The sequence below is a fragment of the Arenibacter catalasegens genome (assembly GCF_002909235.1).
Taxonomy (GTDB): domain Bacteria; phylum Bacteroidota; class Bacteroidia; order Flavobacteriales; family Flavobacteriaceae; genus Arenibacter; species Arenibacter catalasegens.
Map to the genome: position 1 here is coordinate 57,672 of NZ_PHQQ01000018.1, position 57,671 is coordinate 115,342.

44 protein-coding genes (2 of these 44 cut by a window edge) are annotated in these 57,671 nt (G+C 39.3%); 37 read left to right on the plus strand and 7 right to left on the minus strand.

Features of this window, described 5'->3' with window-relative positions; genetic code table 11:
- The 9 genes from CWD90_RS14295 to CWD90_RS14335 all read left to right on the plus strand — a co-directional run.
- Positions 1-488 carry the 3' portion of an ABC transporter ATP-binding protein gene (locus CWD90_RS14295; protein WP_103476753.1) on the plus strand. Its footprint begins 448 nt before the window's first position, so only the last 488 of its 936 coding nucleotides appear in the window; the start codon falls outside the window, past its left edge; the stop codon is at positions 486-488.
- A 36-nt stretch (positions 489-524) separates the two neighbouring features.
- Positions 525-1,259 (plus strand): ABC transporter ATP-binding protein, encoded by a 735-nt coding sequence (locus CWD90_RS14300; RefSeq protein ID WP_103476754.1) that lies wholly within the window; start codon positions 525-527, stop codon positions 1,257-1,259.
- 10 nt (positions 1,260-1,269) lie between these two features.
- Positions 1,270-2,376 (plus strand): ABC transporter permease, encoded by a 1,107-nt coding sequence (locus tag CWD90_RS14305; RefSeq protein WP_103476755.1) that lies wholly within the window; start codon positions 1,270-1,272, stop codon positions 2,374-2,376.
- Positions 2,377-2,459: 83 nt separating this feature from the next.
- Complete coding sequence (locus CWD90_RS14310) at positions 2,460-3,581, plus strand: ABC transporter permease (RefSeq protein WP_103476756.1); 1,122 nt, start codon at positions 2,460-2,462, stop codon at positions 3,579-3,581.
- 257 nt (positions 3,582-3,838) lie between these two features.
- Positions 3,839-5,143 (plus strand): TolC family protein, encoded by a 1,305-nt coding sequence (locus CWD90_RS14315; RefSeq protein WP_103476757.1) that lies wholly within the window; start codon positions 3,839-3,841, stop codon positions 5,141-5,143.
- 192 nt (positions 5,144-5,335) lie between these two features.
- Complete coding sequence (locus tag CWD90_RS14320) at positions 5,336-6,415, plus strand: efflux RND transporter periplasmic adaptor subunit (protein WP_103476758.1); 1,080 nt, start codon at positions 5,336-5,338, stop codon at positions 6,413-6,415.
- A gap of 249 nt (positions 6,416-6,664) precedes the next feature.
- A complete protein-coding gene (locus CWD90_RS14325) occupies positions 6,665-9,862 on the plus strand; it encodes an efflux RND transporter permease subunit (RefSeq protein WP_103476759.1) in 3,198 nt (1,065 codons plus the stop codon).
- 135 nt (positions 9,863-9,997) lie between these two features.
- Entirely contained in the window at positions 9,998-10,303 is a 306-nt protein-coding gene (locus CWD90_RS14330) for a hypothetical protein (protein WP_103476760.1), read from the plus strand.
- A 20-nt stretch (positions 10,304-10,323) separates the two neighbouring features.
- Positions 10,324-10,530 (plus strand): YgaP family membrane protein, encoded by a 207-nt coding sequence (locus CWD90_RS14335; protein WP_103476761.1) that lies wholly within the window; start codon positions 10,324-10,326, stop codon positions 10,528-10,530.
- 245 nt (positions 10,531-10,775) lie between these two features.
- Here the strand turns inward: CWD90_RS14335 and CWD90_RS14340 are convergent, their stop codons facing one another.
- Complete coding sequence (locus CWD90_RS14340; RefSeq protein WP_103476762.1) at positions 10,776-12,479, minus strand: SusD/RagB family nutrient-binding outer membrane lipoprotein; 1,704 nt, start codon at positions 12,477-12,479, stop codon at positions 10,776-10,778.
- Between the two features lie 22 nt (positions 12,480-12,501).
- Positions 12,502-15,861 carry a SusC/RagA family TonB-linked outer membrane protein gene (locus CWD90_RS14345; RefSeq protein ID WP_205161248.1) on the minus strand — a complete coding sequence of 1,120 codons (3,360 nt, stop codon included), beginning with the start codon at positions 15,859-15,861 and terminating at the stop codon, positions 12,502-12,504.
- Between the two features lie 459 nt (positions 15,862-16,320).
- Here CWD90_RS14345 and CWD90_RS14350 point away from each other — a divergent pair, with 459 nt between their 5' ends.
- From CWD90_RS14350 to CWD90_RS14470, 25 genes are all read left to right on the plus strand, one after another.
- Positions 16,321-17,829 (plus strand): sodium:solute symporter family protein, encoded by a 1,509-nt coding sequence (locus tag CWD90_RS14350; RefSeq protein WP_103476763.1) that lies wholly within the window; start codon positions 16,321-16,323, stop codon positions 17,827-17,829.
- Between the two features lies 1 nt (position 17,830).
- Positions 17,831-18,046, plus strand: a complete 216-nt coding sequence (locus CWD90_RS14355; protein WP_103476764.1) for a hypothetical protein — start codon at positions 17,831-17,833, stop codon at positions 18,044-18,046.
- 18 nt (positions 18,047-18,064) lie between these two features.
- Positions 18,065-18,295 (plus strand): hypothetical protein, encoded by a 231-nt coding sequence (locus CWD90_RS14360; protein ID WP_103476765.1) that lies wholly within the window; start codon positions 18,065-18,067, stop codon positions 18,293-18,295.
- Positions 18,296-18,308: 13 nt separating this feature from the next.
- Positions 18,309-20,879, plus strand: a complete 2,571-nt coding sequence (locus CWD90_RS14365; protein ID WP_103476766.1) for a glycosyl hydrolase 2 galactose-binding domain-containing protein — start codon at positions 18,309-18,311, stop codon at positions 20,877-20,879.
- 60 nt (positions 20,880-20,939) lie between these two features.
- On the plus strand, positions 20,940-22,031 hold the full coding sequence (locus CWD90_RS14370) for a sialidase family protein (protein ID WP_103476767.1): 1,092 nt from the start codon (positions 20,940-20,942) through the stop codon (positions 22,029-22,031).
- A 29-nt stretch (positions 22,032-22,060) separates the two neighbouring features.
- Positions 22,061-23,347 (plus strand): DegT/DnrJ/EryC1/StrS family aminotransferase, encoded by a 1,287-nt coding sequence (locus CWD90_RS14375; RefSeq protein ID WP_103476768.1) that lies wholly within the window; start codon positions 22,061-22,063, stop codon positions 23,345-23,347.
- 56 nt (positions 23,348-23,403) lie between these two features.
- Complete coding sequence (locus CWD90_RS14380) at positions 23,404-24,246, plus strand: glycerophosphodiester phosphodiesterase (protein ID WP_103476769.1); 843 nt, start codon at positions 23,404-23,406, stop codon at positions 24,244-24,246.
- Positions 24,247-24,260: 14 nt separating this feature from the next.
- Positions 24,261-25,268, plus strand: coding sequence for a Gfo/Idh/MocA family protein (locus CWD90_RS14385; protein WP_103476770.1), 1,008 nt, complete (start codon positions 24,261-24,263; stop codon positions 25,266-25,268).
- 28 nt (positions 25,269-25,296) lie between these two features.
- Positions 25,297-25,941 carry an HAD family hydrolase gene (locus tag CWD90_RS14390; RefSeq protein WP_103476771.1) on the plus strand — a complete coding sequence of 215 codons (645 nt, stop codon included), beginning with the start codon at positions 25,297-25,299 and terminating at the stop codon, positions 25,939-25,941.
- A gap of 971 nt (positions 25,942-26,912) precedes the next feature.
- The gene (locus CWD90_RS14395) at positions 26,913-29,879 is read left to right on the plus strand and encodes a PSD1 and planctomycete cytochrome C domain-containing protein (RefSeq protein WP_239986527.1); all 2,967 of its coding nucleotides are present in this window, start codon (positions 26,913-26,915) and stop codon (positions 29,877-29,879) included.
- Complete coding sequence (locus tag CWD90_RS14400) at positions 29,879-31,324, plus strand: DUF1501 domain-containing protein (protein ID WP_239986528.1); 1,446 nt, start codon at positions 29,879-29,881, stop codon at positions 31,322-31,324. The genes CWD90_RS14395 and CWD90_RS14400 overlap by 1 nt, the downstream gene beginning before the upstream one ends.
- A gap of 27 nt (positions 31,325-31,351) precedes the next feature.
- The gene (locus CWD90_RS14405) at positions 31,352-32,296 is read left to right on the plus strand and encodes a beta-propeller domain-containing protein (protein ID WP_103476772.1); all 945 of its coding nucleotides are present in this window, start codon (positions 31,352-31,354) and stop codon (positions 32,294-32,296) included.
- A 5-nt stretch (positions 32,297-32,301) separates the two neighbouring features.
- The gene (locus CWD90_RS14410; RefSeq protein ID WP_103476773.1) at positions 32,302-33,708 is read left to right on the plus strand and encodes a DUF2231 domain-containing protein; all 1,407 of its coding nucleotides are present in this window, start codon (positions 32,302-32,304) and stop codon (positions 33,706-33,708) included.
- 163 nt (positions 33,709-33,871) lie between these two features.
- Complete coding sequence (locus CWD90_RS14415; RefSeq protein WP_103476774.1) at positions 33,872-34,888, plus strand: LLM class flavin-dependent oxidoreductase; 1,017 nt, start codon at positions 33,872-33,874, stop codon at positions 34,886-34,888.
- Between the two features lie 91 nt (positions 34,889-34,979).
- Positions 34,980-35,708 carry a carbohydrate-binding family 9-like protein gene (locus tag CWD90_RS14420; protein ID WP_103476775.1) on the plus strand — a complete coding sequence of 243 codons (729 nt, stop codon included), beginning with the start codon at positions 34,980-34,982 and terminating at the stop codon, positions 35,706-35,708.
- A gap of 404 nt (positions 35,709-36,112) precedes the next feature.
- Positions 36,113-36,283, plus strand: a complete 171-nt coding sequence (locus CWD90_RS23080) for a hypothetical protein (RefSeq protein WP_157941241.1) — start codon at positions 36,113-36,115, stop codon at positions 36,281-36,283.
- A gap of 110 nt (positions 36,284-36,393) precedes the next feature.
- Positions 36,394-37,647 (plus strand): amidohydrolase/deacetylase family metallohydrolase, encoded by a 1,254-nt coding sequence (locus tag CWD90_RS14430; RefSeq protein WP_103476777.1) that lies wholly within the window; start codon positions 36,394-36,396, stop codon positions 37,645-37,647.
- Positions 37,648-37,739: 92 nt separating this feature from the next.
- On the plus strand, positions 37,740-38,954 hold the full coding sequence (locus tag CWD90_RS14435; RefSeq protein WP_103476778.1) for an aminotransferase class V-fold PLP-dependent enzyme: 1,215 nt from the start codon (positions 37,740-37,742) through the stop codon (positions 38,952-38,954).
- A gap of 20 nt (positions 38,955-38,974) precedes the next feature.
- A complete protein-coding gene (locus tag CWD90_RS14440) occupies positions 38,975-39,556 on the plus strand; it encodes a RidA family protein (RefSeq protein WP_205161249.1) in 582 nt (193 codons plus the stop codon).
- 343 nt (positions 39,557-39,899) lie between these two features.
- The gene (locus CWD90_RS14445) at positions 39,900-41,189 is read left to right on the plus strand and encodes a DUF5690 family protein (protein WP_103476780.1); all 1,290 of its coding nucleotides are present in this window, start codon (positions 39,900-39,902) and stop codon (positions 41,187-41,189) included.
- Between the two features lie 332 nt (positions 41,190-41,521).
- A complete protein-coding gene (locus CWD90_RS14450) occupies positions 41,522-43,237 on the plus strand; it encodes an alkaline phosphatase family protein (RefSeq protein ID WP_103476781.1) in 1,716 nt (571 codons plus the stop codon).
- A gap of 27 nt (positions 43,238-43,264) precedes the next feature.
- Positions 43,265-44,521 carry a ComEC/Rec2 family competence protein gene (locus CWD90_RS14455; RefSeq protein WP_157941242.1) on the plus strand — a complete coding sequence of 419 codons (1,257 nt, stop codon included), beginning with the start codon at positions 43,265-43,267 and terminating at the stop codon, positions 44,519-44,521.
- A complete protein-coding gene (gene pbfA, locus CWD90_RS14460; protein ID WP_103476783.1) occupies positions 44,508-45,872 on the plus strand; it encodes a (R)-1-hydroxy-2-aminoethylphosphonate ammonia-lyase in 1,365 nt (454 codons plus the stop codon). Before CWD90_RS14455 ends, pbfA begins: the two co-directional genes overlap by 14 nt.
- Positions 45,873-45,975: 103 nt before the next feature.
- Positions 45,976-47,571, plus strand: coding sequence for a fibronectin type III domain-containing protein (locus tag CWD90_RS14465; protein ID WP_103476784.1), 1,596 nt, complete (start codon positions 45,976-45,978; stop codon positions 47,569-47,571).
- A gap of 170 nt (positions 47,572-47,741) precedes the next feature.
- Positions 47,742-47,984, plus strand: a complete 243-nt coding sequence (locus tag CWD90_RS14470) for a hypothetical protein (RefSeq protein WP_103476785.1) — start codon at positions 47,742-47,744, stop codon at positions 47,982-47,984.
- A gap of 627 nt (positions 47,985-48,611) precedes the next feature.
- Here CWD90_RS14470 and CWD90_RS14480 read toward each other — a convergent pair.
- Both CWD90_RS14480 and CWD90_RS14485 read right to left on the minus strand, forming a co-directional pair.
- Positions 48,612-50,420: a hypothetical protein gene (locus tag CWD90_RS14480; protein WP_103476787.1), complete on the minus strand. Its 1,809-nt coding sequence runs from the start codon at positions 50,418-50,420 to the stop codon at positions 48,612-48,614.
- 367 nt (positions 50,421-50,787) lie between these two features.
- A complete protein-coding gene (locus CWD90_RS14485) occupies positions 50,788-51,543 on the minus strand; it encodes a sulfite exporter TauE/SafE family protein (RefSeq protein ID WP_103476788.1) in 756 nt (251 codons plus the stop codon).
- Between the two features lie 83 nt (positions 51,544-51,626).
- On the opposite strand from CWD90_RS14485, the gene CWD90_RS14490 reads away from it, so the two are divergent.
- Positions 51,627-53,438: a sodium:solute symporter family protein gene (locus tag CWD90_RS14490; RefSeq protein ID WP_103476808.1), complete on the plus strand. Its 1,812-nt coding sequence runs from the start codon at positions 51,627-51,629 to the stop codon at positions 53,436-53,438.
- A 45-nt stretch (positions 53,439-53,483) separates the two neighbouring features.
- Entirely contained in the window at positions 53,484-54,578 is a 1,095-nt protein-coding gene (locus CWD90_RS14495) for an acyltransferase family protein (RefSeq protein WP_103476789.1), read from the plus strand.
- Position 54,579: 1 nt separating this feature from the next.
- Here the strand turns inward: CWD90_RS14495 and CWD90_RS14500 are convergent, their stop codons facing one another.
- The 3 genes from CWD90_RS14500 to CWD90_RS14510 form a co-directional block, all read right to left on the minus strand.
- Positions 54,580-55,392 carry an alpha/beta hydrolase gene (locus CWD90_RS14500; RefSeq protein ID WP_103476790.1) on the minus strand — a complete coding sequence of 271 codons (813 nt, stop codon included), beginning with the start codon at positions 55,390-55,392 and terminating at the stop codon, positions 54,580-54,582.
- A gap of 95 nt (positions 55,393-55,487) precedes the next feature.
- Entirely contained in the window at positions 55,488-56,222 is a 735-nt protein-coding gene (locus tag CWD90_RS14505) for a DUF3784 domain-containing protein (RefSeq protein WP_103476791.1), read from the minus strand.
- Between the two features lie 100 nt (positions 56,223-56,322).
- Complete coding sequence (locus CWD90_RS14510; protein WP_103476792.1) at positions 56,323-56,913, minus strand: riboflavin synthase; 591 nt, start codon at positions 56,911-56,913, stop codon at positions 56,323-56,325.
- A 70-nt stretch (positions 56,914-56,983) separates the two neighbouring features.
- Between CWD90_RS14510 and pdxA the strand changes: the two genes are divergently transcribed.
- Positions 56,984-57,671 carry the 5' portion of a 4-hydroxythreonine-4-phosphate dehydrogenase PdxA gene (gene pdxA, locus CWD90_RS14515; RefSeq protein ID WP_103476793.1) on the plus strand. It continues 365 nt past the right edge of the window, so the window shows 688 of its 1,053 coding nt (coding positions 1-688); it begins with the start codon at positions 56,984-56,986; its stop codon lies off the right edge, out of view.

The window sequence follows — 57,671 nt, forward strand, 5'->3', positions numbered from 1 at the left end:
CTAAAGTATTGTTCTTGGACGAGCCCACCACAGGGGTAGATCCCGTTTCTCGAAAGGAATTTTGGGAGATGTTAAAACGGTTACAGCAAAAGAGCATCACTATTTTAGTTTCCACACCGTATATGGATGAAGCTGAGCTTTGTGATAGGATTGCCTTGATCACAGATGGGAGAATACTGCAGATTAACACACCTGGAGAAATTATTGCTTCGTTTCCAAAGAAAATATATAAGGTGCGTACCTCCAATACCTATCAATTAATCCAGGATTTAAGAATTTACCCAGATACCCATAGTGCCTATCCATTTGGGGAATACCTGCATTTTATATCCAAAATGGCATCTTTTGGCCCAAAGGATTTGGAAGGCTATTTAGAAGAAAAGCAACACAGTAATATTGAGGTCATAGAGACCGTGGCAACTATTGAGGATACTTTTATGGATTTGTCAAGGGCAAATAAATTGATCGGCAATCAGATTAATGGTTAGGCCGTTTTAATAAACTAAGTACTCCTTAGAAGAAATATGAAAATAGATAATGTAATTCAAGTTGAGAACTTGACTAAGACGTTTGGCGACTTCACCGCCGTCAACAACATCTCTTTTGAGGTGGGTAAGGGAGAGATTTTTGGATTTTTGGGAGCTAATGGCGCCGGGAAGACTACCGCTATGAAGATGTTGATCGGTATTTCCAAACCTACCTATGGTAAAGCCACAGTTGCTGGATATGATGTACTTACACATACCGAGCAGGTAAAGATGAATATTGGCTATATGAGCCAACGCTTTTCCCTGTATAATGATTTAACCATAAAGGAAAACATCGTCTTTTTTGGGGGTATTTATGGCTTGACTTCAGCTACAATAAAAGAAAAATCCCAGGCCCTGATCAATGAGTTGGGATTGCATGATATGGCCGATTCCCTGGTTGGTTCCCTTCCCTTGGGATGGAAACAAAAAGTAGCTTTTTCCGTAGCACTGCTTCACAATCCAAAAATCATTTTTTTGGATGAGCCAACAGGAGGAGTCGACCCCATTACCAGACGCCAATTTTGGGAAATGATCTATAGGGAGGCCAACAAAGGGGTCACCATTTTTGTGACCACCCACTATATGGACGAGGCCGAATATTGTGATCGGGTATCCATTATGGTAGCGGGGAAAATTGAGGCTTTGGACACACCAAAGAACCTTAAAGGACAGTTTCAAGTGGATTCCATGAACAAGGTATTCCTAAAATTAGCTAGGAACATAGAATAATTATGATGAAATGAAGAGATTTATAGGATTCATCACAAAAGAATTTTACCACATTTTAAGGGACCGGCGTTCCCTGTTTATCTTGTTTGGGATGCCCATAGTTCAAGTGATGCTTTTTGGTTTTGCCATTACCAACGAAATCAATAATGTTGATATCGCCATTTTAGACCATTCCAAGGACGTTAATACCAAAGAGATCATTAATAAAATAGCGACTTCAAAATATTTTAGTATTAAGGGGTTTATAAGCCATGAAGATGAGATCGAATCTACTTTTAAAAAAGGAAAAATAAAGGCGGTACTCAATTTTGAAAAGGATTTCAGCAAAAACTTGGTCGCCCAAAAAAAAGCCACCGTTCAAATTCTTACCGATGCTACCGACCCCAATACAGCGAATACCATAAGCAATTATGTAGGATCTATTTTACAGAATTACCAACAGGAATTAAATAAAGGTTTAAACATGCCTTATCAAATAGTACCAAAAACAAGAATGGTATTTAATCCGGAACTAAAGAGTGTATATATGTTTGTGCCGGGGGTTATGACTATAATATTAATGTTGGTATCGGCCATGATGACCTCAATATCCATTACCAAGGAGAAAGAATTGGGAACTATGGAAATTTTGTTGGTGTCTCCCTTAAACCCAATTCAAGTTATTGTGGGCAAGGTGGTTCCTTATATTTTGTTATCCATCATAAACGCCGCAGTTATTATTCTTTTGAGCATTTTTGTTTTTAAAATGCCAGTGCAGGGCAGTTTGTTTTTATTGGGGGCGGAGAGTACCTTATTTATAGTAAATGCCCTGTCGCTCGGGATTCTAATTTCCACCATATCCTCCACACAACAAGCGGCTATGATGATTTCTTTAATGGGGCTTATGCTCCCTGTTATATTATTATCGGGATTTATTTTTCCCATCTCCAGTATGCCTTTGCCCTTGCAAATGATCAGTAATATAATCCCTGCAAAATGGTTTATAATAATCTTAAAAGGCATTATGCTCAAAGGAGTGGGATTGGCTTATGTTTGGAAAGAAACCTTAATATTAATTGGGATGACCATATTTTTTATTGGTTTGAGCGTAAAAAAATATAAAATAAGATTGGAGTAAGCAGTTTGTAATGTGATGTCTTAGCCAGTTGTACGACAGAGCTTTATTTGAGATTGATAAATAAGAAGGTATAAAGACAAAAAATGAACATCATCCGCTATATCATACAAAAGGAGTTTAAACAGATCTTTAGAAATAAGGCGATGCTCCCTATTATTTTTGTTCTGCCATTGATCCAGCTTATCATCTTATCCAATGCGGCCACTTTTGAAGTGAAAAATATAAAGTTTGCCTTTGTTGATAACGATAAAACTTCCCTTTCAAGGGAACTAGTGGAAAAATTTGAAGCGTCCTCTTATTTTAATGTGATGACCGACTTTCCATCAGCTAAACTGGCCAGTAAGGCAATGCTGGAAGGGAAGGTGGATGTAATTTTAGAGATTCCATCTTATTTTGAAAGGCAACTGCTTAAAAATGAAAAAGCTGATCTGTCCGTTATAATCAATGCAATAGATGGTGCCGCTGCGGGAGTAGAAAATGTATATATCAATCAAATTGTACAACAGTTCAATAAAAAAGCACAAGTAGCATTATTCCTATATAACAATATGGGAAACCAGCCGCAGCATATTGAGACTATCCCTTCCTTTTGGTATAATGAAACCTTAAATTATAAGACTTTTATGGTGCCCGGAATATTGGTTTTATTGGTGACCATGATTACCCTTTTCCTTTCCGGGATGAACATTGTTAGGGAGAAGGAAATAGGCACATTGGAGCAAATAAATGTAACCCCAATAAAAAAGCACCAGTTTATTATTGGAAAATTATTTCCTTTTTTGGTTCTCGGAATGGTATTGTTGACTGTGGGTTTGATCATTTCTAAACTGCTGTTCCAGGTACCGATTGTTGGAAGCCTTACCTTAATGTATCTATATACCATTATCTATATTTTGGTGATTTTGGGGATGGGCCTTTTTATATCCAATTTTACGGATACCCAACAGCAGGCCATGTTTATAGCCTGGTTTTTTATGGTTATTTTTATTTTAATGAGCGGTTTGTTTACTCCGATCGAAAGTATGCCCCAGTGGGCCCAGGTGTTAACAGAGTTTAATCCTATTAAATACTTTGTACAGGTCATGAGGATGGTGATGCTAAAGGGAGCTGGTATTTCGGATATTTACCCGCAATTTTTAAAAACATTGCTATTTGCCATTGCCATGAATGCTTTGGCGGTTATTAGTTATAAAAAAGTAAGTTGATGTACGGCGTATAGGACCCAATTTCCGGTTATACTCCAATATCCGAATTTCTATTCCAACTACTTAAGGGATTGGATGGTATCCACCCTTAACCTTCCACATACCCCTATTTATTATAACATGTGAATATAATAGAGATGGCAATAATTTGTTTCAAAAAAGGGTGACTCAACAAAAAGGATCTCTTTTTTGTCGGTAACATTTGTTGCTGTGTAATCCTTTTTCTCCCCCTAATTTTGTAATAAATAATTAGAAGGATGAAGAATATCATTTATATATTATCATTTTTAGGAACTATGTTCTTTGTACATGCTCAGGAAAGGGTGTTGATCAGCAAGGAGGAAGTGTTGACCAAAGTGAGGGAAAACAATAATACCCTTAAAATGTCCCAGCAGGATGTGTTGGCCGCTAGGGGTGATTTCAATAAGTCCAATGCGGTGATATTGCCCAATATAAGCATATCCCATACCGCAATAGCTACCACCAATCCCCTGATGGCCTTTGGTTCTAAATTGAACCAGGAAATTTTGACCCAGGCCGATTTTAATCCCCTTTTATTGAACAATCCTAGTCAGATCGAAGATTATGCAACTCGTATTCAGGTGCTGCAACCTTTGGTAAATCTAGATGGTATTTTTCAGCGCAAGGCGGCAAAGGCCAAATTAAGTGCCATGGAGTTAAAAGCAGATAGGACCAAAGATTACATGGACTTGGAGGTAGAAAAGTCCTATATGCAATTACAATTGGCGTATAAGTCGGTAACTGTTCTGGAACAGGCAAAAAATGCGGCCATGGAAAATAAGCGTTTGGCGGATAATAGTTTTAAACAGGGGTATCTTCAAAAATCCGATGTACTAGAGGTAGAGGTCAGGGTGACCGAAATAGACAATCAACTACAGTATGCCAAGAGCAATGTACATAATGTGTCTAATTACCTGTCGGTTTTGATGAACGATGATAACTATACCCTTCTACAGCCTACGGACTCCTTAACCCTTATGGTCAGTGATATGATTACGAAAGGATTACCCGAAAATAGAAGAGATCTAGAAGCTATGTCCTTGTCCAGTGATGCGTACCAACAAATGTACAGGGCAGACAAAATGAGTTTCCTTCCTAGCTTAAATGCTTTTGGGACCTATGAATTGCATGATGACCAAGTTTTTCAAGGAGATGCCAATGGATATTTGATCGGGGCCGAATTGAAGTGGAACATTTTTGAAGGCAGCAAACGTTTTGGAAAGGTTCAAAAAAGTAGGGCCGAATACGAGAAATCCAAATTGGAACTGCATCAATATAAGGCGGAGAGTCAGGTAGAGTTAAACAGGGCCATGAGGTTGCTTCAAGATGCCAAAAACAATTTGGAACTTACCTCCCTAGCCTTGCAACAATCGGAAGAATCACTTCGGATACGAACTAATCGCTTTAAACAGGGTTTGGAAAAAACGACCGACCTATTAAATACCGAAACACAATACGCTCAAAAGAGATTGGAATATTACGCCACCATTTTTAACTATAACTATTCCTTGGCCTATGTTAAGTTTTTAACCAAGGAATAATACGCCTAAGACAATAAATATGCGAGACCATAGCAAGGGAAATTTGTATTTATAACTAAGAATTAAAAGAAAAACATGAAATGAGCATAACCGAAAACTGGTCGCAAATACGATTGATGATATGCGAATTACACCCGCCTGAACGAAGAAGTCGGGCAGGTCTGACCGTTGAAAAACAATAAATATCTACATATGAAAACAAAATTATACATAGTACTACTCTTCACCCTAGTCATAGCTATTTCTAGTTGTGGGAACGATGACAAAAAAACTGTGCCGGATAATTCCCCCACTGTTACCGTTAAAGTGAGCACGGTTTCTGAACAGAGCGGTGGCACGTTCCTATCCGCCAGTGGAAAGATAGAGGCAGTAAACAGTGCCAACCTTAGTACCCGAATGATGGGGTATGTAGATAAAATTTATGTTCAGATGGGGGATAAAGTTAATAGTGGACAGCTATTGATAAGCATAAACAATGCTGATATATCTGCTAAACTGGCCCAGGTAAATGCAAGTATTACCGAAGCGACCGCTGCTTTTAAAAATGCCGAAAAAGATTATAATAGGTTTACGGCCTTGTTTAATGATAACAGTGCTTCCCAAAAGGAACTGGATGATATCACAGCCAACTACAACATGGCCAAGGCTCGCTTGGAAGGGGCCAAACAAATGAAGAACGAGGTAAACGCACAATTTTCATATAGCAATATACGCGCCCCTTTTAATGGGGTAGTAACCAACAAATTTATAAAGGTTGGGGATATGGCAAATCCGGGAATGCCCTTATTGGAAGTGGAAAGTCCTGGGGATTTTCAAGTATTGGCGATGATACCCGAATCCGAAATCCTTCAGATCAAGGCCGATTCGGAAGTTCTTGTCCTGATCAAGACCTTAAACGAATCTGTCAAGGGGAAAGTGGCGGAAGTAAGTACATCGGCAAAAAATACAGGAGGGCAATATATGGTTAAGGTGATGCTGGACAAATCCGAGTATAATTTGCTTTCCGGAATGTATGCTACTGTGCAATTTCCAACGGTAAAAAAGAAGAATACCAATAAAGTGCTTATTCCTTTGGATGCCGTGGTTCACAACGGTCAGTTATCCGGTGTATATACGGTAAGTGAAAGCAATACGGCAATTTTGCGCTGGTTGCGGTTGGGCAGGACTTTTGGCGACAGTGTTGAAGTATTGTCCGGACTTTCCGCCGAGGAAGATTACATAATATCGGCAGATGGGAAGTTGTTCAATGGGGCTAAAATAAGTACCCAATAACTGAAGATTTAAAAAACGGGTTTGCGTTAGGCCTGCCCGCCGTTAGGTGGGGATTGCAGTGGTTACCCTAGGTCCTTTTAGCGGATTTAGGCTAAAAAGGAGCTGGAGTAAAAGCGGAAAGCCCGACCTGAGCATTCCTGCATAATCTTCCTGCAAGGTCTCCATTCCTGCAAGGTCTCTAAGACCTTGTAGGTATATGAATCAAGAATTGGCGAAGGTAACGCCCAAATACAAAAACAATAGAAAAAGATGAAAGAAGGATTAGCAGGCAAGATTGCCAAAGCATTTATAAGTTCCAAGTTAACGGTCCTTCTAATGATCGTATTCATGGTCATTGGGGTGTACAGTTCGTTCCTGATTCCAAGGGAGGAAGAGCCTCAGATAGATGTACCCATGGCCGATATCTTTGTGGGTTACCCGGGAGCGAGTCCTACTGAGGTGGAAAGTAGGGTGACCAAACCGTTGGAAAAATTAATTTCCAATATTAAGGGTGTGGAATACGTCTACTCTACCTCCATGGAAGAGCAGGGGATGGTTATAGTACAGTTTTATGTAGGAGAGGATATTGAGCGTTCGTTTGTTAAACTCCAGAACGAGATCAATAAGCATATGGATGAAATGCCGCAAGGGGTAACTTTTCCATTGATAAAAACTAGGGCAATAGATGATGTTCCCATGTTAGGGCTTACCCTATGGAGCGAGAACTACGACGATTACCAACTAAAGCAAATTGCCCAGGAACTTACGGATGAAATTAAAAAGATAAACGATGTGTCCGCCACCCAAAAAATTGGTGGTCGTGAACGTCAATTGCGGGTAGTATTGGACAAGGATAAATTAGCCGAAAGCGGCTTGGATTTTCTGTCTGTTGCCCAAATGATAAAAGCCAATAACCAGCAGCTAAGTGGAGGCACGTTCGACAAAAACGATACAGAATTTTTGGTAACCACTGGGAGATTCTTGGAAACAGCTACCGATGTGGAAAACTTGGTAGTGGGAATACAACAGAACCGCCCTATTTATTTAAAACAAATTGCAAGTATACAGGATGGACCTGAAATTCCAAAGGAATACGTGTCCTTAGGCTTCGGGCAGGGAAGTAAAAAAGCGGGAACCTATAAATCCGAATATCCAGCAGTGACCATTGCCATTGCCAAACGCAAAGGTGCCGATGCCATGAAGATTTCCGATTTAATTTTGGAAAAGGTAGCACATTTAAAAAAGAATCTTATTCCGGACGATGTACATGTAGAGGTAACCCGAAATTATGGGGAAACAGCCTCTCATAAAGTTTCCGAATTATTAATGCACCTTATGGGGGCCATAATTGCGGTAACTTTTGTAGTGATGTTGGCTATGGGCTGGCGTGGTGGTCTAGTGGTGTTTCTATCTGTTCCCATAACGTTTGCCTTGACCTTATTGAGCTATTATATGTTGGACTATACCTTGAACCGTATAACCCTTTTTGCCTTGGTTTTCGTTACAGGAATTGTGGTGGACGATTCCATTATTATTGCTGAAAATATGCACCGGCATTTTAAAATGAAACGTTTACCATTTAAACAGGCGGCATTGTATGCCATTAATGAAGTGGGGAACCCTACCATTTTGGCCACATTTACGGTCATAGCTTCTGTATTGCCCATGGCCTTTGTATCGGGGCTTATGGGACCATATATGTCTCCAATGCCTATTGGGGCTTCCATTGCCATGATATTGTCGTTATTCGTAGCCTTAACGATTACTCCCTATTTGGGCTATATTTTTCTTAGGGAAAAAGATAAAAAAGGGGAAGAAAAAGTGGAAAAACCCTTGGAGGAAACATTCATTTATAAAATGTACAACAAGTTTGAAAGCCCTTTGATCGAGGACAAAAAGAAACGTTGGTTGTTTTTGGGAATTACTTTTGTATTATTATTGGGTTCCATAGCCATGTTCTTTACCAAGTCAGTAGCCGTAAAAATGTTGCCTTTTGATAATAAGAACGAATTTCAAGTGGTCATAGATATGCCCGAGGGTACTACTTTGGAACGTACTGGAGTGGTTGCAAAGGAGATTGCTCAATACCTAGGGACCCGTCCTGAGGTGGTCAACTATCAGAGCTATGTGGGCACCTCTGCCCCAATAACCTTTAATGGATTGGTACGTCATTACGATTTGCGTGGTGGCAGCAATACTGCTGATATTCAAGTAAACCTTATAGACAAAGGTGACCGAAGCGCCCAAAGCCATGATATTGCCAGTTTATTACGCCCAGAAATTCAACGTATAGGGAAAAAATATAAAGCCAATGTAAAAATGGTGGAGGTACCCCCTGGACCTCCGGTCCTCTCCACTATAGTTGGTGAAATTTATGGTCCTGATTACGACACACAGATGGACATTGCCGATCAGGTTAAGCAAATATTGAAACGTACTCCCGATGTGGTTGATGTGGATTGGATGGTAGAATCCGATCAAGTGGAATATGAGTTTATCATAGACAAGGAAAAGGCAATGCTATATGGGGTGACACCAGCGCAAATTGTACAGACCATGAATATGGCGCTGTCCGAAAGAGCAGTCACTAATTTATATGACGAAAATGCTTCCAATCAAATTGGGTTGATATTGGCATTGGATGAAAAAGAAAAATCTACCATTCAGGACATTGCCCAAATAAAAGTTATATCCCAACATGGAAATGGAAACATGGTCCCTATCGTAGATTTGGTAACCATAAAACAAACCACTAGGGCCAAGAGCATCTACAGAAAAAATCAGAAAAGGGTAGTTTATGTACTTGCGGATATGGCCGGGGATTTGGAAAGTCCGGTATATGCCATTTTGGGAATGACCGATAAGCTAAAGGGCTTGAATTTGCCTAAAGGGTATTCGGTAGACGAACTGTATATAAAACAACCTGATTTTGAAGATAATTATACCGTAAAATGGGATGGAGAATGGCAAATTACCTTGGAGGTATTCCGAGATTTGGGATTGGCATTCCTAGGGGTGATCATCATTATTTATATTCTGATCGTGGGTTGGTTCCAGAACTTTAAAGCGCCAATTGTGATGATGGTGGCCATACCGCTTTCCCTGATCGGGATAGTATTGGGCCATTGGATGCTGGGTGCTTTTTTTACGGCTACATCTTTTATTGGAATGATTGCCTTGGCAGGAATCATGGTAAGGAACTCGGTGTTATTGATCGATTTTATCAATATACGGTTGGAAGATGGTGTACCGTTGAAGTTAGCGGTAATTGAAGCCGGTGCAGTAAGGACCACCCCTATTTTGTTAACCGCAGGTACTGTAGTTATAGGGGCATTTGTAATTCTTTTCGATCCTATTTTCCAAGGGTTGGCCATATCCTTAATGGGCGGCACCATAGTATCCACAGTGCTTACTTTACTTGTGGTTCCATTGGTGTATTACATGATAGAAAGGAAGAACTATAAGTAACTGAGAGTTTAAATGAGATTCTTATGCAGGTCCCTGAGCGGAGTCGAAGGGAGCGTTCTAGGAAATTAATTTAGTCCATGTTGAATATGGGTATTAAAGTACAATTCATAAAAATGAAACTAAAAATATAAAGTAATGAAACTACTTATAGTGACTGTTGTGGAGGGGTATGGAAAGGAAATGCTTCAACTTTTTAAAAAAGCCAATATTGAGAGCTTTAGTGGTTCCGAAATTGATGGGTATAAGAATCCGGCGACGGTTCTAATGTCATCAAACTGGTTCCCAAGTGAAAAGGCGGGTATAGAATCTAATATGTTCTTTTCCTTTACCACTGATGAAAATATTGAAATTCTATTCGGACTTATATCATCGTTCAATTCTAATTTGGAAACCAATAATCCCATAAGGGCTGTGGTGGTTCCAATAGAAAAATTTATTTAATAACCTTTAAAAATATTACTATGATCAACAGATATATCAGGGCAATTGCCGGTGCTTTTATCATTATAAGTGTTGTATTGGCTATGTACGTAAACATAAACTGGTTGTGGTTTACCCTATTTGTAGGGGCTAACCTTTTACAATCCGCTTTTACCCAATGGTGTCTTATGGAAAAGATTTTATTTAAATTGGGGGTGAAGAAAGAGGGTGACAGCTGTGCAGTTTAAGGACCAAAATGCTAAGGATTGTATACTTTTCTTAGCTTAAAGCATATGCTTCTTTAACCTATCAATGGCGAGAATTCCTTATATTTTGCTTTATCGCTACGAGCCGGTGAAGGGAACATACTAAGTTGAGTGGACGGAACTGCTTTTTTAATGCGTTTTGGGTGAGGGGCAATAAAAAATGCCCCGGTCTCCCAGGGCATTTTAAAAACTAACTCAAAACTCAATAATTAAAAAAACTCAATTTTTTACCAAGGCGTACTAACACCTTGTACAATCCATGGTCTAGCATAAGGGCTATCATCTGGATCCGTTGTACTATATGGAGTACTTTCCAAGGAAGAAGCTCCAACATTATAATTGGCGGTATTAATGTTTAATTCATCACTAGGATAAATGAATCTTAAAGGCATCACATCTTCACGAGCAAATGGTCCAGCCTTTAAATCAGGAAGTCCAGTTCTTCTCCAATCCATATAGGCTTCGTCCCCATTAAACATATTAGCAATCCATTTTTGTTGCATAATAATATCTAGAGTACCGTCGAAAGCAACTCCAGTATTGGTAATGTAATCGGAATAGGTATCACCAACACCCCACACCTCCAAAGATGCCTGAACTCCATTCAAATAATTGCCTTCCGCATCAGAACCCCAGCCTCTTACCGCTGCTTCTGCTTTTAAGAATGACAATTCTGCATAAGAAAATAGTCTAGCCTTTAAAAGGTTTCCTCCATCATCTTTCTGATTGAATACTTCATTTATTCTGGAGACATAAGCATTAGTACCCCCTCTTGAACCTTCTGCATTCAAGTTGTACTCATAAGGGTCTACTGCACTTACAGCGACGGGCAGCCCCACATAAACGCTGCTGGTATCAATTAATTTTTTGCCTGCTAGCAAATCTGCAGCATATGTTGAAGCGGAGTATATCGCATATTGACTACCTAATACACCAGCATCCACTAAAACCTCAGCAGAAACATAACGTACACCTCCTACTTCAGCAACAGCAACCCCACCAGGAACGTCCGCAGCGGGAACTACTTTAGTAGGTACTGCTACTGGAGCAAACCATACCGCAATTCTAGGATCTTCCAACTCCTTTAACTTATCTGTCAAGGTAGTACATGGCTTTACCCTATAAAAATCAGAAGCTGTACCAAACTGCCCACTATTAGGCCAAGATTGTTCTGAAATCCCGCCGATATAAGTCAGCACAAGTTCATCATCTATTTCACTGATTAAGGGCTTGGTAAGTGTACTTGTTACCCCAGCTTGAGAAAAAGAAGGCAGTTTTTCAGATAAGCGCATATAATATCTTAAGGCTAAAGAGTTGGCCAATTTTTGCCACTTCGAAGCATCGCCACCATAAAATACATCCTGATTTTCAATAACTCCGTCATATGATCCAGCACTTAGGAGACCTGAAGCAGTTTCCAAATCGGCAATAATACCCTTATATACAACTTCTTGTGAGTCGTAGGCTGGAAGTTCTCCTTCTAAATCAGTGCCTTTTAATGCGTCAGAATAAGGGATATCACCATAGTAATCGGTTAAATTACCGAACAACATTGATTTCAATACCAAAGTAACCCCTTCATGAAAGGTTAAACCCAGCTCTACCGCCCTGTCATGGGCCGCTTTATTGGTTCGTAACAGGCTGTAATTGTTAGACCAGATTGAACCGGTCTCCCAATCGTATCGGTTGCTAGACCAAGAATCGCGTTGCGTGAACTGCGCCGCATTACCGGTATCATTACCATATCCCCTAGAGGTTGTACTTGTTGCTAAGCCTGTCATAACAGTACTTATCAATAAATTTGGGTCGGCCAAACCCGGCTCTATGCCATTTGGATTCTCATTTATTTCAGCTAGATTATTATCGCAGGAAACTACAAGCAATAATGGCACCAATAGAAATCTGATAGCTATGTTTTGTATTAATTTCATATCCTTAGTTTTTTAATTTTATTTAGAAACTTGCGTTTAGTTTTATACCTACTGGAATTGCCCAAGGCTGAATATTAAACCTTTCAACACCCTGAGATAATTTACCTCCAGAAGTTTGAAAAGCAGATTCTGGATCAATATTTATTCCCGCTTTGGTCCATAAGATAATATTACGGCTAAACAAAGAAAGCGATAAATTACGCATTCCAATTTTCTGAGCTACTGCGTTGGCAAATGTATACCCAATAGAAATCTCTCTTAACTTTAAATAATCGGCATCAAAGGTAGAAGCCTTGGTAAAGTCCCAAGCGTAGTTATCACCATACGTATGATATTGTGTACCAGGCCCACCAATATTCTCTTGGTCGGCTACGAAATTACCATTGCCATCATAAGATCCAATGACTCCTGGTAAAAATACACCATCATTCAGGCCATCAATTGGAAAACCACCATATTCAGCTGTTGGTCCACCAACAAGTGGGTAAAACTCACCGCCCTCTGATAAAAACTCATCTGCATTATTTCTGATATAGGTGGGTATATCTCCAACATCGCTTAAATCGTACACTTTATCCAACCATCTTGTAGTCTGTAAATCTGACTCATAATAACGATGTGTTTGAGAAACGAACTGACCGCCTTTTCTCCAGTTAAAGTTCATTGACAAATTCCAATTTTTGTATTTGACGGATGTTTGTAGGCCCACTTCAAAATCGGGGTTATAATTCCCAATTACTGGAGCTACTCTATTTCCATCTTCATCAGACAAAGTTCTGTCACTATTCTCCCAACCTTCATCGTCTAATAAAAGCCAACCGTTATAGGGAGAATTGGGATCTTTAACCCTTACGAATTCACGGTCAACAATCTGACCTACTTCTTCACCTACCCAGGTATATGCACCGCCTTTTGCTTCACCCCAAAATCTCACGAAATCAGTTCCTGGAGCCAATTCTGTAATAATGGTTTTATTCGTGGTAAAAGTAAGATTCATATTCCAATTCAAATCTTGACTGTCAATTAGTTTACCTCCTAAACTAGCCTCAAAGCCCTTACTGTTAAGGTTACCGGCATTAAAAAGTTTAGATGATGCACCAGATGTAATTGGAAGCGATTTTTGAAAAATTTGGTTTTTATTATCCGACTCATAATACGTAAAATCCAAATTCAAGCGATTCTTGAAAAGCGACAAATCAACACCGTATTCTGTTGAAGTATTAAGTTCAGCTTTAATATTACTGTTCTTAAAGTCTGCAGGTACAGACAACTGTGCTGCAGAACCCCAATCTCCCGAATTACTCAATATAGCAAATAAATTGTGCGGGCTGGTGTCATTACCTGACTGTGCCCAGCCTACTCTTAGCTTAAACAAAGACACATTACTGCCCATATCGAACATATTATTCAACAAGATACTTGTTGAAACCGAAGGGTACAAGAAACTATTATCGCTTTCAGGTAGTGTACTGGACCAATCATTTCTAACCGTTGCATCCACGTACATCATATCCTTATAGCTAATATTACCTAAGGCATACAAGCTATTTACGCGTTCTTTTGAATGCGTTTCATTATAATCAATATTGTCAGATGCAATGTTAGACAAGAGGAATAGGTTTGGTATAACCAATCCAGAACCACCATTTTTGGTTTGGGTAGATACATATCCACTGTTTACATTTCTAATATTACCCCCGCCAGATAAGCCAAAATCAAAATTCTCACTTAACTTATCTTTATACGATAGTAAAAAATCAACATTGCTTTCCACTCCATTTAGAGTTACTAGACCATAGGCTCCATTTCTTTCTCTATTAAAGCCACTTGATATCTTGGTTTCCCTTACTTCACGACTATCATTATAGGCGTAACGCGCCATTAATGAAAGTTTATCAGTAAACTTGTAATCCCCTTGAATATTACCGTAGATCCTCTTTCTCTCAAAACCATTGTTTATTTCATTGGCTACGAAATACGGGTTATTATATTCAAACTCGGATGGGTCATCGCCAAAGTTATAAGGTGTATTCTGACTCTGACCTTCTACTAACCAATAGTCTTGCATATCGCGAATATCAATATGTGGGTTGATATCGTAGATTGCTTGTAATGGATTCGCATTTCTATCAGTCGTTGATGGTCTGTTGTCCGCACCGGAAATAACATAATTTAAACTTGACGTTATTTTTAATTTGTCATTAACATCAAAGCCACTATTAATCGTAAAACTATTTCGCTCTAAATCAGAATTCGGAATAAAACCTTCATGCCTCATATTAGTATAAGACATACGATAATTCATGCGATCTGAACTATTTTCTAACGAAACTGTATTGGTAGAGGTAATTGCAGATTCAAAGAAATTTTTAGCATTGTTCTTGCCTTTGGAAGTCAATGGCTTAGGCACTCCAACTCCACTTGCTATTTCTTCAGCTGTATAAGGCCATTGAATTGCACTTAAGCCCTTATCCAATTCTGGACCTATCCACCCAGATGAATTTTCATCAATTTGGGATGTGGTAGGATCAGGCCGGCTGCCATTTGCAAAAAGATTACTCTTCTCTAAGAACTTATACGGTGTTTCATACACATTACTAGAGCTAAAAGAAATGCCCAGGCCCTTACTTTTTTTACCTGATTTTGTTGTAATCAAAATAACACCATTACCTCCTCTAGAACCATATAATGCCGCGGCACTAGGTCCTTTAAGAACAGATACGTTTGCGATGTCATCTGGGTTAATATCGGCAATACCACCACCGTAATCTACGACAATACCACTACCAACGGTACCGATATTGGAAAGACTACTTTGAAGTGGCACCCCGTCGATAACATATAAAGGTTGGTTGTCAGTTGTTAAGGAAGATGCTCCACGAAGTATCACACTTACCGTAGAACCCGCACCACCTGTTGAATTAATCTGAACCCCTGCAACTCTACCGTTCAACGCATTTAATGCATTTTCCTGTGTTACAGTCGTTATGTCATCTCCACTTACTTCACTTACGGAATATCCTAGGGATTTCTTTTCCCTGGAAATACCAAGTGCCGTTACGACCACTTCGTCCAATTGTTCGGATGAAGTTGCCAAGGTTACATCTAGAGTTGATTGATTACCAACAACTACTTCTTTTGTTTCCATTCCCAAATAGGAAAATACTAGAACTGCACTATTGTTCGGGACAGATATACTGTAAACCCCATCAAAATCGGAGGTAACACCATTGGAGGTGCCCTTAACCACCACAGATACCCCAGGAAGTAATTCGCCATCATCACTGCTGACGACTCCCGTTACTCCTTGTTGTGCCAACATGATTCCTGAAACCATACTGAACAAAAGGAAAGTCAAAAATTTTAAGCTTCTTTTTTTCATAATTTATATTAATTGGTTGAGTAATTAGCATTTCGTTAACAAATCTATTGTAAAATTATTGGCAAAAAGCATGGTATTTTATTAGATACCTATAGAATTTTACCTCTTTTGTGATCAATATTAAGATATGGAAAATTTTAGGTTAAGATATGTTTGATTTTTGGCAAGAATATTTCTTAAAGTTAAAAAGGACCATTTTTGGGCCTTGCAAAATTTGGGTATTTTTTATGAATTTTTTGGGTAGGGATATGTGCTGGAATGGCTATGAATATTATACCAGAATTAGTTGATTGGTGTATTATGATTTTCCTAAACTGCTGTAATTTTAACTTAAATATTCGAAAATAACTTAAAAATCTAGTGCCTATGGTAATATACCATGTAAATGAAATAAGATTTACTTAATCAATCATTTCTATTTGAATTTAATTTGTAGGTAATAAACCAAAATACCAAACAATGTTAGCAGGGATAGATTATTTTATAGTAATAGCTTATATAATAGGTATGTTATTACTTGGGCTCTATTTTAAAAAATTTGTAAATAGTTCCGAAGATTATTTTCTTGGTGGTAAAAGTCTACCCTTTTGGGCTATTGGGATGTCTATTGTGGTATCGGATATTGGAGCCTTGGATTTTGTGGGGGTGTCCGGACAGGCATATAGATATGGAATTTCTGTTGGTAACTTTGATTGGGTAGGTTCTGTTCCCGCCATGTTGTTGGCTGCATTTATTTTTATTCCCTATTTCTGGCGCGGGGGTATGTATACCATACCGGAATATTTGGGCAGAAGGTATAATCAAAAGGTAAGGACCATTGCTTCAGTAACATGGATTCTATTTTTCGCCTTGGATTTGGGTGTACTTTTTTGGGCCAGTGCTGTATTGCTAAATGTGCTTATGGGTTGGCCGATATGGATTTCAATTATTTCCACTGCCGGGGTAGTTGGGCTATATACATATTTTGGCGGGATAACCGCTGTAATAATGACCGATGTGGTACAATTCGTTATAATGTTCATAGGTGGATTCGCCCTTGTCTTTCTAAGTCTTTACGAAGTGGGGGGTTGGGATAATATGGTCGATAAAATCGCAACAATGGGGCCTGAGTATAGAAATCATTTTGACATCATTCAACCACAGGATACGAAATCACCCTTTCCATGGACAGGAATTTTATTCGGCCTAACCTTTGTTATGGCCAATGCCTATATGATAGGCAACCAGTCTATTGTACAGCGCTGCCTTACTGCCAAAAACGAATGGCATGCAAAAGCAAGTATGATTTTTGGTTCTGCCTTAAAAATGTTTATTCCTATATTGGTTTTGTTTCCAGGTCTTATGGCTGTAGTAGTTCATCCTGGTCTGGCAGATGGCGATCAAGCGTTGCCGATGATGATTAAATCAATTTTGCCTCCTGGTTTGGTTGGACTTATGTTCGCAGCATTTTTCGCAGGTCTTATGTCTAGTGTTGATTCATTGTTAAATTCAACGGCAACCTTATTTACCAAAGATATCTACGAACCGTTTATTAAAAAAGGGGCAGATGACAAACATTATTTAAAGGTTGGGCAGATCACTACCTTGGTTTTATTGGTTATTGGTGTGGCTACCTCGCCTATTAGCAGTGATTTCCCAGGTATTTATGTGGCCATACAAACCTTTATGTCCTATTTCCAAGGTCCGATATTCGCGATTCTACTGTTGGGTATTTTCTGGAAAAGAACTACCGAATGGGGGGGACTTTCCGCATTGGTCATAGGAATTGGATTTGCTATTTACTTAAATGTATTTAAAGAGCAATTCTTCACCATAGAAGATCCTTTTCTTTATATTTCTTGGTGGTCTTTTCTATTAGGTGTTATTATAAATGTATCGGTGAGTCTGATGACTAAAAAACATACCGATGAACAACTTGAGGGATTGGTGTTTAGTTCTAAAATATTGGTAAAAAATAAAAACCTGTAATATGTTCAATTTTGACTGGCTTTCCGGTGTTTCGCAAGAAACTGCAAAAATGATATTTCTTTCTTTATATGGAGTAATAGGTTTTTTGGTGCTATTGCTGCCGACAGAGTATATTTACGAGGGTATAGCAAAGGAAGATCGTCATTGGTGGAACAATTTAAAACTATGGTCTATTAGTGTTCTAGCTATATTGGCATCTATCTATTATCATTTTTAACCCTTTAATCCGAAGAATATGGAAACAAATGAAATAAATGCGGGAATAAAGGCCGCCCAAATTAACAACGCCCTTGGGTTTTTCATTATCACTTTTGGGGTTATTGTACTTTTTGCAATGATTTATACCGAAACCTTCATAGAACATATGACCGATATGGTTGCTGGCTTGATTTTAATATCTATTGGCGGTGGTATGATGTGGAAGGCAAAAAGCACCATAAAAAAATTAAAAGCAAAGCAGGAATAATAAAATATATAGCATGCATAGATCCGTCAAAATAGCGTTATCGGATAATTGGAGAATCCAGAGTTCAAGTAAAGTTTCGGAAAAAGGGCATGAAATTTCTACCAAATCCTCAATTTCTAATAATTGGTTAACCGCTAAGGTTCCATCTACCGTTTTGAGCACCTTGGTGTCCAATAAGGTTTATGAAGATCCCTATTTTGGGGAAAATCTAAAGTCAATTCCAACCGAATTGTTTAAGGTGTCATGGTGGTATGCCACAAATTTTGAACTTACTCAAGATCAAGCCAATAATTTTGCAAGTTTAAATTTTGACGGCATTAATTATAAGGCCAATGTATGGTTAAATGGTCAGCTTATAGCCGATACCACTGCTATAGATGGAGCTTATCGTATAACTGCCTTTGATATAAGTAAATATATTATTAATGGTGCCAACGTACTGGCCATTGAGGTAATTCCTCCTAAACCAGGCGATTTTAGTATAGGTTTTGTAGATTGGAATCCTGCCCCGCCGGATGGCGATATGGGCATTTTTAGACCTGTAACTTTGCATCTACACGGTGGGGTACATATTGAAAAGCCATTCGTTGAGACCAAAGTAAATCTTGAAACCTTAAAGGAAGCCGATCTAACCGTTTCAACGGAACTAACTAACTATTCTGATACTGCCGTTTTAGGAGATTTGATTGGAACCATAGGGGGCGTAATCTTTAAGAAAAAGATAACCCTTGCGCCTAAAAAAAAGGAACAGATCCTATTTACAAGCAAAGAGTTCTCGGAACTTAATTTTAAGGAGCCAAAACTGTGGTGGCCTATCCATTTGGGGAATCCCGATCTTTATGATTTGGATTTGAAATTTGTGACCAATGATGATATTTTGGATGAGTCCCATGTGAGATTTGGAATTCGCCAAATTGAGGATTATTGGTTAAATGATATTCACCGTGGTTATAAAGTCAACGGACAAAAGGTATTGATTAAAGGTGGCGGTTGGACAGATGATATGCTTTTGATGGATACAGACGAAAGCATTGAAGCACAAGTGAAGTATGTAAAACAAATGAATCTGAATTGTATTCGTTTGGAAGGTTTTTGGGGGAAAGACCATAAACTCTATGACCTATGTGACGAACATGGAATCTTGTTAATGGTAGGATGGAGCTGTCATTGGGAACATGAGATCCATATGGGGGTCCCAGTCAATGAACGTTTCGGGGGGGTGTATAAGCCCAAGGATATAGCCCATGTTGCCCAAGCCTGGGAAGATCAGGTAATATGGTTGCGCAATCACCCAAGTATCTTTGTTTGGACGGTTGCAAGTGACAAGGTGCCGATTACTGAATTGGAACAAAAATATATAGACACTTTCGCTAAATATGATCCCACAAGACCTTATCTTAATTCTACGGGAGGCGTGGGCAGTGACCAACATGTTATTGGTAGTGAAGATGTCATTAGTGAGATTAGTGGGTCATCTGGAGTAAAAATGTTGGGGCCATATGCCTATACTGCACCGGTATATTGGTTTACGGACACCAAATTTGGTGGAGCTTACGGGTTTAATACGGAAACTGGCCCTGGGGCCCAGGTACCGCAACTGGAAAGTTTAAAAAAGATGATCCCAGAGGAGCAATTATGGCCTATTGGGGAAGCCTGGAACTATCATTGCGGCAGGTATGAATTTGCCGATATTAGTAGATTTACCAAGGCCATTGATGAACGATATGGAGCCCCAAGTTCTTTGGAAGAATTCGATAAAAAGGCACAGGCGATGAACTATGAGCTTATGCGCCCAATGTTCGAAGCTTTTCAGGTTTATAAAGAGAGATCAACGGGTATAATCCAATGGATGTTGAACGCGGCTTGGCCTAAGATGTATTGGCAATTGTATGATTATTATTTAAATCCTACTGCCGCATTATATGCTACCCAAAAGGCGTGTAAGCCTTTGACTCTGATATATAATTATGGGGATAAACATATTTATGCCGTTAATGACCATATAAGTCCAGTCGAAAATTTGACGGCACATATTCGGGTATATTCCATAGAATCGGAAATACTTTTTGAAGAAAAGGTCGCCTTTGATTTGGAATCGGATTCATCCAAATCCATCTTGGAATTCAAAGAATTGAAAGGCCTAACAACGACCTATTTTGTTGATCTTCGTTTATTGGATAAGAATGGGGTCGAAATCAACAATAATTTTTATTGGCTCTCCACCAAAGAAGAGGTGTTGGATTATGAGGCTGATTTAGGACCATTTGCGTTTCACACCCCAAGTAAGGTTTATGCAGACTTTAAGCAGTTGAATGAGTTGCCCAAAACACAGTTGGAGGAGTCACATTATTTTGAGCAGGATGGAGAACAGCAAAATATTAAGGTGGAACTTAAGAACAACAGCAACCATATAGCGTTTTTGATCAACTTAAAAGTCGTGGATAAAAAGAGTGGGGAACTTATACTTCCTATTTTCTGGGAAGATAATTTTATCAACTTAATTCCCGGTGAAGAACGGATGGTTTGTGCTTATTTTAAAGGAACTATGGCAGCAGAATTAAAGGTGGAAGGCTGGAATATATAATAGTCCTAATTAACTTCCCTTTTCTTGGTTTGGATTACTTGACTTTTAATAACTGTTATTATGCTAATTTGGACAAAATATATACTTGCCAGTACCCTTTTATTATCAGGTTGGTCCTGTAAAGAAAAGGCCAATGATAATAAATTGGAAACTACAGCTAAGCATCCAGCCATAGCTTTTGTGGAGTACATTTATGAAATAGGCCAGGGCCTAACACCCCAATGTCATGCGCCAACCATTGAATTTAGTAATGGTATCCTGGTTGCGTCTTGGTTTGGGGGAACAGAAGAGAAAAACAATGATGTAGGCATTTGGGTTTCTAGAAAAATGAACGGTATTTGGACAACCCCGGTCGAAGTGGCCGATGGCGTAGAGGAGGATGGAGTTAGATACCCATCTTGGAATCCAGTACTATTTAAGCCTAAAAATAAACCCTTGATTCTCTTTTATAAAGTTGGACCCGATCCATTGTATTGGTGGGGAATGTACAAAACCTCGGAGGATGATGGTCTTAGTTGGTCTGCCCCTATCAGATTGGCCGAAGGTATTTTGGGGCCTATAAAGAATAGACCTGTTACTTTGAACAATGGGGATATTTTATCTCCTTCAAGTACCGAAAGTGAAACAGAGGGCCATAAAATTTACTTGGAAAGGAGTGTAGATTTTGGAAAAACATGGACTAAAACTGCGCCTTTGAACGATGGAAAAATATTTAAGGCCATACAACCTGCAATCTTGGACCACGGTAATGATACCATCCAATTATTAAGTAGAACCTATCAGGGTGTAATTGGGGAAAATTGGTCCTATGACGGAGGACTGTCTTGGAGCGAAATGGCAGCTACAGCACTTCCTAATCCGGACTCGGGAATTGATGCCATTACATTAAGGGATGGAAGGCATATATTGATATATAATCCAACCAGCATAGAATCCGAGGATAGGGTTCCCTTGAGTGTAGGTATTTCCAAAGACGGAAAAACATGGGAAAGGGTGTTGGATTTGGAGCCTTTAACGGCAACAACCGATAAAAAGGGAGAGGAATATTCATATCCCACCCTTATTCAAACCCCTGACGGAATGATACATATAGTATATACCTGGAATAGGAAGACCGTAAAACATGTAGTATTGGACCCTAAAAAATTATAAACCTATTCATTTAATAACAACCTTTAAAAATGAAAAAATTAGCAATAAATGGTGGCGTAGCTAGTCGTGATACCAATAAAAGTCCATGGCCAAAATGGCCTGTATGGGGGAAAGAGGAGGAAGTTGCCCTGATTGAGGTTCTTAACAGTGGAGTATGGTCCTATAATGGACCAAAGGAAATAGAATTTAATAAACGTTTTGCCGAATATACGGGAGTTAAGCACGCCATTTGCACCGTAAATGGTACCATAACTTTGCAAATTGCCTTGGAAGCCTTAGGTATAGGTGTTGGGGACGAAGTTATTGTTCCGGGCTTAACCTGGCAGGCCACAGCTGCAACGGTAATCGACGTAAATGCCACTCCTATTATGGTTGATGTTAGTGAGGATAATTGGTGTATTGATCCAAAAGAAATAGAGAAAGCCATAACACCTAGAACAAAAGCTATCATACCAGTTCATTTATATGGTGCTTTTGCCGATATGGATGCCGTTATGGCCATTGCTAAAAAGCATAATCTTTATGTTATTGAAGATTGTGCCCACAAACATGGTGGGGAATGGAATGGTAAAAAAGCCGGCAGTATTGGGGATATTGGTAGTTTTAGCTATCAATTGTCAAAACATTTGACCGCTGGGGAAGGTGGGTCCGTAACTACCAACAATTCGGAATTGGCAGATAAATTGGATGCACTTAGAAACTGTGGAAGAAGGCCTGAAGCAGATGCCTTTGAGGGAGTGGATAAGGGTGCCGGGGATTATGGGGATGACGACGGTAATTTTATTCAGTCGGGAAATCTTAGAATAACAGAATTCCAGGCAGCTATCCTAGTGGAAGGTTTAAAACGCCTACCAGCACAAAATGCGAATAGGGATGCCAACGGGGAGTACTTAAATGCATTGCTTAAAGAAATTCCTGGAGTTTCACCTATTGCAAGGGATAAAAGGGAAACTAAGAAGGCTTACTTTAATTTTGCGTTCAGGTACCATAAAATTGAATTTAAGGATTTGCCCATTGAAAAATTCAGAAGTGCCTTGGCGGCTGAATTGGGGTTGGTGGTAGATGCCAGTTACGAACCATTGAACAATTGTTCTCTGTATGTGCCACACACAAAACCTTCCAGACACAAATTAAACGATGCGTATTGGAAAGCTATTGATCCCAAAAGATTTTCATTACCCGTCTGTGAACGCATTTTTAAGGAGGAGTCAGTCTGTGTTCACCACAAGGTGCTAATGGGAACAGAAGCCGATATGGACTTGGTGGCCGAGGCCATAAAAAAGATATACACCTATGCAGAGGAATTGATGGATTAAGAGTATTTAATAGCTGTAAGGCAGATTCAATTTTCAGAAAACATTAGATTAAATTTATGAAATTATCTATAGTTCTACTTATTCTTTTTACTTGGTCCAGCCCTGTTTTTTCTCAAGATTCCACGGTGGTGTCGGACAACTACGGTTTACCTCAAAAGGGCATTTGTGCCCATAGGGGTGCCAATGAAACCCACCCTGAGAATACTTTGGCGGCATTTGCGGAGGCCATTCGGTTAGGTGCGCAGATGATCGAGTTTGATGTCCAAATGACAAAGGATAATCAATTGGTGATTATGCACGATAAAAGTGTAGATAGGACCACTAACCGCCGTGGGCTGGTTGGGAATCTTACCCTGAAAAAAATTAAAAGACTGGACGCTGGGAAATGGAAATCCAAAAAGTTTAAGAGGGAAAGGGTGCCTACTTTAAAGGAAGCGCTGGATATAATGCCAAAAAATATTTGGCTTAATATCCATCTAAAAGGGGATGAACGTTTGGGAGCCGCAACGGCAGAAGCCGTGATAGCGTCAGGCAGAACCCACCAAGCAGTTATTGCCGTAGGCAATGAAGCTGCAAAAGGGGTAAGGCAGGTAAGCAACAGCCTTATGATATGCAATATGGATCGTTTAACTTCTAGGGTGGATTATATTGATGGGACTATAAATAATAATTTTCCCTTTATTCAATTAAAAAGTAGTATGGATGATGAAAATATGCTTAATGATTTAAAAAGGCTAAAAGACAATGGAGTTACTGTAAATTATTTTCATTCTGAAGATGAAACTAAAGTGAAGGAACTTTTGGATGCTGGGATCGATTTTATTTTGACAGATCGTTTGTCCAAAATGCTTCAAGCCTTTGATACGCTCAATTCAGCTCCATCTGTGGACCACAAATAATAGAATTAATTCAAATGAAAAAAATTAAAATAGCCCTTATTGGCGCAGGATTTATATCTGATTACCATGCTCGTGGACTTCAAACGCTGTCTAATGTGGAAATAGTGACCGTAGTGTCCAAAAACCTAGATAATGCCAAAAAGTTTGCCCTTAAGTATAACATCAAAGAGGCGATGAACGATATTTCATCTCTTGTAAATAGAGTTGATCTGGATGCAGTAATTATTAGTACCCCAAACCAATTTCACGCCCCTTATGCCATAAGGTTCTTACAAAATGGCAAAGATGTTTTTCTTGAAAAACCCATGGGAATAAGTGGCGAAGAAGGTCGACAAATAGCGGAGGTGGCCAAAAAGCATAATCAATTGGTAATGGTTGGGCATATGTGGCGTTTTGATACCGATACCCGCTATATCAAGGAAACCGTTGATTCAGGAACTCTCGGCAAAGTGTTTAAGACCAAAGGTTACGGAATACATGAAAATTGGGGCCCATCAGGCTGGTTTACTAAAAAGGAACTGGCAGGTGGTGGAGCCTTAGCAGATATGGGGGTCCATGCCATTGACGCCGTGAGGTACATTTTGGGAGACCCTAAACCCGCTAAGGTATATGCTCGAATTTCTACAGAATTTGGCGATTATGATGTGGACGATACGAGTATTTTGGTCATTACATGGGACAATGGAACGGAAAGTATTATAGAAAGTGGATGGTGGCATCCCCATATGGACGGTCCGGAAGCCAGTACCAGCTTGTTCGGGACCAAAGGATATGCCAATCTGTTTCCCACATTTTTAAAAATGAAAGATGGGGAAGGCTCCATAACAACAGTGCCCGATCTTCCAAAAAGGGAAGATCATTGTGACCAGATAATCTATACCCGTCAAATGGAGTATTTTGTAGATTGTATCGAAAGTAGGCAACAACCGGTTCCTGGACTTTTGGAAGGACAAATGGTGCTGGATATAGTGGATGCGGCCTATAAATCAGCAAACACGGGCGAGGTTGTAAATCTAATTTAAGACCCCGCTTTTTCTCAATTCTAACAAAATGACTTTGACAGGCTTAAAGGACAATATTGAAAACATCATATTTGACCTTGATGGGACCCTCTGGGATCCTATGCCAATGAGTATCAAGGCATGGCATACGGCCCTAAATGGTTTCGATTGTATTAAAAACCCTATCTCCAAGGAAGATATACAGGGTATTTTGGGAATGCAGCACGATTTGGTAGGCAAGAAGCTGTTTCCTTATCTTACCGAAGAGCAGCAATCTGAGGTCATGAACAGTTGTTATGTACAGGAGGTAAATGATATTAAGGAATCTGGGGGTGTTTTGTACAATGGATTGGAGGCAACCTTAAAGATTTTAGGGAACAAGTATAATCTGTTTATAGTCAGTAATTGTCAGGCTGGTTATATCGAGGCTTTTTATGAATATCATGGTTTGGGTGGCTATTTCAAAGATTTTGAATGTTCAGGAAATACGGGAAAATCCAAGACCGAAAATGTAAAAATGGTCATTGAAAGAAACAACCTTGCCAAACCGATCTATATTGGGGATACCCTAGGGGATTATACAGCGGCCGAAGGGAACCGAATACCATTTATTTTCGCGCAATACGGGTTTGGGGCCGTCCCCAATGCACAATTTACCATCAACAAAATAGAAGATTTAAAGGATTTGCTTTAGTCCATACTAATTTGGATAGGCTTGTTTGGAACTGTTCGTGTTTGGGTTTAAATCCTCGCCTTTGTAGGCATGGCCACTACAATACGAGCCCTTTTTTAATCATCCACAACTCGCACAAGACAGGTTTTCATTTTTGGGATCTCAATATTTTTTTGAATAAAGTGGTTGCTTTACGGTTAGCTTTCAAAACGTCGTATAGCCACTAGTGTGATTTCTTTCTATTTGGTACCGATGATGAAGTAGCCTAAAGGCACAAGGGAAAAGAGATAATCCAGTAGCCATAATGGGCACAAAATGACGATAGCAGGGGCTCCTTCCCTTAGATAAGGGAAGGTGGATCTTCCGCTGGCTGCGGAGGAGACGGAAGGGATTGATAGCCCAGGTCTTTGGGAGGGGACAATAGATAAGGTATGGGTTTACGGCTCGAGATTTCAAACTCCCCTTTCTTTCCCCTCTTCGTTCCAAGAGGGGAGCCATTAGCTGTTGTGTCTAAAAGAGGTTTTCGACTGCCCAAGGTACGGGTGTAGTCACTCCGACATGAGCCTTTATTGGGCAATTGAGAAGTCGCACAAGCTAGGTTTTCATTTTTGGGGTCTCAATATTATTTTGAATAAAGTGGTTGCTTCACGGTTAGCTTTCAAAACGTCGTATAGCCACATGTGTGATTTCTCACCTTGTTCGAAATGACTGGCCTAGTCACTTCGACAGAGTCCCTTTTTGGGGACGACGAGAAGTCGCACATAATGGTTTTGGGGAGGTCCCCAATATGCTAAATACCATCAACAAAATAAAAGATTTAAAGGATTTGCTTTAATCCCTAAGTAAGTCGGATTTCGCAATCCAAAATTCTAGGATAAAATCTATTTTTTTTAACTTTTGGATAGCACAATTAATATCTGCCCATGCAATTTAAATAGTTGATTCCAAAGCTTTGGATCCGTATATTTGAATTTCCCTCTAAAATTTTGACAATGTTTTTTAGCAGAATAAAGGTTCTGATTTTAATTTGCACGCTGGGTGGAATTGGTATTTCCTGTGACAGATCACAACAGTTTGCCGAACCTCTGCCTAAGGTGGTCGATTTTAATTTTCATGTAAAGCCCATATTGGTTCAGAATTGTTATTTGTGCCACGGCCCCGATCCGAGCAGTAGAAAGGCGGATTTGCGATTGGATACTTATGAAGGCGCCACTGCCGCCCTAAAGGAAGGAGGTCATGCCATTGTGCCAGGGAAGACATCCAAAAGCAACTTGGTAATGCGGATTTATAATGAAGACCCGGCTATGGTTATGCCACCACCGGAGACCAATTTAAAACTTACCGAGAGGGAGAAAGCCTTATTGAACAAGTGGATAGATCAGGGAGCCGAATGGAAGGATCATTGGTCATTCATTAAGCCAGTGACGAATATGGATTTGTCAGATTCCAAGTCCATCGATATTTTAATAGACAAGCGATTGGATGGAAAAGGGTTGAATAAAGTTCCTGTTGCCAATAAAAACTCACTTATAAGGAGGGTGTCTTATTTACTAACTGGCTTACCCCCCAACCCAAAAGAGGTACAGGAATATATTTCGGATACCACTAGTGTGGCCTACGAAAAATTAGTAGATAGTTATCTAAATTCCCCGGCCTATGGAGAAAGATGGGCAAGACATTGGATGGATTTGGTACGGTATGCCGAAACAAAGGGGCATGAATTTGATTATGCCATAACGGGTGCCTGGAAATATAGGGACTACCTGATCAGGGCGTTTAACGAGGATGTACCTTATGATCAATTCGTAAAGGAACATATCGCTGGGGATTTAATTGAAACTACTAGGGAAAACAAGGATACCGGTCTTTCGGAATCTAGGCTGGGCACCGCTTTTTATGTCATGGGAGAGGGTACCCATAGCCCTGTGGACGTGCGCCAGGACGAAGCTGATCGTATAGATAACATGATCGATGTTACTACCAAGACCTTTCAGGGGTTGACGGTTTCTTGTGCAAAATGTCACGATCATAAATTTGACCCCATAACTGCGGCAGATTACTATGCCCTATATGGGGTAATGGAGAGTACAAGGTTTTCTCCTGTTCCCGCAGATGTAAGTAAGGATAAAAGATTAGCGGCCAAGGAAATAGAGAACCTAAATTCCTATATGCGGAAGTTGGTGGCCAGTAAATGGGATACAGCTAAAAACAGTTATGCAGATACTGCCCAGAACACAGCAGTAACTTCAAAGGAAAAGGCCTATTCTGTAATCGGCGATTTTAGAGGCCGTGATTTTGATGGATGGACAAGTGATGGCTTTGCTTTCGGGCAGAAATCCACTCTAGGGAATCCCTTAGTAGATACAGCTACTGGGAAATTAATTGGATTGGATGAAGGGAAAGCCTCGAGCAGGACACTTGGATTGGGTATTTTTGGGGCTTTACGATCACGGAATATCATCTTGGATAAAGATTTTATTGGAGTAAGGGCACTGGGACAAAACAGTAGCATTAGAATAATAATAGACAATTTTCAATTGATCCAAAATCCTATCTATGGAGGAATTGATCAAAAGGTAAATTCTGAAAGTTGGAATAATTTTGTTTTTAACGTAGCGGCTTGGAAGGGTAGAAAGGCATACATTGAAATATTACCGGGCGCTTATGAACGCCATAAGTATAATCTACCTGAGGATGCCTTTATAGAGGCGCAATATGCAGTAACTTATGATGGGGAATGGCCCTTGGATTTGGACAAGGTTATGGCTACACAACTACAGGACAATTGGGCGGCCTTAGATATATCCCCCGTCACGGTTAAAAGGCTTAATGAGGATTTAAAGAAAGGTAAATTGCCTTCACAATTTCCTGAATTGAAAGCGGTTGTGGACAGTAGCCAACAACTGGCCAAAACTTTAAAAACTAATTCCTTTTTTAGTGGGATATACGATGGTTACGGAATTGATAGCCCAGTTTTCAATAGAGGCAATTATAAAGAGCCCTCGGAAGAACATATTCCTAGGAGGTTTTTATCGGTATTGTCATTGGGAGATTCCATATTCAAGTCAGAAGGAAGTGGACGCATGGAATTAGCAGAGGTTATGTTGAACCAGGATAATCCCTTGACTTCTCGTGTAATGGTGAACAGAATTTGGCATCATTTGTTTGGCAGGGGAATTGTGGAGACCGTTGATAATTTTGGTCTGCAAGGGAAGCTACCTTCCCACCCCGAATTGTTGGACTATTTGGCCGTTAAGTTTCAGAAAGAAGGATGGTCCGTTAAAAAATTGATAAGGGAAATTGTAACTTCTGAGGTGTTTAAAAGAAGTACATTAAGGGGAGATGATTTAGCAAAAGCTGATCCCAATAATATTTATTTGGCTTCTTTTCCCGTAAGACGGTTGGAGGCAGAAGCCATACGCGATGGCTTGTTGGCTGTTTCCGAGAGTTTGGATACCACTATCTATGGGCCACCAATTGCAACCTATTTAACTGAGTTTATGCAAGGACGTGGTCGGCCAGGGAAATCGGGACCAATAGATGGGGAAGGAAGAAGAAGTATTTATTTGGAAGTAAGGAGAAATTTCTTGGAGCCTATGATGACGACCTTTGATCGTCCTATGCCCTTTAGTACTTTTGGCAGTAGGAACGTTACCAATGTGCCATCACAATCCTTAATTTTAATGAACGATCCAATGGTTGCACAACAGGCCGAAATTATGGCTGGGAAATTGATGGAGAAGGGATTGGCCGGTTTCGATGAAAAAGTGCAATGGATATATATGAAAGCTTTTTCTCGCTTGGCAACTTTGGAAGAACTAAAAAAAGCTGCTGATTTTTTCGAGATGCTAAGAACTATGGAAGAGAAAGACGATGCCGAACCGAACCAAGAATTGAAACTTTGGAAAGAGTATTGTCATAGTATTTTTAATTTAAAAGAATTTATATACCTTATATAATGGGCCATCATCACAATACTAAACCAAAAGTAATTTCTCGCCGGGAAATGTTGGGACTATCAGCTGGGGGCTTTGGTTCATTGGCACTTATGAGTCTGTTTGGCACTATGCCTTTGGGCTGTAAGAGGCCCGGGACTCTTGAAACGGCTTCCAATCTTTATTTGGGACCGCATTATTTGCCCAAGGCGAAGAATGTAATTTTCCTCTATATGGACGGAGGTGTTTCACAAGTGGACTCCTTTGATCCCAAACCTCGTTTGGCCAAAGAGAACGGTGAAGATCCCAGAAAGAAATTTAAGGTAGATGCCACCCAGTTCGACAATGTGGGAAAGATATTGAAAAGTCCTTGGGATTTTAAGCAATACGGAGAATGTGGAATGCCGGTGAGCGATCTGTTTCCTCATATTGCTACTTGCGTAGATGATATTGCTTTAATTCGATCCATGGTTTCCAACTTTCCAGAACACACCAATGCTAATTATTTCTTGCACACGGGCAGTGGTTTGCAGGGACGCCCAAGTATGGGTGCTTGGATGAACTATGGTTTGGGGAGCGAAAACAAAAATATACCTGGTTATGTTGTCCTTGACGGTGGGTTAATTCCCCCAGGAGGATTAGATAATTTCAAGAATGGCTTTTTACCTGCTTCTTATCAGGCATCGATTTTTAAGGCCGGTCCAGAACCTGTGGCCAACATTAATCCCAGGGAAGGAATTAAAAATCTTCAGGAGGAGAAATTGCAGTTCATAAAACAATTAGACCATAGTCTTATGGGGAAAATTGGGGAGGCCGATGCGGTGGAATCTGCCATTTCCAATTATGAACTTGCCTATAAAATGCAATCCTCTATTCCTGAACTTACGGAGTTTAAGGAGGAAACTGAGGCCACTAAAAAATTGTATGGTTTGGATTCTGACGACCCTCACCTTCGAGGCTATGCCGCCCAATGTATATTGGCCCGTAGATTGGTAGAACGTGGTGTCCGATTTGTAGAACTTACATGTCCCAGTGTGGGAACCGATAGATGGGACCAGCATAGCAATTTAAAAAGTGGCCATGAAAAAAATGCCCATGCCGTGGATCAACCTATAGCTGGACTCCTTAAGGACCTTAAATCACGAGGTTTATTGGAGGAGACATTGGTGGTCTGGACCGGAGAGTTTGGCCGTACCCCTTTTGCACAGGGATCGGATGGGCGAGACCATAATCCGTCGGCTTTTAGTATGTGGATGGCAGGAGCAGGAGTAAAAGGAGGAACTATTTTTGGCAAGACCGATGAATATGGCTATCGGGTAATAGAAAACGAAGTTACGGTACATGACTTACATGCAACCATTATGCATTTGCTGGGAATAGATCATAAACAATTGACCTTCCGTTTTGGTGGCCGTGATATGAGGTTGACAGATGTTCACGGTAACGTAGTAAAAGATATTTTAACCTAAGTAAAATTTTAATTGGAATACTCGCATATGAATATAATTAGCAAAGGACTATTGTTTATAATGATGTCGCCCCTTTTTTTGGTGGGTCAATCTACTAGCTTAACTGCCAGACATCAGCCGACAAATAAAAATGAAATTAAGCATTCTTTTTTTGTTGCAGGACCTGATTTTACTGGAATAATAGGAGAGAACGGTGATGAGCTTTGGGATTCTGGAAAAAAGGGTGCCAGGGATGGTTATGTTTTAAAGAACGGTAATATTCTTATTTGTTGGGGAGATGAAGTGCGGGAGTACAACAAGAAAAAAAAGGTAATTTTCACTTATTCGAGGGCGGAGAAATCTATGGAATTGGGTACCGCAGTGCGTTTATCCAACGGCAATACCATGATTACCGAATCCGGATCACATCCCAGAATAGTTGAGGTTAATAAAAAGGGAAAAGTGGTAAGCAGTACGCCTCTTAAACCAGATACGGATAATGTACATATGCAGACGAGAATGGCCAGAAAATTGTCCAACGGCAATTATTTGGTACCCCATTTATTGGCATTTGCGGTTAAGGAGTACCAGTCGGATGGGAAAGTGGTAAAAGTTTTTAATACGGATTTAGCCGATTTGGGAGGAAGGGAAGCAGAAAATTGGCCCTTTACCGCTATTCGTCTGGAAAATGGAAATACAGTGGTTACCTTAACCCATGGGAACAAGGTGGTGGAATTTGATCCTCAAGGTATGGTGGTATGGAAAGTATCCAACTCTGATGTTGAGGAGACACCATTCGTTGACCCTTGTGGGGCACAAAGATTACCCAATGGCAATACGGTAATTGCTAGCTACGGGGCCCAAAAGGGAATTAAATTGTTTGAATTGACCCCTGATAAATCCATAGTTTGGAATTATGAAGGGCATAGGGTACATCACTTTCAAATATTGACCACTAACGGAAAACTTTTGAAGGGCACACCACTTAAATAGTATAAATGGGTTTTAGTTTATTGATGAATGGGGGTATTTTAGATAACCCGCCAGATGTTGTTTTGTTTTTTGGTCGGTTTCATCCAGTAGTGGTACATCTTCCCATAGGTTTCCTAATTATGGCCATTTTGGCTCAGGTGGCCATCCGTTGGCCAAAATTCAAGCCTTTGGAGAATTATCTCCCTTTAATGTGGCTTATGGGGGCATTAAGTGCACTTTTGGCCGTAATATTTGGTTATTTCTTGTCCCTTAGTAGTGGTTACGATGAGGATACCTTGTTCTGGCATCAGTGGGGTGGAATTGCCGCAATGTTGTTGTCTTTTGTTTGTTATTTTATCAATAAAAAATCACCTAACTCACTTCGTCTTCCAAAATGGATATTGGCTTTTATAGTGGGTCTTTTAGTTATGTTTACAGGGCACATGGGGGGTAACCTTACCCATGGTTCTACGTATCTACTGGAATATGCACCAAATCCTGTGAGAAATATAGCAGGACTGCCTTCCAAAGTGGCGCCACGCGAGAAAGTCACTGTACTGGATTCTGCAGATGTGTTTCTAGATTTAGTGCAACCAATGATGCAGTCTAAATGTGTTAGTTGTCATAACGAAGGAAAAAAGAAAGGGGATCTTTTACTTACTTCCTATGGGAATATGTTGCTTGGAGGTGAAAGCGAAAATACCATTGTGCCTGGCGATGCTCTAAAGAGCGAATTGGTGCGAAGAATTACGCTACCCACGGAGCACGATGATTTTATGCCTTCTGAAGGAAAGTTGCCGCTGACAGATCAAGAAGTATTATTGATCAAATGGTGGATCAAAATTGGAGCTCCACAAAATGGGTTTGTTACTGAATTGGATACGGAAAAAGTAGTTGGTCCTATAGTCAGCAATTATTTGGGATTGGATAAGAACAATCTTTTTAATAAAAAGGTTCCTCCTCCCAATAGGGCCATAGTTGATTCCCTGATTTTGCATGGCTTCGTAATCAATCCTTTAATGAAGGACAATTATTTTCTGGAGGCCAATTTTAGTTTGAGTGAATACGACCTTGAAGCTTCAGATATGGACGCCTTACTAGAATTAAAGGAACAATTGGTTTGGCTTAACCTTGGTAATTCGCAAGTGAAAGACGCGTATCTAGAAAAAATTGGATTATTGCAAAATTTGGTGAAGTTAGACCTCAAGGGAAATGAAATTACCGATGCCGGGATAAAGCACTTATCGAAATTGGAGAATTTGGAATCGCTTAACCTTTATGGGACAAAAGTTTCCAAAGGTGTCTTGGATCTAGTGCCCAAATTAACCAGGTTAAAGAAAATCTATCTTTGGCAATCCGAAGTATCCAAAGAAACCAAAGTACAATTGGAAAAAGAAAACCCGGGTCTTACCGTAATTTTTGAACGGGAATAGTTTTAACACTTTTGTCAAGTAATCGCTGGACAGATATAATCATAGAGTGAGTCGATCACTTATAAAACATCCGTACTGTTAATTGTAGACTTCCTATTTTTTTTAAGTATTGATATCCTTTTTCGACTAAAAATCATGATCACGTCAATAAAATAATTGGAAAATGGAGGAGAATATTAACAATAATTTCAGGAATACAAAATTTTCAGTTTTGGATTTGGTTCCTGTAGCTCAAGGGTCAACACCCTTACAATCTATCCAAAAGAGCTTGGAACTGGCACAACACGTAGAAACTTTGGGCTATGAACGATTTTGGATTTCCGAACACCACAATATGGAAACTTTGGTTAGTTCGGCCACGCCGATTTTAATAGGACATATTGCCCAAGGTACCAATACCATTAGAGTAGGTTCCGGTGGAATTATGTTGCCTAATCACGCTCCCTTAATTGTAGCGGAACAATTTGGCACGCTAGAGACACTATATCCAGGAAGAATAGACCTAGGCTTGGGAAGGGCACCAGGAACGGATCAACTAACAGCAAAGGCATTAAGAAGAAATCGGACCGAAAGCGTACACGATTTTCCTAATGATATAACGGAACTACAGGCGTATTTTTCTAAGGAGAATAGAAATGCAGCCGTGAGGGCCATTCCTGGTGAGGGTTTGGACATTCCTTTATATCTATTAGGTTCAAGTACCTTTAGCGCGCAATTGGCGGGATCTAAAGGGTTGCCCTATGCTTTTGCCAGTCATTTTGCACCTACACATTTGCATGATGCCCTAAGATTATACTATCAGAATTTTGAATCTTCAGAACAAAGTGAAGCACCTTATACTATTGCTTGTGTTAACGTTATAGCTGCAGACACTGATGAAAAGGCTAGGCACTTGGAGACCAGCCTTCAACAATTGGCTTTGGGGATTATAAGGAATACCAGAAAACCATTGCCCCCGCCGGTAAAGAGTATGGACGGTTTTTGGCATGAGGCGGAAAAAGTCCAAATACAGAAGATGATGCACTATAGTTTTGTGGGATCAAAGGAAACCATTAAAGCACAGCTTACAGAATTTATAGCATTGACACAAGTCAATGAAATAATGGCGGTATCGCATATTTTTGACCATGGGGACCGCTTAAGATCTTATGAGATTTTGAGTAGTATTATCCCCAGATAGAACAATTTTTTTAAGGGCACTAAATTCCTGACCATATTAAGTATGGATGATAAATTTTAGCTAATTTGTACTTTTATTAGATATGCCCTAAATGTGGAAAAAGATAAATGTCATACTATGGTTCATCGGGTTAATGTTGGCCTGCAAATCGCAAACACCTAATCAGGACAAAGTGCTTAAGGTCAAAGAAATTGAATATAACGGTCAAGTTGGTTTGGAACAGGTTTCCCAACTTTTAGAACAGCAAGTTGAATTAGAGCATGTAGATTTAATTAATTGGGATAAGTTTTCTTATCGTCCGGATGTTGCCTTCAGGATCGCCCATAGTAATAATGCTATCTGGCTAAAATATTATGTCAGGGAAAAAAACATTCTGGCCAGTGTAGGGGAGACAAATGGTCCCGTGGCGCGCGACAGTTGTGTGGAGTTTTTTTTCGATCCCCAAGGCGATGGAAATTATTATAATTTCGAATTTAATTGTATAGGCACTATCCATTTGGCCTATGGCCCTGGAAGGGGCAATCGCGATTTTGTTGATCCTACCGCCATTAAGAATTTAATTGAATTGGAAAGCTCTTTGGGAACTCAGACGTTCACTGAAAAGACAGGTGACTTCACCTGGGAAATGACCATAATAATTCCCGTTGGAATCCTTACCCATAATCCCGAAATTAATTTAAAGGGACTTAAGGCCAATGGAAATTTTTATAAATGTGGGGACGCTACTTCGCAACGCCATTATTTAACTTGGAATCCTGTTGGAACAGAAAGACCGGATTATCACAGGCCAGAGTTTTTTGGCAAACTTATTTTTCAATAAGCAATATTTAGCTACGTACAAGTCACTTCAGGAGCGTGATATTTAAGAAAGTTGTAATTTTCTAATAGAAATGGAGCTTTTTTTTTAATTCAGTAACATTATTGTTAAATATCGGCAATAAAAAGGGTGTTTTCTCTAAAGTATTATTAAATTTAAGATGTGTTCGAACACATTTGATGGAGTTAAGGTGAAAATCTACATGCAGGCTGAGAATCCTATTTTTGGATAAAAGAACAATTCTAGCCCCTTTGTTAATTGGGTATTAAATAGGGATTGGTTAAGAGAGTCGATTACAAGTTTATTACATATATATTCAATGACCATTTCCAAGGGAATCAAAAAATTACTTTTGGGGTTGTGTCTATTCTGTCTCTTGTACATTGTGGGTTTCAATCACTTAATGAGTGGATAATATACCCTATAGTAAAGCGCAACGGGCAGATGCCAACTTTAACCAGACCGGAATTGTAACGGTGGATAAGGAAAGGCCAATAAAAGGAATGCGCTGTTCTATGGTGTTTAATGGCTTGGTTTACAATGATGTAATTCCTAGGCATATGGAGGTAGTCGAGTGAATTTTGGAAATTATGATGCTGCCGTTACTGAAAAAGAGGAAAAAAAGTTAAAATTAGGTTTATATATAATGAGGTCACTTATGTCATTGATTAAATAATATTTTGAAAAAATGAAAAACATACTTAAAAATCAGATTTGGGCAATAGTTTTATTGCTAATGACAACTACATATATAACGGCACAGGACTACGACATCTTGATTAAGGGTGGGCGTGTGATCGATAAAAAAAATAATTTGGATCAAGAAAAGGATGTGGCTATTAAAGATGGAAAAATAGCCAAAATTGATTTCAAAATTCCTGAAAATCAGGCCAAAACGGTTATTGATGCAAAAGGGTTAATAGTTGCGCCAGGACTATTGGATATTCATGGGCATAATTTTTTTGGGACCGAAGATGATGCGTATTTAAGCAACGGTTTTACTAGTCTGCCTCCTGATGGATTTACCTTTAGAAGTGGAGTTACCACTATTGTTGATGTTGGGGGGGCAGGATGGAAGAATTTTAGAACATTTAAGGAACAGACGATCGATAGGTCAAAAACAAGAGTATTGTCATTCCTTAATATTATTGGATCGGGGATGAAAGGAGGCGCCATTGAACAAAACATAGAGGATATGAACCCTAAAATGACCGCCATTGTGGCCATGCAGCACAAGGGAACCATAGTAGGTGTAAAATTGGCCCATTACAGCGGTTTTGATTGGGAACCTGTAAATAGGGCAGTTGCGGCAGGCACATTGGCCGATATCCCAGTTATGATAGATTTTGGAGGAAGTGAACCCGAATTGTCTTTAGAAACATTGCTCATGGAAAAACTGAGACCAGGAGACATCTTTACCCATGCCTATGCCCATGTAAAGGGAAGAACTCCGGTGGTGGATGAAAAAGGTAAAGTAAGGAAGTATGTTTTTGACGCTCAAAAAAGAGGGGTTGTTTTTGATGTTGGCCATGGCGGTGGCAGCTTTGTTTTTGAGCAAGCCATTCCGGCCATAAAACAGGGTTTTTTACCTAATTCTATGAGTACGGATCTACATACTGGAAGTATGAATGGGGGAATGAAAGATATCCTCAATATTATGTCCAAATTTATCAATATGGGAATGCCCGTAAATCAGGTAATTGAAGGTGCAACATGGAATCCGGCGCAATACATAAAACGTACAGATTTGGGACACTTAAGTGTTGGAGCTGTAGCCGACTTAACCATTCTTAACCTGAGAAAAGGGAATTTTGGATTTATCGATACTCAAGGGAAAAGAATGAATGGCGACCAAAAATTGGAATGTGAACTCACCCTTAGGGAAGGTGACGTGGTATGGGACCTCAATGGTATTTCCAGACCTATGTGGGACGCTAAGTAAAAATAGCCTTTGCTTCTAACAATGGCTTGTCGAGAATTACTTAGGGAGAAACATGATATTGTTAATTTGGATTAATCTATAAATAATAAATTATGATTAGTAGGAGAAAATTATTAAAAACCTTATCCAGTGTACCAGTGGTGGGCGGATTGGTGGGTACAGGGTTGTTAGCGCCACAATTGCTTAGTGCTGCTGTGACCAAACCGGCAGCACGGAATTTTTTCAAAGAGTTGGGTATACGGACATTTATAAATGCAGCGGGCACTTATACTTCCATGACAGGTTCATTAATGGCCGAAGAGGTTACCTCAGCGATAGTATTTGGAGCTTCGGAATATGTGGATTTGGATGATCTTCAGGACAAGGTTGGAGAAAGAATAGCGCAATTGTTAGAATGTGAATATGCCACAGTATCCTCTGGGGCGTTCGGGGCCATGTCTATTGGTCTTGCGGGGGTAATCTCTGGAATGGATTCCGAAATAGCTGCCCAACTACCAGATACAACTGGGCTTAAGCATGAGGTTATAATTCAGGAAGGCCATAATATTGGTTATACACACGCCCTTTTAAACGTTGGTGCCAAATTAGTGGTAGTAAAAACAAAGAAGGAAATGGAAAAGGCCATCAATAAAAATACGGCAATGCTTTGGTTTTTAAATGCCAGTACGGACAATGGAGAGGTTAAGTATGAGGAATTTATTGCACTGGGCAAAAAGCACAACATCCCAACCTTTATAGATTGTGCCGCGGACGTTCCACCAGTTGAAAACCTCTTTAAGTTTACCAAGATGGGGTTCGATTTAGTGGCATTTTCCGGTGGAAAAGGTATTAGGGGCCCCCAGAGTGCTGGATTATTACTGGGTAGAAAAGACCTTATCAAAGCAGCCCGAATTCATTGTCCACCACGCGGAACTACTATTGGCAGAGGCATGAAAGTAAATAAGGAGGAGGTACTGGGGATGTTGGTGGCCTTGGAAATGTACTTGGTAAAAGATCATGGAAAGGAATGGAAGTTATGGGAAAATCAAATAAAACTAATTAGCGACAGTGCTTTGACAGTAAATGGGGTGGAAACAGAAATTTATGTGCCACCATATGCGAACCACGTTCCATCCTTGCGAATTTCATGGGATAACAAAATAGTTAAGATTACCCCAGAGGAAGCCAGGAAAAAGTTAATGGAAGGTCATCCTGCAATAGCTACAGTAGGGGATAAGGAAACTATTGGGATTACTTCTTGGATGATGGATCCAGGTCAAGAAAGAATAGTAGCCAAAAGAATCAAGGAAGTATTGGAAAATGTATAATCAGTTATAAAAGCTACTTTATGAATTTTAAATTTTACTTAGTTCCTTTAATTGTCTTAATGATTATTTCGTGCAATATAAAAAAGGACCATACAGTGATGGAAACGAAGAATGAAACTCCAGCAATTCCAGCAGATTACAATCCAGAGGAAAAACTTAAAGAATTGGGAATATCCTTAATGGATCCTAGTGCTCCTGTGGCCAATTATGTAAATGCTGTACGCTCTGGAAACCTAATTTTTCTCTCAGGAAAAGGACCTTTGCAAAGTAATGGCGAAAATATAGAAGGTAAAGTAGGAGTGGATTTAACTATAGAGCAGGGGTATGAGGCTGCACGGATCACAGCTATTAACCAGCTATCCGTATTAAAATCTGAACTTGGTAATTTGAATAAAGTTGTTAGGGTGATTAAGGTTTTGGGAATGGTAAATGCAGCTCCGGAATTTACCGATCATCCAAAAGTTATCAATGGTTATTCGGATTTAATGGTAGCTGTATTTGGAGAAAGGGGGAAACATGCCCGAGCCGCTGTAGGTATGGGGTCCCTTCCTGGTAATATTGCTGTGGAAATTGAAATGATAGTGGAGGTAGTACCCAACTAAATTTATCCAATAAACCCTTTTTTTGCTTCGTTTTTTTGACGAGGCAAAAAATGAACAATACGAGAAAGAAAAGTTTTATAATGCTGACTTTTTTCTAGTCAGCCTAAAATGTAGGAATTAATCTCCTTTAAGCATAGTAATATCTAACGAAATTGTTCCGGCGAATATAATGTTTGAATCTTCCCTTGTTTTAAAATATGACAATAAATACAGCAGATAAATTATTTAATCCTCTCTTAACAATCATATAACTGTAAATAATTCAATTAAACTTAAAAAGGGGGGAATATTGTCTTTTAATATTTATCTTTTGTAAAAATTTACAACCAAACCGCTAACATTTTTGAAGCTAGTAAAAAAAGACATTTCATTTTTGCTATATGGGGCGTTTGCCTCTTTTGGCACTTATTTCTGCATGTATGCTTTTCGAAAGCCTTTTACTGTAGCTACCTTTGAAGACCTATCCTTCGCTGGGGTTGATTACAAAATAATTTTGATTATAGCTCAAGTATTGGGGTACATGCTTTCCAAATTTATAGGGATTAAAGTAATTTCGGAGCTACAGCCCAATAAAAGAATATTTTATCTCTTGGGCCTTATTCTTGCTGCAGAGGCAAGCCTTCTTTTGTTCGCCATTACTCCCGCTCCCTACAATATTGTGTTCATGTTTTTAAACGGACTGCCATTGGGGATGGTATGGGGAATAGTGTTTTCGTATTTGGAAGGACGAAAATTTACGGAATTTTTGGGTGTGGCTTTATGTTCCAGTTTTATAGTATCTAGCGGTGCTGTAAAATCGGTTGGTCTTTTGGTTATGGAAAATTGGCAGGTGTCCCAATTTTGGATGCCATCGGTTACAGGAGCCATTTTTTTTATTCCTTTTGTGTTTTTTGCTTGGTTGTTGAATAAAATGCCGCCACCTACATTGGAGGATAAGGAGCTTAGAACGGAACGGAAACCTATGACAGGAAAGGATAGGAAAAGGGTTTTTATTGCCTTCCTATTCCCTATTATAATTTTGGTATTTTTCTACACTTTTTTAACGGCATTGCGGGATTTTAGGGATAATTTTTCCAGAGAAATTTGGGATGCATTGGGCTTTGAGGGCGATGCTACCGTTTACACCATATCCGAACTACCAATTGCCATATTGGTGTTGCTGATCATAGGTTTTTTAGGGGTAATTAAAGACAATTATAAAGCCTTCATATCTTATCATTATTTGTTGCTTTTTGGTACGGTTGCCATTGGACTGTCTACCTTCTTGTTTCAAATGGCTATAATCTCCCCAATACTCTGGATGATCAGTGTTGGATTTGGACTCTATATATGTTATGTACCTTTTAACTGTATTTTTTTCGACCGTATGATAGCCACATTTAAAATACAGGGAAATGCAGGTTTCCTCATATATATAGCGGATGCTTTTGGATATTTAGGTAGTATGGGCGTACTTCTTTACAAGAATTTTGGTCAAAGCAAGCTCTCTTGGCTCAATTTCTTCATGACCAGCACCTATTTAATTGCAATTTTGGGGACATTAATAACTATTGTCTCGCTTTTCTACTTTAAAAGGGAGTATAAGAAAAGTTTAATGGTAGAAAAACGGGAAGTACTTTTGGTGGAAGTGTAGTTAGGGCTTCAGAAAACTTAAGTTAAGGTGATCCAAGAATTATGTAAAAGTCTTTGGTGACATTTTTCCAGTTATGAATAATATCAAAAATCTATAATAAATAGAATTTATTTAAGGCCGTAGTGGATCAACCATTATGGCCTTGTCATTTATAAACTGAAAGAGGAAAGGATTTTACTTAAATCGATAAAATTTGTTATGCTATTCGGATGGGTATCCCACGTCAAAATTATAGTTATAGTTACAAAAATTTAATATTATTAACTATTTAACTTAACTTAGTCACATGATATTTACATCTCTTCAATAATTTTAAACGACAACCTAAGAAAATGAAAACAATCAATCTTGTACTGAAACTCCCTTTTTTTTCTGCTATTGAGGGCACTTTACATAGCATTAGCCTCAAAATTGTATTATTAAAAACTGCTGTAATGTTCGCGGTATTGTGTTCATTATGGTCCTGCGCCACAACTGAAACGGAACATTCACCCTTGGTAAAACATGTGGTGGTTATTGGTTTTGATGGATTGAGTCCTAATGGATTGGAAAATGCCACTACCCCAACCTTTGATAAGGTAATAAGTGAAGGGGCCTCAACAATGCATGCAAGGGCTGTTTTGCCTACAAGTTCCAGTACCAATTGGGCCTCCATGATAATGGGTGCCGGGCCAGAGCAACATGGGATTACATCAAACAGCTGGGAGAAAAATAATTTTGTATTGCCAGCAGTTACCCAAAGTGAAGATTTCCTTTTCCCAACTATTTTTCAATTGATAGATGACCATGTGGAAAATGCAGAAATTGGGGCCATTTATCATTGGACCGGATTTGGCAGGTTGTTTGAGAAAGGTGCTGTAGATTATGATATAAGCCCTGATTCCGAAGATGAAACTGCAGCTTTGGCCAGTGCCTATATAAAAGATAAAAAACCAACCTTTACTTTCATCCATTTTGATCATGTGGACCATGGTGGACATGAATATGGTCATGGTAGTCCTGAATATTACAAATCTGTGGAAAAGGCGGATGAAATGCTGGCAGAGGTGATGGAAGCTATTAAGACCTCCGGAATGGCAGATGAAACATTGGTCATCATTAGCGCGGATCATGGCGGATTGGGCAAAGGACATGGAGGGGAATCTTTACAGGAAATAGAAATTCCTTTTATTCTTTGGGGAAAATCAGTTAAAAAGAACCATGTGCTTAAATCCCCCATATACCAATACGACAATGCAGCCACGGTTGCATTTGCTCTGGGAATAAAAATACCTATGGCCTGGATTGGCAAACCTGTAAAAAATGCCTTTGAAGGTTTTGATCTTAAAGATGATTATCCGACTACTGAAAGGGTTAAACAACCGCTTATACTACCTGCGGCCGTACTCAATAAAAAGGCTGGGGGATTATATGACGATTCAGCAAGCATTAATATGGATAACCCTAATGAATTGGGGGAGATAAGGTATACCTTGGATGGTTCCATGCCCAGTGCCAATTCTACCTTATATTCGGAAGCAGTCAACACTACAGAAAATGTGGTTGTCAAAAGTGCTATATTTAACGATGGGAAAATTGTTAGTACCGTTTCGGAAGCCTATTTTAGAATAAAGGACAAGGCTGTAAATCCCCCCATAGGATACGAGGTATTTTATATGGAGAATTTAACAAGTATTCCCAGTTTGGAAAATAAAAAGCCGGATGCTAAGGGAACTTGTTTTGAAATTACCTCGGATGAGGTAAAGGAAGAAATTCGAAGCAATACCGTAGTAAGATTTACCACAAAAATTCAAATTGAAAAGGAAGGTACCTATACCTTCTATCTCAATTCAGATGATGGAAGTAAATTATGGGTAAATAATGAAGTAGTTGTGGACAATGACGGAGACCATGGCGTGGTAGAAAAGAATGGTTCTATTGCGTTAAGCCCGAGTACCTATCCCATGCAGGTGGTATGGTTTAATGGAGGAGGAAGTGGTTGGTTGAACGTGGATTATCAAACTAAGACTATCCCTAAACAAGTGCTGGCAACCTCAATCTTAAAGTAATTGGAAATAGCAATAAAAGGATTGTCAATGAAGCTGATATTCTTTCTTTTGTCAATTATGGCGGTAACCGGCCAAGACAAAGGTGGGCAATTGCCTCCTTGGGAAGAGGGGACGTTGGATATTCACCATATTAATACAGGTCGCGGGGATGCCGCTTTTTTTATTTTTCCGGATGCCACCACACTTTTGGTGGATGCAGGCGATATGTCCGAAACCCATCCCAGAACTTTGTCCGCCAGAAATGCGGCACAAAAACCGGACAATTCCAAAACGGCCCCCCAATGGATTGTAGATTATATACATCAATTTTTTCCAAAAAACCATACGGTGCAGCTGGATTATGGTCTAATTACCCATTTCCATGACGATCATTTTGGGGAAATGGATGTTAGAAGGAAAAGACATCCAAAAGGGAACTATGCCTTAACGGGAATGATGGAGGTGGGGAGTTTATTACCCATCAAAACTCACTTGGACCGGGGAAGTAGTTATCCCATAGACCTAAAAAACCCTGAGGTACAAAAGGAGATTAAAGCGAACGACTCTTATAGTATTATAGAAACGCTACAGGAATACTGGAAGTACATGGATTATCAAGCCAAGCAGGATGGCATGATATACGAAGCCCTAAAACCAGGAGCAATAAATCAAATTAAACTAAAAAAATCAGCGAGTGATTTTCTTAATTTTTCAGTTCGCAATATTGCCGTAAATGGTGATGTATGGACCGGTGAAAATGAGGATTATTATTCTTTATTTTCCAAAGGGGAGTATCCCGGCGAAAACCCATTAAGCACATGCCTAAAAATTACCTTTGGTGATTTCGATTATTTTACCGGAGGAGATATTAGCGGTATCGATGCCTTTGGACAAACGGACTTAAATTCCTTGGAATCTAATGTAGCACCAGTAATTGGTCCAGTGGATGTTGCCACCTTAAACCATCACGGGAACAGGGATTCCCAGAATGTATTCTTTGTAAAAACGATTAGACCTAGGGTCTGGATCCAACAAAACTGGTCATCGGACCATCCCGGAGAGGAGGTACTAAGGCGCATCACCTCCAAGGCGTTGTATCCAGGGGAGCACGATCTGTTTTCTACGGTTTTGTTACAGCCCAATAAGGATGTAATTGGTGATGGGTTAAACCAGTATAAGAGTCAGAACGGACATATTGTAGTCCGTGTGTATGACCAAGGTAGTAGATATGATATTTACATTCTAAACGATGACTCAAAAGAACGAGAAATAATAGCCAAATATGGACCTTATGAAGCAAGATGATTTAAGCACAAATGCCCAGAATAAAAAGACCGAAGGGGATATTAACTTTACTCCGGCACGTGCTGCTTGGTTAGATTCCGAGATAAGTGAAGAAACCAAAAAAATCTTGGATAGGGATGCTCGGTATTTTTTGCATCAATCCATGTCCACACCATGCCTTGATGTTCTACATAGTTGTGAAGGGCCATATATTGAAAACATATCAGGAAAAAAATACCTAGATTTCCATGGCAATAACGTGCATCAGGTGGGGTATGCCAATCCACAACTTATTGAAAAAATTATTGAACAATTAAAAGTGTTGCCTTTTTCCCCAAGACGATATACCAATGTCCCCGCCATTGATTTTGCAGAAAAATTGGCGTCACTGGCGCCATCAGATTTAAATAGGGTTCTCTTAACGCCCAATGGAAGTTCTGCTGTTGGCATTGCCTTAAAATTGGCGAGGGCCGTTACGGGTAGGTTTAAGGTGGTTTCCTTTTGGGATTCATTTCACGGAGCCTCTTTGGATGCCATCAGCGTAGGAGGGGAATCGGTGTTCAGAGAGTCTATGGGACCATTAATGCCCGGAGTGGAGCGTATTCCACCACCAATTACATATCGTGGAATATTTGAAGACAATGAGGATAAGTGTTTGGAATATTTAGAATATGTGTTTTCCAAAGAGGGTGATATTGGGGCTTTTATTGCTGAAACCATTAGAAATACGGATGTTCAATTGCCATCCAAAACATTTTGGAAGAAAGCAAGGGAGCTTTGTACTAAATATGGGGTATTACTTATTTTGGATGAAATCCCAATTGCGCTTGGCAGAACAGGAAAGATGTTCGTTTTTGAACATTATGAAATTGAACCGGACATATTGTGCATCGGGAAAGGATTGGGGGGGGGTATTTTCCCGCAGGCGGCAATAATTACTAGGGATGGATACAACAAGTTTGGGGATATCTCCCTAGGGCATTATACCCATGAGAAAAGTCCGTTGGGTGCAGTGGCAGCACTTGGCACAATTTCCTTTTTGGAAAATGAAAAAATATTGGATAAGGTCAAGGCAGATGAGAAATACCTAAAAACATCACTCACAGCCTTAAAATTGAAATACCTCCTAATTGGTGATGTCCGGGGCATGGGATTGTTGTGGGGAGTAGAATTGGTGAAGGACAAAAAAACGAAGGAAAAGGCTATTGAGGAGGCCGAGGTGGTCATGTACGAATGTTTAAAAAGAGGCCTTAGCTTTAAGGTTTCTGCGGGCAATGTACTGCAATTGTCACCGGCGCTTACCATTAGCCGAAAGGAACTGGATTCGGCGTTAAATATTCTGGATGAAAGCTTGGCAATGGTGCATTCATAAACAAAATGGCCTCTCGATTGCCCTCGGGAGAGACCTTAATGACGCCTAATGAATTAAATATTAGCAATTTGATAAAATCGTCTATTAAAATAAAAATAAACACATGAAAATTAAGAGTTCGGTAGTTTTGTTTTTGGCCTTGGTCTTTCAATGTATAGGGTTTGCCCAAAATGTACCAGGCGAAATATTGATTCAGCCTTATCTTCAGGATGCAGAGCCTAATTCCATTAAAATTATGTGGGAAACATCGGTGGGTGAGGAAAGCATTGTAGAATGGGGATTAACACCTAAACTGGGTAAAAAAAGCAAGGGCATTGCTTATGATATCAATTTTAGTGATTCCCGTATCCACGAGGTAAAATTAGAAGGATTAAAGCGCTTTACCGAATACTATTACCGTGTGAAAACGGGAAAGATAGTCTCGGACATATTCCAATTTAAAACGCCTCCCTTTGCCAGCGATAATGAATCTTTCAAAATTGTTGCTATGAGCGATATGCAAATCGACCATAATAACCCCAATAAGTTTTCTGAGGTGGTCAATGATGGCATATTACAATATTTAGAAAAAGAGTTTCAAGGGAATCTCCCCAACAATTTGGCCATGGTGATGATACCTGGCGATCTCGTGGAGAATGGAACAAAGTATTTCCAATGGAAAGATCATTTTTTTAATCCCGCCGAAAAACTGTTTTCAGAGGTACCAGTGTATCCTGTATTGGGGAACCACGAAAAAAATTCGATATTTTATTTTAAATACTTTAGTCTGCCAGAAAACGGAACACCTGCCTATGCGGAACATTGGTGGTTTAAGGATTATGGCAATACTAGGATTATAGGGCTCAATTCCAATGACGGATATAACAATAGTAAAGATCAATACGAGTGGTTGCAAAAGTTGTTGGACGAAACGGCCAAGAATGAAGAGGTGGATTTTGTTTTTGCTCAATTGCACCATCCTCATAAATCGGAACTTTGGATTCCGGGGGAAGAGGATTTTACAGGAAAAGTGGTAGCTCTTTTGGAGGCGTTTACCACCAAGACTGGTAAGCCCAGCATTCACTTTTTTGGACATACCCACGGCTATTCAAGAGGACAGTCCAAAGATCATAAACACTTGTGGATCAATGTAGCTTCTGCAGGAGGAGCCATTGATAATTGGGGCGAATTTGAAGGAAGGGATTATGATGAATTTACGGTAACCCAGGACGAGTACGGTTTTGTTATGGTTGAGGTGGATGGTAGCCAGGAAGACCCTAAGTTTACCATAAAGAGAATTAGTCAGGGGAACGAAGAATTGGAGCGCAAAAACGAACTCCGGGACAGTATTGTGATTTATAAAAAGGAGAGAAAGCCCGTGGCCCCAACCGCCATCTCACCCAAGAATGAAACTGTTGATTTTATAGGAACTACCTTAAAAGCTGGGCAGTTCAGCACTACGTTTAATAATGCATTTCACGCCGCCTCGCAATGGCAGATTGCAGAAAGCAATGACTTTGAAAAACCGATTTTTGATAGCTGGAAACAATATGAAAATTGGTACTACAAGGAAAACAGGCAAAAAGATGATGACCTTACCGATGAAAAAACAAATAGATTAAAACCAAGCACCACCTATTTTTGGAGGGTACGCTACCGGGACCAAAATTTGAATTGGAGCGACTGGTCAACTACCGCTACTTTTGAGACCAATAATTAATGTTTAAATCGGGGATTTTATGCGAGAGTATTATATGGGTATCTTGTTAGAGTAAATTTGAAAATTAAAGAAAAGGATAAGTTCGGTCACATACGCGGAGAAAAAAATAGTTCGATCTTGAATAAATTCATAATTGTACGGTTTTTGTAACTTTACTTTAAAATGATTATATGGGTACAGCAGAATTAAACAATACAAAAAAGGAGCTTGTAGGATGGATTCAATCTTTAACCGATGATTCTATTTTAAGTCTGCTTAGTTCCGTTAAATTATCTAGTGAGGGCAAATCTGCAGACTGGTGGGAAGAACTTACAGAAAGTGATAGGGATAATATCCTAAGTGGCATCAAAGATTATCAGCAAGGTGAGACTATGAAATCAAAGGAGTTCTGGGAAGGTTTGACCAATGGATAAACCTTATAAGGTAGAATGGACAAAAAGGTGTTTGCTAAACGCCATTTCCATTAAACACTACCTGATTCAAAAGTTCACTATAAATGAGGTCACTAAATTCGAAGGTTTACTTCGGCAATTTGAATTAACGGTTTCGAATTTCCCTACATTATATCCGGAATCAAAAAGTCAAAAACAATTAAGGAGAGCAGTCATTCATAAAAACACAACTGTGTATTACATTTTCGACAAAGACAAAGTGACGGTTATAGCTATGAAGGATAATAGGAAAGAAAAAGCCGATAGTTAACTCAAGTAAAGGTTAATACACTAGTAACGTGCTGTTTATAGGTTTAATAATATAGGGGCAGCATTTTTTATAGTGATTGGCGAGCTATCATTCCACTGGTTCAGGTAAGAGATTTTTAAATGTATTGGGACACACTTAAATTACGGTTTTACCACAAATTTAAAGTGAACGGTATTGCCCATGGACTCTTGTCTGCGCTCGAGGAGACATAAGTGGACAATGTCTGATCGAACGCATCCCGATAACGATCGGGAGAGACCTTAATAATATTCCAGAATTTATAAGATAACTTTCTGGATAAACCTATCAGTTAAATAAGGGCAGGTTCTAAAGTATTATTAAACCTCAGATAAAGAAAGTGACTCTATCTCCATTCTAAAACCTTCCAAGGTGTTTAATGCTTGGGTCAATTCCGATAGAACGTTACCTTTTACATTTTCAAATTGCCCCTTAAGGTTCCCAAATAATTGTTGATAATAGGCGATGCCATCATTTAAATTTGAGGTAAATGTCAACAGATATTTTTCTTGTTTCCTATTCATAGAGTCTTTTGAATCCTCAATTTTGTTCTTAAGATAATCAATGTAAATTCCCAATTCCTTAATAAACATATGTGGTCTGTCGGTTCTGGAAATTACATTGCCACGACCATAGATATGGTCTGTCATTTCCTTTAAAGTCATTATTCTGGAATAGTAGGCCATATTGGGTCCAGGGCAAATAGATACTCCTGGTCCTTCGGTTTTAGTATCTAAGCCGTAGGCCAAGAGAGCGGATGTTCCAAGCCCAACACAGGCACAGGATTTTTCTACTATTTTATTGAATTTTCCGCTGTATTCCTTTTCTGATAAACCTTGGCCATCCAGTTCCTTAATTTTTAAATGTTGGTACTGTCGTGAGGCGGTACAGAGACCTTTGTCCGAATAGTCCTTGTTTAAGGCAATAAATTTCTTTGGACAGGAGCTTCCGGGTCTATTCTTATCTATATTATTTAATTTTTCCAAATCTTTTGTATTTCCTCGAAGGTTGTTGAAGGGCACTCCCAAGGGAGAAATATCACTTAAATACAGATCTTCTTCTTTCGCTGCCACCAATTTTTCCAGGGTTGCCTTGTCTACTGTAGTGGCCTCCGGGACTAATAGAAATGGCGTTCCCCAACCAACAGAGTCTACCTTGAAATGATCCAATAAAAATTGTTGTTCCTCTGCGGTACCAACACCACCTTGGGCGGTTATTTTTAGGGAAAGATTTTGTTTGGGCATTGTGCGGTTCTTGTTGGCAAGTGCAGGAATTAAAATATCATGGATTTCATCAATAAAAGCTTGTTTTTTGTCCCTAAATTCGGCCATTATAGGCCCCATTAAATAACCATCGGTGGCAAATGCATGTCCTCCACAATTTAGACCAGATTCTATCCTGTACTCAGATACCCAAATTCCCTTTTTGGCCAAGAACTTACCTTGGATCAAGGCAGACCTAAAATCACTTACTTTTAAGACTATTTTCTTTTTAATATTTCCATTTTCATCCGGAAAAAAATCTTCAAAATTTTCTAAGTAACTATAAAGTCGGGGGTTCATTCCGGCAGAAAGAATAACGGAAGAATTTAGATCGCTATTGGCGTATCCCCGCAATGCGGCATGGGCATCATTAAATTCGGTTGGTAGTTTAACCTTTTTAATAAAATTTTCCTTGTCCACCTTGGTCATAATATTAACATCGATACTACCCATGGACAAATTCTCTGTCAAGCATTTTTTAATTTCCGAGGCGTTGAAATCATTTGAAATCAGTTTTTCAAATTCCTGTCGTAAATGTGGGGCATCAGGTAAAAGGCTTAAATATTCTTTAATTTCTTTTCCTGTTTCATGAACAGAATTCTTAAGGGCCTCAAATTTTTTGTGTGCTGTATCATTGACCATGTTGAGATAACTGGTGATTCTTTTTGCTCTAAAATCTTCCAATTTATCTGAAATCTCCTGGTAGGGAAGTTCCAATTTTTCACAATACATTTTCCTTAATTTTTCAATAAGGATGTCATCGACCAAAGAAATAACGGAATCGATACCAAGGTGTGAAACTTTTAGCGGAGTATCTATGGTAAACCCAATTCCCATAACCGGTATATGAAAGTTATGTTTTTTCATTTTTTCATTTTTTGTTGGACCGTTAGCGTATTACTACTATAATTTACAACAGAGGTGTCCATTGATAGGATAACTACTCGTCATGGTATAGTCCAAATATGAATAGACAAATTTTATACAAAATGGGTTATTAGAATATGATAATTATCAGGAAATGAATAAAAGATATATCTGGTATTCAGGGGGTTGGGAAATACACTGATATTTAGTGGGGAGAGGTTTTTATTTTTAGTAATGTTAGCTTGAAGTTTAGTTAACTTTTAGTCGGTTTTTAAATGCGATTTTTGTATCGAAAAGTTTGAGTTAGTATTAGTTTGAGTTAGTCTAGTTGAAGAGCTGGTGCATGGCACCAGCTCTTTTTTGCTTGTTACCTGAAAAGAATTAGGAATGCGCCTATTGCGGTAAGGATCAAGATCATCTTTCGGTAGAATTGTTCTTTTATGATTTTCACTAATCGCACCCCAACAATGATTCCCAATATAATTCCTGGAACCAATTTTAGATTTATAATCAAGGTTTCCGGTGTGATGGTTTTCCATATTAAAATATGAAAAGGCAACTTAAAGATGTTCACTATAAAAAAGAGCCAGGCTGCTGTACCTATAAATTGATTTTTAGGCAGCCTCATGGCCAAAAAATAAATATTGGAGAATGCTCCGGCCAAATTGCCGATCATGGTAGTAATACCAGCCATGGTGCCAATGAATCCAGCAAAGGCCCAATGGGTAGGAACGTTTTTGGATTTTTTTCTATCCCACCAGTACATCATTATAACCGTGCCCAATATAATCACGGACATGCTAATCTTAAATGTGGTCTCTGGCAAATCTTTTCCAATGGCCGTACCAATAAATATGCCTAGGATCATCCAGGGTAAAAAGGCAACTATATATTTCCATTGTGCATGTCTGTTGTAGTAAACTACGGCAAAGGCATCTCCAACAACAAGTAGGGGGACGATGAGTCCTGTTGATTCTTTGGCTCCAAAAGCCAATGCCATTAATGTGACATTAATGATTGCGATTCCTTTGATTCCGGCCTTTGAAATTCCTATAACAAATGCTGCCGTTAGGGCAAGCGCCCAAGCCGTTGTGGTGATATCTGATGTTGTTAAGAGAATCATATGTGACATTTGGCGAACAAACGGCAAAAGTATCCCAAAAAAATTTATCTTTAGATCTTAATTCTCAAACAAACGCCAAACTGATGGAATTAAGTACCCTCGATTACAGCTTTATTATTGTTTTTTTCTCTATTGTTTTATTTATCGGAATTTATGTCTCTAAAAAATCAGGGGCAAGTTCTTCGGAATATTTTCTTTCGGGGAGAACCATGCCATGGTGGCTGTTAGGCCTTTCCATGGTGGCCACAACCTTTTCTACGGACACACCCAACTTGGTTACCGATATTGTACGTACCAACGGGGTTTCGGGAAACTGGGTATGGTGGGCTTTTCTGCTGACCGGTCTACTCACTGTCTTTGTCTACGCCAAACTCTGGAGGAAATCCAATGTAAGTACGGATTTGGAATTTTATGAAATGCGTTACGGCGGCAAACCAGCAAGCTTTTTGAGAAAATTCAGGGCGATTTATTTAGGTGTAATATTTAATGTGATAACCATGTCTGCCGTTACTTTGGCGGCTATAAAAATTGGAGGTATTATGTTGGGCTTGGAACCGTGGGTTACCGTGGTAAGTGCCGGCTTAATTACCGTAACATTTAGTGCCTTGGGAGGGTTTAAAGGAGTTGTATACACAGATTTCCTACTGTTCTTTGTAGCTATGGGAGGTGCCATTGGAGCAGCTTACTATTTGGTGAATATCCCAGAAGTTGGGGGAATTGAAGCCTTAATGGCAAACGAAAATGTAGTGGATAAGCTATCTATCTTACCCGACTTCAGCAATAAAAAGGCTTTAATCACCCTATTTATAATACCGCTGGCAGTACAGTGGTGGAGTTCTTGGTATCCTGGAGCAGAACCAGGGGGTGGAGGTTACATAGCGCAACGTATGTTGGCGGCAAAAAATGAAAATCATGCCATTGGAGCAACATTCTTCTTTAATATTATGCACTATGCCTTACGCCCATGGCCATGGATTTTGGTGGCCCTGGCATCTTTGGTCGTATATCCGGACATAGCCAGTATTCATGAGGCCTTTCCTAATGTAGCTGTAGATAAATTGGGTCATGATTTGGCTTATTCCGCCATGTTGACCAAATTGCCAAGTGGATTATTGGGCTTGGTTTTGGCTTCCTTAATAGCGGCCTATATGAGTACCATTTCTACTCAATTGAATTGGGGATCCTCTTATATTGTTTATGACTTTTATAAACAACAAATAAATCCCAATGCCTCAGAAAAAAGATTGGTAGCGGTTGGTAGAATATCTACGGTAATCCTAATGGTTTTTAGTGCGGCATTGGCCTTGCTTCTGCAAAATGCCTTGCAGTTATTCGAAGTGCTTTTGGTGTTTGGCGCAGGTACTGGACTTATCTTTATTTTAAGATGGTTCTGGTGGAGAATTAATGCATGGAGTGAGATTACGGCTATGTTTGCTTCAGGAATCATCTCCATTGTATTAAAATTAACCGCTGTGGGGCCTTTATTGTTTGCTGCTGAAACAGGTGTTTTCCCTGATTGGGCGGAATATCCTTTTGTGGTTTTGGTTACCACTATTATTTGGTTGGGGGCAACATTTATGACACAACCGGAATCTAAGCAGGTATTACAGGATTTTTATAAAAAAATTCAACCGGGTGGACCTGGTTGGTCCAAGGTGATCAAAGATGCGAAAGATGAAAATGTTGAGATAGTGAACACAAAAGAAAAATGGAGTGTTCCCGCAGGAATTACGGCCATGTTATTGGGTTGTGTGCTAATTTATTCCTGTATGTTCGCTACGGGTTACTGGATATATGGAAAAACCACCAGTGCACTTATTTTAACCGGTGTGGCCATTGTGTCCGGATTATTGTTGGCACGGGCATGGAATAAAATGAAGGATCATATTTTGTAGACTTATGTGATTTGCAATAAATAGCTGGTCAGCAACCAAGCAAGAATGAATATTCAGAATAGAATAATTTCCGTGGATATCTTTAGGGGACTTACCATTGTCCTTATGATTTTGGTAAATAATCCTGGTACTTGGTCCCATGTGTACGCTCCTTTCTTGCATGCGCCATGGCACGGTTATACTCCTACGGATCTGGTTTTTCCATTCTTTCTGTTTATTGTGGGTTGTTCTATTGTTTTCTCTTATCAAAATAAGGCCGTAGATTCAAGTTCTTACAAGAAAATTACGATTAGAGCCCTGAAACTTATAGGGTTGGGGTTGTTCTTAGGAGCTTTTACCATTCACTTTCCTTTCTTTAAGGATGTCGAAAACATTCGATTTCCAGGGGTGCTTCAGCGAATTGGTGTGGTGTTTTTCTTTGCCTCCATTTTGTTTATCAATTTTAATTGGAAAACACTGGTTGGGATATGTTCCTTTTTGTTGATAGGATATTGGTTGCTTATGGGCTTTGTGCCCGTCAACGGAATGGAATCGACCTTTGAACGTGCTCCTAACAATTTGGCCAATTATATGGATGTACTTGTTTTTGGAACTCATAGCTATAAGGCTGATTATGACCCTGAAGGTTTGTTAAGTACGCTGCCATCTATAGCTACCGCGTTAATGGGAATTTTTACCGGGCTAATTCTGCGTTCTAAAAGGGCGAAAAAGGAAATGGTTTTGCTGGGTCTTGGAATTGGAATGTTGCTTGTCGGTTATGTGTGGGATTTATTTTTCCCCATAAACAAGGCGCTGTGGAGTAGTAGTTTTGTAATGGTAACAGCTGGTTGGGCCAATATAATTCTGGCAATAATATATTATATCTCCGATGTAAAGGGCATTAAATTTGGAAGTATATTTAAATATGCCGGGGCAAATGCCATTGTCCTGTACTTTCTGTCTAGTTTCATAAGTAAAATTATGGGTTTGGTAAAGGTAGATGGGGACATCTCCCTAAAAGGCTGGCTTTTTAATACCATTTATGTTCAGGATTTTTTGGCAATGGAAACCTCTTCATTGTTGTTTGGTCTCTCGTTGGTCTCTTTTTATGTGTTACTGGGATATATCCTTTACAGAAAAAGGATATTTATAAAAGTATAATTTAGTCCTTTTGGAAAGCCCATTTTACGAATTGTGGTAGGACAGTGCCCCAAGTATTTAAATCGTGTTTACCTCCTTCAATTTCTTTATAGAATATATCTCCTGGGTAGGAATACCCCTTTAACTGCAATTCGTTGATGACATCCAGAGTATCGTCAATAACATCTATAACGCCGTTGTTGTTGCGGTCATCGGTCTCTTCCTCCGTACCGCACTGAAAAAAGTATTGCAAAGGGGCTTGATGATTCGCATACTTGATCATATCTAAGGTAATGCGGCTTCTGTCCTTCACATCTTGTTTTCGGTAAGGTTTTTTACGCCACCAAAAAGAACCACTAAAAACTCCTACTTTCCCGAAGTAATGGGAGTTGTTGAATACAATATCAAATGCGGAAAGACCTCCTAAGGAAAAGCCACAATAGACCCAATTTTGAACCGGAGATGAAACCTTGAATTCTTGGCAGAGGAAGGGCACAAATTCTTCTATAATAAATTTGGAGTATTGGAGCGCTTTATTTCCTCTACCTTTAAAATCTGCCGATATTGATGTTCCGTACTCGTAAAGTCTATTTTCATCCGCCTCTATTCCAACATATACAAACGGAATCATTTTTTGGTCCTTATACGCATCGGACAATGTTTTTTCCAAATTTAAACCAATATAATCTTGGCCATCATTCATTAATAATACAGGAAACCGAGAAGGGGATTCCTTGTAATTTGGAGGTGCAACCAATCTAAAGGCTACGCTTCGATCTAAATTGAAAGAAAATACGCTCCCTTTCAAACTTATATAATCACTCTTAAACTGCATACGGTTTCAAATCTTGCAAGTATAACGATTCTTGAAAATAATATTGTATATAAATGGGTATTTAAGCAACCTATTGGGAGCTGTGGGCATATAAGCTAATTATATTTAATGCCTTCTGGGATGGCATTTTTTAAATCGTTATATACTTCAATTATGGGTTTTTGCCTTGCCGAGAAGTAAATTTTCTCACCATTCACTTTAGTAAAGAGCAGGTATGTTTTGCTATCCGAGTTGAGTATCAGTTTAACTTTCTCTCCTGCACTGGTCTTAAAGTATCCTTTCTTAATGCTACCTATGGCAAATCCGTTGGATTTTGAGGTAATTTTCGGCAATTTGTCCAATAGGGCAATGGATTTTATTTCAGTTGGGTTTAGCGTTTCCCCATAACTGCCCTGAAATTGGACTTTATTTGCAGTAATGGTTAATTGATTTTCTTTAAAACCCATGGCTAATAGGCCCACTATAAGAATCAATACTGCCACAAGAACGTAAATGCTAATCTTATTCCACTTATTACTAGATCCTTTCCAGTATTTATTGCTTTCCCTCATGAAGTACAAATAGGCCAGAATAGGATAAACACCTATGAATATTCCGCTGGCAATTTCGCCGATGGCATAGTGCAGTAGTAGCCCAAGAGAAATAAAGGAAATTCCCAAAAACAAGTGAAACTTTTTAAAATATGGGATGTACGCTTTTATATCTACTTTTTTTCTTTCCGCTTCACTCATAGTATTATATCCAGAAAGTAGATATGTTGCATTGTTTTCAGTGACGAGAAATGCCATGGTAATGAAAAGAAGGCCCGTTCCAATTAGTACGTAAAGCATAAGAATTAATCCGTATAGTATTGTAGACGTTTAAATTAGTATAATTTTTTCAAAAACACCTCTTGGTAATCTTCGAATTTTATGATTTGTTTCTACCGTTTTAACCCCTGAGTTCCAATAACCTGGAAACATACTTGCCTATTACATCAAACTCTAGATTAACCCTTGTCCCAATCTTATAACTTCCAAAGCGAGTATGCTCATAAGTATATGGTATAATGGCAACGCTAAAGCTGTTTTTCTGGGACCCGACCACTGTTAAACTGGTTCCATCTATGGTTATAGATCCCTTTTCTATGGTCACGTTATTTAGTGTGGAATCATAGCTAAAAGTAAAGTGCCAACTGCCATCTTTTTCTTCAATATTTATGCATTTCCCAGTTTGGTCTACATGCCCCTGAACTATATGGCCATCCAATCTTGCCCCAAGGACCATGGCTCGTTCCAGGTTTACCAACCCTCCTACCTTAAGATCGTTCAAGTTGGTTTTGTTAAGGGTCTCATCGATTGCGGTTACGGTGTATTGATCAGAGGCTATTTTTACGACCGTTAGGCAAACGCCATTGTGGGCTACACTTTGATCTATTTTTAGTTCTTGGGTCACCTTTGATCTCAGGGTAATATGAAGATTGCTTCCCTCTTTTTCCAATTTTATTACTTCTCCCAAAGTTTCAATAATCCCAGTAAACATGTGTCGTTTTAATTAAGTAGTTTTGTGTTGTAAATTTAGGAGTTTATTTCATATTAAACGAAAACGCAAAATGCAGGAAACTGGAAAGATAAAATTGGGGATATCCATAGGGGATTTAAATGGGATCGGGTGCGAAGTGGTGCTTAAGACATTTGAAGATTCCCGGATGTTGGATTTCTGCACACCTGTTATTTTTGCATCCAATAAAACTATTTCCCACCAAAAAACGGATTTGGGATTTGAGATCAATTATAACGGTATCCAGGAAGCTTCCAAGGCCATCGACGGTAAGATCAATGTGGTAAATGTTTGGAAAGAAACACCTGTTATAAATTTTGGGGAGCCAACAGCGGAGAGTGGAAAGTACGCCATACAATCGCTCAAAGCAGCGGTAGAGGCCTTAAAAAAAGATGAAATAGACGTTTTGGTAACGGCACCGATTAACAAGAACAATATACAGACAGAGGATTTTAAATTTCCAGGTCATACGGACTATTTGGCCCAGGAATTGGAAGGGGATAGTTTGATGTTTATGGTAACGGATGGTTTAAGGATCGGTCTGCTAACAGATCATGTTGCGGTAAAGGATGTTGCCGCTAGTATTACACCCCAACTCATACGCTCTAAAATCACCACAATTTCTAACTCTCTAAAGATGGATTTTGGGATTAGAAAACCTAAAATTGCACTTTTGGGAATAAATCCTCACAGTGGGGATAACGGGGTAATTGGCAATGAAGATGATGAGGTATTAAAGC

Excerpts from the sequence above, each read along its gene's own strand:
- CWD90_RS14300 (WP_103476754.1), top strand. The coding sequence starts at position 525 with ATGAAAATAGATAATGTAATTCAAGTTGAGAACTTGACTAAGACGTTT.
- CWD90_RS14305 (WP_103476755.1), top strand. The coding sequence starts at position 1,270 with ATGAAGAGATTTATAGGATTCATCACAAAAGAATTTTACCACATTTTA.
- CWD90_RS14310 (WP_103476756.1), top strand. The coding sequence starts at position 2,460 with ATGAACATCATCCGCTATATCATACAAAAGGAGTTTAAACAGATCTTT.
- CWD90_RS14315 (WP_103476757.1), top strand. The coding sequence starts at position 3,839 with ATGAAGAATATCATTTATATATTATCATTTTTAGGAACTATGTTCTTT.
- CWD90_RS14320 (WP_103476758.1), top strand. The coding sequence starts at position 5,336 with ATGAAAACAAAATTATACATAGTACTACTCTTCACCCTAGTCATAGCT.
- CWD90_RS14325 (WP_103476759.1), top strand. The coding sequence starts at position 6,665 with ATGAAAGAAGGATTAGCAGGCAAGATTGCCAAAGCATTTATAAGTTCC.
- CWD90_RS14330 (WP_103476760.1), top strand. The coding sequence starts at position 9,998 with ATGAAACTACTTATAGTGACTGTTGTGGAGGGGTATGGAAAGGAAATG.
- CWD90_RS14335 (WP_103476761.1), top strand. The coding sequence starts at position 10,324 with ATGATCAACAGATATATCAGGGCAATTGCCGGTGCTTTTATCATTATA.
- CWD90_RS14340 (WP_103476762.1), bottom strand. The coding sequence starts at position 12,479 with ATGAAATTAATACAAAACATAGCTATCAGATTTCTATTGGTGCCATTA.
- CWD90_RS14345 (WP_205161248.1), bottom strand. The coding sequence starts at position 15,861 with ATGAAAAAAAGAAGCTTAAAATTTTTGACTTTCCTTTTGTTCAGTATG.
- CWD90_RS14350 (WP_103476763.1), top strand. The coding sequence starts at position 16,321 with ATGTTAGCAGGGATAGATTATTTTATAGTAATAGCTTATATAATAGGT.
- CWD90_RS14355 (WP_103476764.1), top strand. The coding sequence starts at position 17,831 with ATGTTCAATTTTGACTGGCTTTCCGGTGTTTCGCAAGAAACTGCAAAA.
- CWD90_RS14360 (WP_103476765.1), top strand. The coding sequence starts at position 18,065 with ATGGAAACAAATGAAATAAATGCGGGAATAAAGGCCGCCCAAATTAAC.
- CWD90_RS14365 (WP_103476766.1), top strand. The coding sequence starts at position 18,309 with ATGCATAGATCCGTCAAAATAGCGTTATCGGATAATTGGAGAATCCAG.
- CWD90_RS14370 (WP_103476767.1), top strand. The coding sequence starts at position 20,940 with ATGCTAATTTGGACAAAATATATACTTGCCAGTACCCTTTTATTATCA.
- CWD90_RS14375 (WP_103476768.1), top strand. The coding sequence starts at position 22,061 with ATGAAAAAATTAGCAATAAATGGTGGCGTAGCTAGTCGTGATACCAAT.
- CWD90_RS14380 (WP_103476769.1), top strand. The coding sequence starts at position 23,404 with ATGAAATTATCTATAGTTCTACTTATTCTTTTTACTTGGTCCAGCCCT.
- CWD90_RS14385 (WP_103476770.1), top strand. The coding sequence starts at position 24,261 with ATGAAAAAAATTAAAATAGCCCTTATTGGCGCAGGATTTATATCTGAT.
- CWD90_RS14390 (WP_103476771.1), top strand. The coding sequence starts at position 25,297 with ATGACTTTGACAGGCTTAAAGGACAATATTGAAAACATCATATTTGAC.
- CWD90_RS14395 (WP_239986527.1), top strand. The coding sequence starts at position 26,913 with ATGTTTTTTAGCAGAATAAAGGTTCTGATTTTAATTTGCACGCTGGGT.
- CWD90_RS14400 (WP_239986528.1), top strand. The coding sequence starts at position 29,879 with ATGGGCCATCATCACAATACTAAACCAAAAGTAATTTCTCGCCGGGAA.
- CWD90_RS14405 (WP_103476772.1), top strand. The coding sequence starts at position 31,352 with ATGAATATAATTAGCAAAGGACTATTGTTTATAATGATGTCGCCCCTT.
- CWD90_RS14410 (WP_103476773.1), top strand. The coding sequence starts at position 32,302 with ATGGGTTTTAGTTTATTGATGAATGGGGGTATTTTAGATAACCCGCCA.
- CWD90_RS14415 (WP_103476774.1), top strand. The coding sequence starts at position 33,872 with ATGGAGGAGAATATTAACAATAATTTCAGGAATACAAAATTTTCAGTT.
- CWD90_RS14420 (WP_103476775.1), top strand. The coding sequence starts at position 34,980 with ATGTGGAAAAAGATAAATGTCATACTATGGTTCATCGGGTTAATGTTG.
- CWD90_RS14430 (WP_103476777.1), top strand. The coding sequence starts at position 36,394 with ATGAAAAACATACTTAAAAATCAGATTTGGGCAATAGTTTTATTGCTA.
- CWD90_RS14435 (WP_103476778.1), top strand. The coding sequence starts at position 37,740 with ATGATTAGTAGGAGAAAATTATTAAAAACCTTATCCAGTGTACCAGTG.
- CWD90_RS14440 (WP_205161249.1), top strand. The coding sequence starts at position 38,975 with ATGAATTTTAAATTTTACTTAGTTCCTTTAATTGTCTTAATGATTATT.
- CWD90_RS14450 (WP_103476781.1), top strand. The coding sequence starts at position 41,522 with ATGAAAACAATCAATCTTGTACTGAAACTCCCTTTTTTTTCTGCTATT.
- CWD90_RS14455 (WP_157941242.1), top strand. The coding sequence starts at position 43,265 with ATGAAGCTGATATTCTTTCTTTTGTCAATTATGGCGGTAACCGGCCAA.
- pbfA (WP_103476783.1), top strand. The coding sequence starts at position 44,508 with ATGAAGCAAGATGATTTAAGCACAAATGCCCAGAATAAAAAGACCGAA.
- CWD90_RS14465 (WP_103476784.1), top strand. The coding sequence starts at position 45,976 with ATGAAAATTAAGAGTTCGGTAGTTTTGTTTTTGGCCTTGGTCTTTCAA.
- CWD90_RS14470 (WP_103476785.1), top strand. The coding sequence starts at position 47,742 with ATGGGTACAGCAGAATTAAACAATACAAAAAAGGAGCTTGTAGGATGG.
- CWD90_RS14480 (WP_103476787.1), bottom strand. The coding sequence starts at position 50,420 with ATGAAAAAACATAACTTTCATATACCGGTTATGGGAATTGGGTTTACC.
- CWD90_RS14485 (WP_103476788.1), bottom strand. The coding sequence starts at position 51,543 with ATGATTCTCTTAACAACATCAGATATCACCACAACGGCTTGGGCGCTT.
- CWD90_RS14490 (WP_103476808.1), top strand. The coding sequence starts at position 51,627 with ATGGAATTAAGTACCCTCGATTACAGCTTTATTATTGTTTTTTTCTCT.
- CWD90_RS14495 (WP_103476789.1), top strand. The coding sequence starts at position 53,484 with ATGAATATTCAGAATAGAATAATTTCCGTGGATATCTTTAGGGGACTT.
- CWD90_RS14500 (WP_103476790.1), bottom strand. The coding sequence starts at position 55,392 with ATGCAGTTTAAGAGTGATTATATAAGTTTGAAAGGGAGCGTATTTTCT.
- CWD90_RS14505 (WP_103476791.1), bottom strand. The coding sequence starts at position 56,222 with ATGCTTTACGTACTAATTGGAACGGGCCTTCTTTTCATTACCATGGCA.
- CWD90_RS14510 (WP_103476792.1), bottom strand. The coding sequence starts at position 56,913 with ATGTTTACTGGGATTATTGAAACTTTGGGAGAAGTAATAAAATTGGAA.